Here is a 57,671-nt window from a genome sequence, read left to right as displayed (position 1 = left end):
AAGGACAAGCTGCTTATTCGCCCGGAGCAAATCCAATGGGTCCGGAATGGATCAGCAGATGCTTATCGGGGTAAAGTGCAGAGCGTCAGTTACCTGGGAGACCGCTATGAAATTCAGCTCGATATGGGCAGCTTGGGATTGTGGACGGCCTATGATCGGGAACGTAAACCGACAGGTGAAGAAGTTGAGATGTATATAAGTCGGGAAGATATTCACGAAATTACAGATTAAACAGGGTGAATACATACAAAGCGATGTTTATTCATCACACAAAACGAGGAGGCGTATTGAATTGAAAATGACAAAAGGGTTAAAAAACAGCGCATTAATGCTGCTTACGGCAATGGTAGGCTTTGGGGTTACAGGCTGTGGAACAGCAGCGCCGACAGCAGGCACACCCAATAATGGAGCAGCTCCCAAGACAGAGCCTGCCACAGCTACAACAGAAGTGAAACCAGCGGACAAGAAAGAAGAGAAGAAGCTGAGCGGGAAGCTGGTTGTATACAGTGCAGGACCTAAGGAATTGGCGGAAGCCATTCAAAAGGGCTATGAAACGAAAACAGGCGTGAAAATCGAAATGTTCCAGGGCACAACCGGTAAAGTGTTGTCCCGTATGGAAGCGGAAAAAGCAAACCCGGTCGTTGACGTTGTCATTCTTGCTTCACTTCCTGCTACGCAAGGCCTGAAGAAGAACGGATTAACGCTGGAGTATAAGGATGCCAAGAATGCTGATAAGCTGATTCCGGAATGGTCAGATAAAGACGGTCATTTCTTCGGCTACAGTGCATCTGCACTTGGTATCGGCTATAACACCAAGCTGGTTCCGACACCTCCCAAGGAATGGGCTGACCTGACCAAGGAAGAATGGAAGGGTAAAGTGAATATCCCGGACCCGGCATTATCCGGTTCTGCACTTGATTTTGTTACTGGCTACTTGAGCGGCAAGGGTGATAGCGGCTGGGAGCTGTTAGAGCAGTATAAGAAGAATGGCGTAGCTATGGCAGGTGCGAATCAGGAAGCATTAGACCCGGTTATTACTGGCGCAAAAAGCATTGTAGTTGCTGGTGTGGATTACCTGACCTATCAGGCCAAAGCCAAAGGCGAGCCGATCGATATGATCTACCCTGCCAGTGGTACCGTAATTAGCCCGCGTCCGGCGTCGATTATCAAAACCTCGAAAAACCCGGATGCTGCCAAAGCGTATATCGATTACCTGCTGTCCGACGAAGCACAAGCGATGATTGCGGATACTTACCTGCTGCCAGGCCGCAAAGATATCAAAGCCAAGAATCGTCCGGGTGTGGATCAAATACCGCAAATGAAAATCGACTGGACCTGGATGGACACGAACGGTGATGCCGTAACGAAAAAATTCACGCAGCTGTTCAAGTAAGCAGTCAGTAGATAAAGCCATAACCAGAAACCAGATAGAGAAGTGATCTTATGGAATATACTAGCTCGTTTTCGTATAAAAAACTCGGGATGGCCCTTGCCTTATTGCTGCTGGCGATGCTTGTGGTCGTCCCTCTTTTTTTCATATTTGTAACCAGTGTGTATCCAAGCGGTGAGCTGGATCTGCTGGCACCGGTCAGGGCCATTATGGAAAATGAACTGGCTGAAGTATTTTGGAACTCGATTTTGCTGGGTATTTGTGTAGTGGCGGGAACGACCGTGCTGGCGCTGCCGTTGGCTTGGATATTTGCCCGTACGGAGCTGAGCCGGCATACGTGGCTGGATGTCATTATGCTGATTCCGTTTATGACGCCACCCTATATCGGTTCGATGGGCTGGATTTTGTTCATGCAGAAGAACGGTTATCTGGAACAGCTGCTTCCCAAAGCGGCCTTTCTTACCCCGGTATTTTTCAGTATGTTCGGTATGATAGTAATCATGTGCCTGCACTTGTTCCCATTCCTGTATCTGATTCTCCGTAATGCACTGCTGCAAATCGGAGGTACTAAGGAAGAGGCGGCGAGTGTGCATGGTGGTGGATTTGTATACAGCTTTCGACGCATTATTATCCCGCTGCTGCTGTCCAGCTACGCCATGGGTGCCTTATTGATTTTTGTTAAAACGATTGCTGAATTCGGCACACCGGCAACCTTCGGCAGGAAGATCGGTTTTTATGTACTGACGTCGGAAATTCATAAATATATATCGAGCTGGCCGATTGATTTTGGCAAGGCAACGGCGTTGGCTTCGATTCTTTTAAGCACGTGCTTGTTGATCTGGTATATGCAGACCATGGTTAGCCAAAGGTTCACGTATTCGCTCGTTGGCGGTAAAGGAACACGAGGCAAAATATACCGAATGAGCGTATGGCAGAAGCTGCTGGCATGGGGTTATATAGTCGGACTGCTCGGGCTTGCGATAGTTGTACCGTATTTCTCCATCATTGCCGCTTCGTTAATGAAGCTGCGCGGGGTTGGACTGCAATGGAACAATTTGACCCTTCAATATTATATCGACCTGCTGACCTGGGGCTCCAAGAGCATGCAGGCGTTAATGAACAGCCTCAGCCTGTCGTTGATTGCCGCAACGATTGCGGTGATTCTTGGCACGTACTTTGCACTGATGATTCGCAAGTCGCAATCGTGGCCGCAAAGGATTACCGATTTGTTCGCCCTGCTGCCAAATACCGTGCCAGGCATTGTTATTGTAGTTGGACTCATCCTGTTCTGGAACTCGCCGTGGATGCCGATTCCGCTCTATAACACCTACGGTATGGTTGTCCTGACGTACGTCGTGTTCTTCCTTCCTTATACGGTTCAATATGTAAAAGCGAACTTTGCCCAGCTGGACGATTCGTTATTTCAAGCCGGTCGGGTATTTGGCGGCAAGCCGGCCTACATCTTCCGCAGAATTTTACTGCCACTCATTATTCCGGGTATGGTGGCGGGTTGGATGATGACGTTTACGATATCGGTTCGTGAGCTGGTCGCCTCGCTGATGATTTTACCGCCATCGATGGAAACGTCGGCTACCTATATTTTCGCTCAATTTGAGCAGGGCAAAGTATCACTCGGGATGGCAATGGCTGTCGTATCCGTCGGTTTGACGACGCTGATGTTGCTTGGCTTGAATCGAATTACGGCCAAGAAAAATTTGTAATTGGTAAACCTTACATCTAGTGGAGTGTGAATATATTATATGCAAGCAACAGTATGGGGTGGCGCTGGCGAGCATGGCCGCTCTTGCTATCTGATTGAGCAGGGCCAAACACGTGTTTTACTCGATTGTGGGGTCAAGAAGGAGGGGGCGGGTGAATACCCGCTGTGCGATGAAAATGTGGTTCCGCAGCTGAATGCGGTATTTTTATCTCATGCCCACGAGGATCATTCCATAGCGATTCCCCTGCTGTATAACATGGGCTATACAGGCGAAGTATGGACGACAAGGGCGACCTTCGAACAGCTTCCTTCCTATTATAAGGCTTGGAAGGGGTATGCGGCTTCCAGTCATGCGGATCTGCCTTACCGCGATAAGGATATATCGGCGATCCAATACAAGTTCATTGAAGAGCAGACGCCCTCCGGCGAATGGTATACGATACAACCAGGACTGAGCGTATGCTGGGGGAGAAGCGGACATTTGGCTGGGTCCATCTGGCTGCTGCTGAATGTGGAGGGTAGACGGGTGTTCTACTCAGGTGACTATACGGCGGAATCGTTGCTATTAGCTGCTGACCGCCCTCAGCCGAAGCATTTGGAGTCCCCCATCGAGCTGGCTATTATAGATGCCGCATATGGGATGGATACAGAATCCCAACAGCAGAAGCTGGAGCAGCTGCGGTTGCAAATCGATGAAACCTTGAGACAAGGCGGCCCGGTTCTGCTGCCTGTGCCAACCTATGGACGCAGTCAGGAGATGCTGCTGTGGGCAAGGAAGCAATTTCCCGAAATACCCATTTATGTTGAACAGGAGATTACTACAGGATTGAAGCAGCTGCTGCAAGGACCGGAATGGCTGCAGCCCGAAGCTATAGAACGTATTCAGGCTTGTCTGGTGGATCCGAGAATTGTTTTCGTGGATAGTGAAGCACAGCGGCTTCAAGCGGTATCTGAAAAGGGGAGTCGGATCGTATTGACCAATGATGGCATGCTGCAGTCGGCTCGCGGTCAATGGTACTATGAGCAGTTGACCAAGGATAAGGCCTGCTGCGTCATTTTGACGGGACATTTGGCTAAGGGAAGTTGTGCGCATCGGCTGCTAATGGCCTCCCGCGAGCATATGGAAATTCTCGGACATGACGCAGGTCAGGTGCACTTTATACGCTATAAGGTGCATCAGGGTTTGCCCGATGTCAGAGCCATGCTGGATGTTCTTGGAAGCGAGCACTCGATTCTGGTCCATGCGGGTCAGCAGGCGACAGATGCGGTATGTGTACAACTGAGCAAAGAGGGGTATACTAACATACATGCGTTGTCTGCCGGGGATACTTGGCGGGAATAGCCAAATAGAAGTTACAACATTTACCTCTACCCGTGACATGAATCCGGGTAGGGGTATTTCTTTGTGATCAGGCGATTAAAGTAAGTAGACTTCTATCAAAGCCATTGCCTATAATAGAAGTTGTGTGCCAAATCAATCCGTAATTCAAACGGGAGGGCTGTTATTGTGAAGTACAAAGCTATTAAAAACACAGATCTGCTGCCATCTGTTATTTGTTTGGGAACCTCGGATATTGGTGGTTCGATCAGTGAAGAGGAATCTAACAGAATTTTGAATACGTTTACAGAAACCGGAGGCAATTTTCTTGATACGGCAGAGGTATATGCGAACTGGTTGCCTATCGAGCCGAACAGCAGTGAGCGTTTTTTGGGTAGATGGATGAAGGAGAGAGGGAATCGGAATCAATTGATCATTGCGACCAAAGGTGGGCATCCGTTACTGGATACACCGCTGGTTTCGAGGCTATCAGCCGCAGAGATTGAGCAGGACATCCTGGGAAGCCTGCAGAGATTAGGTACCGATTACATTGATCTGTATTATTTGCATCGTGATGATCCACGTATTCCTGTTGAGACGCTGATTGACATTTTGGAGACGCATGTGAGGCAGGGCCATATTCGTTATTATGCCTGCTCGAACTGGACACTGGAGCGCTTGGAGCAAGCACAGCAGTATGCTGTGAGCAAAGGATATACAGGGTTTGTTGCCGTTAGCAATTTGTGGAGCCTGGCGACTGTCAATCCAGGTTCAATCAAAGATCCGAGTCAGGTTATAACCGATCAGGCCTTGGTAGACTGGCATATCCGCACAGGAGTCGCACTCATCCCATACAGCTCGCAGGCCAATGGTTTTTTTAGTGGCAAATATCGCAGAGAGCACGAGGTACAGCCCGAATTAAGCAATAAAAATATATACAGACTGTATCACAATGAAACTAATTTTACCCGATTGGACCGGATCGAGGAGCTTGCCCGACAACATAAGGCCACATCCAATCAGATAGCAGTGGCTTGTCTGCTGGCACAGCCCTTTCCCGTGATTCCGATTGTCGGCTGCAAAAACCACCACCATTTGCAGGACAGCCTGGGTGCAGTGGACATTGAACTGGATGGTGCTATCGCTTCTTATGTAAGCAGTTGATGTCAAAAGAAAATAAAGTTCTAGACAAGATTAGCACATTATCAATTCGTAGATCATAATTCAAATATTTCCAGATTGGCCCTTTTGTGATCCATGCAGAAGGGTTTTTGATGTTGAGTTCTCTTTACAGAGGCGTCCAGGTCTGCTAAAATGACCAAATCCGATTGTTAACCTAAATAATATATATTTGGTTAACAATTAAATATTAAACGGATGGTGATAATTTGTGATAACGGATTACGAACGGCTTGCTGCCATGAATAAAGATCACTTATGGCATCCTTTTACCCAAATGAAAGATTACAATAACTCTGATCCACTCATTATTGAACGCGGCGAAGGCATCATGCTGTATGACGTCCAAGGACGCGCTTATTATGATGGTTTCTCATCAGTTTGGCTCAACGTACATGGACACAACGTGCCGGAGCTAAATCAGGCAATCACGGAGCAGTTAGGGCGAGTCGCCCATTCCACCCTTCTCGGAATGGCCAATGTACCAGCAATCGAGCTTGCAGAAAAGTTGGTGGGAATAACTCCGGAAGGATTGAACAAAGTGTTTTACTCAGATTCAGGAGCAACTGGTGTCGAGATCGCGATCAAAATGGCGTTTCAATACTGGCATAACAAGGGAATACAGGGTAAAACGAAGTTTATCACGATGAATCAAGCGTACCACGGAGATACAGTTGGAGCAGTGAGTGTCGGTGCTATACCTCTGTACCATGATGTGTTTCGCCCCATGTTATTTCCTTCCCACGTCATTCCATATCCCTACTCTTATCGCCATGATGGTGGTGAGACGAAGGCAATGGAAGATACACTAACCGCACTACGTAATTTGCTCGAGACTCGGGCGGATGAAATTGCGGCTCTCATTGTGGAGCCGATAGTGCAGGGGGCTAGTGGCATCATAGTCATGCCACCAGGCTGTTTAAGCCAGATGGCTAATCTGTGCCGCAAGTATGGCGTACTGCTCATCGCTGACGAGGTGGCGACCGGTTTCGGTCGAACGGGGGCTATGTTCGCTTGTGATCTCGAGGATGTTTCACCTGATTTGATGGTGATCGGGAAAGGGTTGACCGGTGGCTATTTGCCGGTGGCAGCGACGCTTGCGACTGACGAGGTGTACGAAGCGTTTTATGCCGATTACCAAGAACAGAAAACATTTTTCCACGGTCATTCCTACACAGGGAACCCACTCGGCTGTGCGGTTGCTTTGGCTAGCTTGAAGCTGTTTGAAGAGCGCAACATGGTCGAAGGAGTAAGAGCAAAGGCATCATTTGTTGAGCATAAGCTCGCAGCGCTTAAAGATCGCCCGCATGTTGGTGAAATCCGACAAAAAGGACTGATGATCGGAATCGAGCTCGTACGCGATAAGATATCACGTGAGACATACGATTGGGCAGATCGAATTGGCGTTCGCACGAGTCTAAGGGCCAGAGAACTCGGAATGCTAACGAGACCACTCGGAAATGTGATCGTCTTCATCCCTCCGCTTGTCAGCAGTGAAGCTGAACTTGATGCCATGACAGATATTTTGGAGGCATCAATACTTCACGTCACTGAAGGCGGCCAGGTTACATGAACAAAGTGAACATTGAAATGATACGCGGATTATTTGTGACAGGTACGGACACCGGCGTCGGGAAGACTGTTGTAACGGCAGCCATTACCGCTATGCTCCGAGCTGAAGGGTTGAATGCCGGTGTTTGGAAGCCGATTCAGTCCGGTGCACCTCTTGGTAGCGGACTTACCGATGCGGAACGGCTGCTGAAAAGCACGGGAATCAACGAACCGCCCGAGGCAGTCGCACCATTTACATTTGAAGCTCCACTTACGCCAATGCTCGCCGCCAAGCAAGCTGGGGTAAATCTTACGCTGAAGGAGATTATCGCCGCAGGTGTACCCCTCACTAAACGTTACGAGGCACTACTCATCGAAGGCGCGGGCGGCGTCGCTGTCCCGCTGACCGATGACACCCTCATGGTGGACTTAATCTCAGAGCTTCGGGTACCTGCATTAATTGTAGCCCGTTCTAGCCTTGGAACAATTAATCACACACTTCTGACTGCTTCATTCCTTCGGGATCGTGAAGTCCCAATTGTTGGCGTCATATTGAATGATGGCGAGTCAATGGAACCCCATGATGATCCAAGCGTTGCTACGAATGCACAACTAATTGAACAATACAGCGGTCTAAAGGTTCTCGGTCGGTTTCCCCGTTTACACGCCGAAGCGACTTCAGAGACGTTGATACATACTGTACGAAAAACAATACAATTCGCGCCTATCAAAGAGGCATTTGCAGTTCAAACTATAGGAGGATGATTGAGATGAATACCATTGCAGCGGAGATGGATTGGCTATCGCTTGCCCAAAAAGCATTGAACGGAGAATGTTTAACGCTCGCGGAAGGGCTTGCTGTGCTCGACGCCGACAATGATGAGGTACTACTGCTCATGCAGGCTGCGTTTAAGGTGAGAAAACATTTTTACGGTAAAAAAGTGAAGCTGAACATGATCATCAACGCCAAAAGCGGCCTTTGCCCCGAGGACTGTGGCTATTGCTCGCAATCGATTGTTTCGACGGCCCCGGTTAAAAAATACACCTTGCTTGATAAAGACACGTTGCTTTCAGGCGCACGTGAAGCGATGGCACGCAAAGCCGGAACCTATTGCATTGTAGCGGCTGGGAAAGGCCCAACAGACAAGGAGTTGGATCAAGTGGTGGACGCGGTTAGAGAAATCCGTAAATCAATGCCACTGAAAATTTGCGCATGTTTGGGTATTCTCAAGGACGATCAAGCCAAACGTCTTGCTGAAGCTGGCGTACATCGCTACAACCACAATTTGAATACCAGTAAGGCCAACTACCCCTCCATCACGACGACCCATACCTATGATCAACGTGTTGAAACCGTGGAGAAGGTAAAGATACACGGCATGTCCCCTTGCTCTGGTGTCATTATCGGTATGGGTGAGACAAATCAAGAAATTGTTGAAATGGCATATGCACTCCGCGAACTAGATGCGGATTCGATTCCGATCAATTTCCTAAACGCGATACCTGGAACACCTCTGGAACATGCAGGCCGCACGCCGTCAATGAAAGCGTTGAAGGTATTAGCTCTATTTCGTTTCATTTGTCCTTCTAAAGAAATCCGCGTGGCAGGCGGTCGAGAAGTCAACCTCCGTACGCTGCAGCCTTTATCTCTGTTCGCCGCAAATTCACTCTTTGTAGGTGATTATTTAACGACAGCAGGCCAAGACGTTACGGCTGATCATCAAATTATTGAGGATTTGGGCTTTGAGATTGAATTAAATGCCCTTTAAGGCGGTGCCAACCATGTACTGGATGGAAAAAGAACTTGAATTAATGGCTGATGCTTCGTTGGAGCGTTCCTTGCGTACAAGTAACTCAGTATCCGGATCTCCTGGCTATACGTTGCGAGGAGAACAAGTGTTACTCAACATGTCCTCCAATGACTACCTTGGACTCTCCCAGCATCCTGCGATACTTGAAGTGATGCGCGAGGCTCTGCTCACGGAAGGTGCTGGCTCAGGCGCTTCACGCCATGTGACAGGTAACCGGATGTCTTATAGTCGTCTAGAGGAAGCACTGGCCGATTGGCAAAACTGCGAAGCTGCGCTAGTTCTTGCTAATGGATATATGGCTAATTCAGGTGTTATTAGTGCACTAGTAGGCCGAGGAGATGTTGTTTTCAGCGATCAGTTGAACCATGCAAGTATTGTGGACGGCATTGTATTGAGCCGTGCGGAGCATGCCCGGTACCGTCATAACGATATGGAACATTTGCGTACGCTATTGAATAAGTATCGTGATAAACGGCGTAAGCTGATCGTTACAGACGCTGTTTTCTCCATGGATGGCGATCAGGCTCCATTGCGTGAACTTGCTGCGCTTAAACGCGAGTACGGAGCGATGCTAATGGTGGATGAGGCACATAGTGGGGGGATCTACGGCGGGCGAGGCGAGGGATTGTGTCATGAACTCGGGCGTCAGAATGATGTGGATATTCATATGGGAACATTCAGCAAATCCTTCGGTGTCTATGGCGCTTATATTTGTGGTAGCCGCACGCTAATTCGATGGCTGGTGAACAAAGCTAGACCACTCATTTATTCAACTGCGTTGCCCCCATCTATCGTAGCTGGCATTTCAAAGTCGTTAGTTTTGGTACAAAAGGAACACTGGCGACGAGAAAGGCTTTATGCGGCAACCTGGTTATTTCGGTCCTTGCTTGGTGACGCCGGGTTTAACATCGGTGCTGGCGACTCCCCAATTGTACCTTTAATCGTCGGTGATAACGATACAGCCTTACGCTTCAGCGGAGCTCTAGAAGAAGAGGGGATCGTAGCGGTTGCCATCCGTCCACCTACTGTGCCTAATGGCACAGCGCGTATTCGCTTTTCCCTGTCAGCCGTTCACACTGATAAGGAGTTGGTCAATGCATCCACACGCATCCACAACATCGGACTTCGACTAGGGGTGTTGAGTCCATGATTGCATTGGATTTTGATTCAGTGAAAATTCAGCCACAGACAAGCGGCACCATTGTATGGTTGTGCGGATGGAGTATGCCGGATGCGATTTTTGATCGGACTCGTGAGTTACTTCCGGATTTCCATCATGTTTCTGTAGATTACAGTGATGCTGATTCTCCAGAGAAAATGCTGCTCCTGACCGAAATAGCAGTAAAAAATTTTCTGTATTTGGATGGAGAGGCTTGTAGGACAAGGGCTTTCCACGGTCCGCTGTTGATCGGAGGATGGTCTCTCGGAGGTTTACTGGCACTGAGACTAGCGATCAAAGGGTTCGCTGATGGCCTTGTATTGTTCGGGGCAACTGCTCGATTTACCAGGTCAAAGGAGGAGTTTGACCTCGGTTGGGCAGATATATACGTTAGGAAGATGATTACAGGGCTCGTACAGAACCGACAAAGCGTTGAAACAAAGTTCCGACAGCTCATATTTACGGAGGCGGAATGGGAGGCCGATCCAGGCGAAAGCCTTCCCCCAATCGGTAGCTGGACAACCCCAGCTCTAATCGCAGGTCTTCAAATCTTGCGAAGCGAGGAATACTTGTCTCAACTGAAGAGCATCACATGTCCGGTATTTCTTGTGCACGGGACTGAGGATCGTATTTGTCCTTACGGCGCTGCATCGGAGCTGATGGCTCAGTTACCAAAAGCAAAGTTATTCACGATACCTGCCTGCGGGCATGCCCCGTTCTTGGGAAGGGAAGACCAAATAGCTAATGAACTGAGGAGATGGTGGCATGAGCAGTAGGATGAGTGAAATCCGACGTCAATTTAACCGTAGTGCAAATTCGTATGACGCTCACGCTCATGTTCAGCGTTTGATGTCAGATCGGCTTGCAAAATCTTTCTTAGGGTGGAAGAACAAAAGTAACATAGTCGGGCTCAACATTCTTGAGATCGGCTGCGGCACGGGGATGCTGACCGAGATTCTAGTAACTGAATGGCCCAGTGCGAGTATTACTGCACTTGATATTGCGCCCGCGATGATCAAATTGGCTGAACAACGTGTCCTATCAGATGAAGCGAACTTTAATGGCATCAGAAAAATGACTTCGGATCGTTTACGCTTTCTTCATGCTGATGTTGAAATGTGGGCGAAAAATGCTCCGACATCCTCGTTGGATCTCATCGTCTCCAACGCCTGCTTTCAATGGCTGAGCAATCCTCGGCAAACACTTGGTCACCTTCGGCGAATACTCCGTCCTGGAGGCTCACTGATATTCACGACATTCGGGCCTGATACATTCTGCGAGATGCATAAGGCTTTTAATGAAGTTTATCGAGCCAATGGAATGGAGCCGCAGCGGCACGGACTGTGGTTTCTATCGACAAATGAATGGAACAGCTTGCTCAAGGAATCAGGATTTTCAAATATCCAATTTGAACGCTCGATTCAGACGGAAAAGTATGCTTCAGCAAGAGATTTTCTTCACTCGGTAAAAGCGATGGGAGCCAGCACTTCTGAGGCTGTTACTATGCGTGGTCTCAGTTCGCGACGTCTGTTTGCCAACATGTATAAGGAATACGAGGGGAATTTCAGCATACAGGGAGGTGTTATTGCCAGTTATGATCTTCTATTGATCCAAGCATTGGCGGATGGGTAGGTAAACTCTATAACTGACAACAGTAGCCCAATAACCGCAGCGGCGTATAGAACATTGTATTTCATGTTCCAGACGCCGCTGCATTGTTTAAAGAGCTTTCGATCCATTTTATGAATAAACCTGTACTCATCAGGTTTATTTTCTATGCTCGGCGATGATCTGAATCGACACCTTTTATATATTGCAAGTGACAATACTTGTTATGAACGCTGTATTCACGCGATTCTGACGCATAGATCAAGAATTGTCCGTTATCGCCTTGAGGTGGATGCCGTATACTGAATGTACTTGATAGATTCATCCAGAGGAGGACTTTATGAGGAACCGGATTCAATCATGGACCCGTTATTTGTTTTTTGGAAAAGCGGGCCGCAGTGGAAAATATATGCACCGTTTTGTCTGGATCGGCTGTTTGGCCGTCTGTATTCCGATCGGCTTAGCAGGTATGATCTACTATAACCTGTCGATGGAGCGCATGAAAAGTGAAATTATGGACGAGAGCAAATCCTCCCTTGTGATGCTCAAGGACAGAGCGGAACGCATCCTGCAAAATATTGAAAAGGAATCCTTGCAGCTGGCAGCAGATCCGGCCATTTATGATCTATTCACGAATCGGGTAACTGATAATCCGTTAGTCTGGCACCATGAGCTGCTAACGAAAATTACGCTGGCGAAGAACGCTACCGATTTTATTAACGAAATTTATTTTTATAATGACATTGACCATATTGTTGTGTCCAATACGTACGGAACGATTGATATAGATAACTATAAATTTAAGGAGGATATTGAACTGCTCATGAAGCAGGAGGCACTCTCCAGCTGGAGCTACCTGCCGTCCAGCCAAAGAGAAGGTTATCTAACCTTTGCCAGACGACTTCCAGTAATAGGTAAATCCCCGTCGAGAGGAATCATAGCTTTTCAGATTGAAACGGAGGTGGTCAGCAAGTTTTTGCAGGCAGATACGACGATTATGTCCCAGGGGCAGGAATTGGTTTTCGTCAATTATCCAGACCCGAAGCTTACGGGCAAGCATACGTTCATGAATGCAGACAAGCTTTCAAGCCTGCCGGCTCTGCATAAGATCAGCGAATCGGATAACACAATCGACAGCTTTTATGATGATGGCCTGAATGGAAAGCGTGTACATTATTCGTATGTGAAAAGTGTATTCGGCCGCACCTATGTAGCAATTGTCCCTGAGGAGAGCATCACGGAGAGACTGATATGGATTCGCTCCTTTACGATGCTGACCGTCTTGTTTCTGATTGCTCTGGCTGTGGTGATTACGTATTTCAGTACGAAGCGAGCTTACAGCCCTATTGAGCAATTAATCAAGCACAGCAAAGCGGTCGGTGCAGGCAAGGTTCAAAGCAAAGACAACGAGTTGGACTACATCCGCGAATGTATCGACTATTTAAGCAAGGAAACGCAGTACCTCGGTAGTTATATGGAGAAGATTCAACCGACCTTGCGCGAGCGTTGTCTGCAGCAGCTTCTAGATGGGGATTACATCCGCAGTGAATCGTTGATTCAGGATTGTGACACATACGGCCTAACCGTCAATTCCAATTATGTGGTGATGGTGGTTGAGGTAGAAAATGTATATAAGGAACAGCGGTTTTTGCCGGGAGACAAGCCTATTGTAGCGTTTGCCGTGACCAACGTCATGCAGGAGTTGATGGGAAAAAGTCCTCATTTGAACGGCTATGTTTTTCCTTATCAAGGTAAAGGGATTGCCCTGATGCAGTGGAAAAATGAAATGGAGCAGATGAAGCTGCATCATAGAGTGCTTGAATTTGCCAATTCGGTTCGTGAATCGTTAAAAAACTATTTGTCATTTGACGCTTCTATCGGGATGGGTCGATGTTATTCGCATATTGCCGATGTTCCGGTTTCCTATAAGGAAGCGGAGCTGGCTCTGCAGTACCGGATTTATCACGATTCCGACTCGATCCTGCATATTGAGGACCTGGAAAATTCCAAAACAGGTTCCGCTTTCAGATATCCGCGTGAGCTGGAGGGTGCGATTATCGAATCTTTGACCAAGGGAGAGGTTGAGGAAGCGGAGAAGTCACTTACTGGTTTTTCGAAAGCGCTTAACATTTCGCAATCCTATAACTTTATTCATCAGAGCTATTACGTACTGGTTTCAGCCATTATTACATCCCTGGAAAAGCAAGAAGGCAGCATCCTCGATATTCTTGAGCACAACCTGTTTGGCCAGCTGGAAAGCAAGCATACCTCAAGGGAAATTACAGATTGGTTTGTAGAGGTGCTGTTTCCGCTTTATAAAAAACTGACCGAGGATTACTACAACAATGTCGGACAATCCGTGATTCGGCAGGTATGTAAATATATTCGTGAGCATTGTACAGAGGATATATCCCTGGTGCTCTGCGCGGAACGGATGGGTATCAGCCATTCTTACCTGAGCCGATTGTTCAAGAAGGAGATGGGCATTAACTTTTTGGAGTTTGTCGTGGAATGCAGGGTTGAAGAAACCAAGCGGCTGCTGCTGGAGACGGATCAAAGCATCAGTGAAATTGCGGCGATCATCGGATATTCGGAACGCAATCTGACCCGCGTATTTCAAAGACTGACACGAATGACTCCAGGTGTGTACAGGACGGAAAACCGCAATGGATAAGGAAACAGACATTTGGCAGGCCAAAGAGACAATTATTGACTTGAGGTGGCAAAAGCCCAATCAGGAAAAGATTTGTCTCTTACCTGTTTGACAATTTGCAACTATGCTATGGAAAGAAAGCGCTATCAGGCATCAGGCTTTCCAAGGGGCATCTGGAACTACAAACTTTTAGGAGGGTTAACATGAAAAGATCATTTCGCAAACAAGTCAGCTGGGCAGTAGCACCTGTCTTATCCATCAGCTTATTGGCTGGCTGCACCAGCGGCGCTCCTGCTGCGACAGGAACAGGTACGAGTACAAATACGGCAAAGGACAGTAAACCTGCCGCAGCCGAACCGGTAAAAATTCAATTTCTTGTACCATCATTTGCCGAGGTTCCGAATATGGCCGACCACTATTGGACGGAGTTCCAAAAAAGATCAAACAGCAAGCTCGATATCGAGTGGATTCCATCCGGTGACTATGACACCAAATTTGACCTGGTGCTGGCTTCCGGCAATCTTCCCGAGGTTATTGTGTCCCAATCGGCGACCCGCCCAACTTTGCTGAATGCGATCAATCAAGGCGCATTTTGGGATTTGACGTCTCTGCTCGGCGATTTTAGCCAATACCCGAACCTCAAGAAAAATGCCGATCCGAACGTTTGGAATTACATGAAGGTGAATGGCAAAATATACGGCGTAGCCCGTAACCGTCCGAATATCGACCCCGGTATCAAGATGCGTAAGGACTGGCTGGACAAATTAAATCTGCCGATTCCACAAACTTTGGATGAATATTCGGCTGCACTGAAAAAAATTGTTGAAAGTGATCTGGATGGCAACGGCAAGAAGGATACAATCGGTATTCTCGGACATGGCTTCCTTCTCGCGGATGGAGACTCCTCTTATTTAGCTGCTTTCGGCGGTCTGGACCCGATTTTTGACAAGGACGGCGGTCTGATTAAGGAAGTTTTGACTCCTAATTATACGCAAATGGTCGACTGGTTCCGCAAGCAATATGCAGACGGGATCTTGGCCAAGGAATTTTCCACGATCAAGAAAACGCAGGCTGAGGAAATGTTTGCGACCGGACGTGCGGCTTCCTATACCCGTAACATCTGGCGCGATTTTTCGTGGGAGCAGGACATCAAGAAAGTCCAGCCGGAGGCGAATGTTATCACCTTGCCGCCAATGAAAGGGCCGGGCGGAGTGAGCGTCGCATTGGTGCCGCCGCTATTCGGAGCTTTCTATATCTCGAAGAAGGTTCCTGAAGCTAAGGTGAAGCAAATTCTGGAGTACTTCAACACGACTACGACTAAAGAATTCACCGATTTCAACTATTTCGGTATCGAGGGTGTGCATCACAAGTTGGTTGACGGGCAGCCCCAGCTTACCGATCAGGGTGTGAAGGAAGTCACAACGAATGCGAATCAGCCGTTCCCTATGGCATTCAACAACATTATGAAGGTGTTCAATGCTTCTGCTCCTAAAGCTTACAATGACGCCAAAATCAAGGATACCGAAGTCTTTGCCAAGGTAGGTAAAATGAACTTATTCAACGTTGTGTACTCGGATACGTGGACAACAACATGGCCGAAGTATGAAAAAGAGTGGCAGTCGATGGTTATCAAAGCGATCGTTGGACAAATTTCGATGGATGAATACAAGAGTTATGTAGACAAATTGAATACGAATGCGGATATTAAAAAATCGTATCAAGAGTTTGCCGCCAAATACAAAGAGTTTTTTGGAAAATAATTAACGGCAGCAAGCAATTGGGATTTTTGCTAGACGATGCAGGAACGGGACATAGCTAGGGTAGTGCATTCCCGAAGTGTGAACCGTTCCTTTTACGTTCTTGGGAAGCTGATAACGATGTGTTGCGCGATTGTGAATTTCTCCCAAATATATGCAGGAGGGGAACCATGACAGGAATAAGCAAGCTGCCTCAATTGCCTTACGGCGCCGTTTATTTCCGCAAATCCAACCCGCCAAGGGAAGATTGGGAACGTGATTATGCGGTAGCCCAGGAGGACGGGATGAATATTAACCGTCACTGGTTTATGTGGGGAGCCATCGAAGTAGAGAAGGGCGTATACGACTGGGAAGATTATGATCGGCATATGGATCTGGCTGCCCAGCATGGAATCAAGACAATTATCGCAGAGATGATTATATCGGTTCCGGAATGGGCCGCCTATGAATATAAACATGCTGCCTATGTGAAGGCGGACGGTACCCCGCTCCGCACACAAATGGGCGTTAGCAGCTCAAGCGGCGGCTTCGGCGAAGGCTCGCAGGGCGTGCTTTCCCTGGATTGTCCCGAAGTTAGGGAGCTGGCAGGCAAATTTCTGACTGCGCTGGCACTTCGTTATAAGGATCATCCTGCGATGGCGGGCTATGACGTATGGAACGAATGCAATTATTCACCACAGGTGTGTCATAGTTCTTATACTAAGGCGAAATTTCACTTGTGGCTGCAAAATAAATACGGAAGCCTGCAGGTGCTGAACAAGGCGTGGCACCGGTACAGCTATTCGGCATGGGAGCAGGTAGGGACGCCCCGGCAGCTGGGGCCGTATCCGGAATGCATCGATTGGCTGCATTTTACCAAGCACAATTTCTATGAGCATATGCAGTGGCGGGTCGATCTGATCCGCAGCGTGGACGATAAGAATCTGATCACCGCTCATGGGATAGCGGGGAGCATTAACGTTATGGCGTCTATGGGGGCCGACGATTGGCTCGCTGCCTCCAAGGTTGATTTGTACGGCTTCACCTGGGTCGCCTCGCGTAAGGGCAATGAGCCGTGGAAGCAATGGCATGCTGTCGATCTGACACGCGCAGCCTCGCGCGGTAAAACCTTCTGGCATGCCGAGACGCAGGGCGGTCCATTGTGGCTTCAGCCGCAGGTTATCGGACGGGCGAAGGATGACGGACGGGTCACCGAGCCGGAGGATATTCGCATCTGGCAGATGATTACACTGGCTGGCGGTGCGCGAGGCGTGCTTTTTCCACGCTGGCGCCCCTTGCTGGATGGCCCTTTGTTTGGCGCGTTTGGCCCTTATGCGATGGACGGCTCACGAACGCCGCGTTCCGATATGGCCAGCACAATAGCCAAGTGGGCTAATGCCCGTGAGCAACGTGAACTGCTCGAATCCACTCCCGTACAGGGGGAAATCGGCATTCTGGTAGTACCTGATACGCAGGTGTTTGATTATTTATTAAACCGTGAAGGCAAGAACGCTTTTTATGAGCAGGCGATGTGGGGAGCATATCAGGGATTTTTTGATTTGGGGATTCAAGCAGATTGGGTGCACATCGAGGATATTGCCAATTACCGTGTGCTCTACTGGCCTTATCCCGTGATGATTGGGAGTCATGAAGCGGAGGCGCTGCAGCAGTGGGTGGCTGATGGCGGTACGCTGATCAGTGAAGGATGTCCAGCCTACTTTGGAGATCGTGGCAAGGTTGGGACACTGCAGCCTAACCATGGACTGGATCAGGTATTTGGCGTCGTGGAGGACAACGTGGAATTTATGCCCGATATCTCTGATGCCGTTTCTTTTGAACTTGGCGGCGTTCAGGTGCGAGGCAGTATTTACAATCAATCGTACAGGTCAGCCGGAGGTCAGGTGATCGGACAATATTCGGACGGCTCTGTTGCTGTTGTCGAGCATGTTTATCGCAAAGGGAAAACGATGCTTGTCGGCACTTTTCCATCAGCAGCCTACTATCATACGCACGATGAGGGCAATTTGCAGTACTTTTCCAAGGTCCTGGATTGGGCCGGGATACAGCCTCATGTAACACGATCCAATGCGAAGCTGCAGGTACGATTGTCGCGGGGAACCGACGGTTCGTTGTATATCTGGGTTGTAAACCCACATAGGGAAGCGCAAAATGTCGAGCTTGAGCTATCCGAAGCCTGGGGAGCCTGGAACGCGGAACATGTGTATTGGGGAGACACAGAGTGGTCACAGCAGGGCATGGGATTGCAGCTGACGATACCCGGACGCGATGCATGGGTTGCCCGTGTAACAGCAGTGGATAAAGCTTGACAAGAGTTTCCAAGGAAATGGAAATTGGCTTAAGGAGGATTCATATGAAAATTAAAAGCATCGAAACCTTTAGCACAAGAAATATCAGTATCGTAAGGGTGAAAACCGATGATGGCTTCGAAGGTTATGGTCAACTGGCGACATACCACGCCAATATATCAGCAATGGTGCTGCACCAGCAGGTAGCTCCCTACGCGTTGGGGGCTGATGCCGAACGGATTGCCGATTTGGTTGACAAGGTTGTGGAAGGAGAGCACAAATTTCCCGGGTCTTATGTCTGCAGGGCTGTTGGCGGTTTGGACACGGCTTTATGGGATCTGCACGGCAAGCGCGCCGGTCTTAGCGTCTGCGAGCTGCTGGGCGGGACGCCGCGTGCTATCGGTGTATACGGCTCCAGCATGCGACGCAACATTTCACCCGCCGACGAAGCGGAGCGGCTGCAAAGGCTTCAAGCGGAGCAGGGCTTTCGTGCTTTTAAAATAAGAATTGGCAACAATTTTGGACGCGATATCGATGTATACCCGGGCAGAACGGAGCAGGTGGTAGCCGCCGTACGCAAGGCTATCGGTGATGATACGTCATTGTATGTCGATGCGAACAGCGGGTTCACGCCTCGCCGTGCCATTGAGGTCGGAAGGATGCTGGAGCAGCAGGGGGTATGCCATTATGAGGAGCCTTGCCCTTATCCAGAGCTGGAATGGACGAAGCAGGTGACCGATGCTTTGGATGTAGCAGTGACGGGTGGGGAACAGGACACGGATATGGCTCATTGGAAAAGAATGATTTCGATGCATGCGGTCGATATCGTCCAACCGGATATTTGCTACATAGGTGGCTTAAGCAGGGCATTGGAAGTAGCCAAGCTGGCCCAGTACGCGGGAATGACCTGCACACCGCATGCCGCTAATCACTCGATGGTGACGGTGTTCACGATGCACATGGTTGCTGCGATTCCGAATGCAGGTACCTTTATGGAATATTCGATTGAGTCGGACTCATGGACAGAATCTCTATTCACTTCAAAGCTGCAGGTATCCAATGGACAGGTGCAGGTACCGGATGGTCCGGGATGGGGCGTTACGATTAACCCAGAATGGCTGGAGAAGGCTGATTACCAGATTTCACAAATCTAAAAATTTGATCATAAAGGAGATTCTTGACTAATGACGCAAATAAACGGAGTATCCGTAACGATAGCATGTGACGCATCCGATTCCTTGACAACCCATGATTCAGTAAGCTGGGCGATTACCCAGTTGCAAACGGTATTAACCCGTCAGGGCTTACAGGTGAGCCATGTAGGCTATACAAGCCTGAAATCAACCGTCAGTGCTGCTGCACAACTGTCGGCTTCCAATGCCGAGGTCATACCAGAAAGCATTCATATTCAGGTATCGGGAGCAGATTCAGCCGTGTCCAAGCAGCTGCTAAGAGCACACAGTATCGAAGTTCCGGAAGCTGTAGAAGCCTTTAGTATCATTAATAATCAAACAGCCGAAGGAAATATCATTACGGTGATTGGCGCGGACGCGAATGGTCTCGTCTATGGCCTGCTTGAGCTGGCTGACCGTGCTGCTTATAGCGAAGAGCCGGTAGCCGCACTTCAAGCTGTCGAAACCTATTCCGATAAGCCTCATAACAAGGTGAGAAGCATTAACCGTTTATTCGTAAGTGAGGTTGAGGATAAGCCATGGTTCTATGATCTGACGTTCTGGGACGAATATTTGACCGAGCTGGCTGGACAGCGCTTTAACCGGCTTCATCTGGCATTAGGTATGGGCTACGATTACGGGCATAATCCGAATGTAACAGACAATTACTTTTGTTTTGCTTATCCATATTTGCTGGATGTGCCAGGCTACGAGGTTCGTGCAGCAGAGCTGGCTGATGGAGAAATGGAGCGTAATCTGGAGACGCTGCAGTATATCGGCAGGGAAGCCAAGCGACGTGGGATCCATTTTCAGCTGGGGATCTGGACACATGCCTTTGTGCAGGAGGATAGTCCAAACTCTGATTACACCATTACAGGTATCGACGAATCCAACCATGCCGCTTATTGCCGTGATGCGCTGAAGCTGCTGCTGGAAACGTGCCCGGAAATCGACGGTGTGACGATTCGTACCCATTACGAGGGAGGCATTCCTGAACCGGCCCATCTGTTCTGGGAGGTCGTAATGAGCGGCGTTAAGGCTTGCGGACGACCTGTCGAAATCGATATGCACACCAAAGGTGTAGATGATCAGATGCTGCAGCTTTTCCTAGATACCGGTATGCCGGTGGTGCTGTCTCCGAAGTTTTGGGCGGAGCATATGGGCTTGCCTTATCATCAGGCGGGTATTCGTCCCTGGGAGCTTCCGGTGGCGAGCACGGATCGTCCTGACCTGATGTCCATTACGGCAACCTATCGTAGATTTACCCGCTATGGCTATGGCGACTATTTAAAAGAAGGCCGTCAATACGGTGTGCTCCACCGCATATGGCCGGGCACACAAAGAGTGCTGCTGTGGGCCGACCCGGCGATGGCAGCCGGCTACAGCCGTCGCGGCAGCTTCTGCGGAAGCATTGGTGTCGAGCTGTGCGAGCCGCTTGCCTTCAAAGGACGTAAGGGCAGCGGCAAGGAAGGCGGGCGTGAGCCTTATCTGGACAGCACCCTTCAGTTAGATGGACAGGAATGGAAAAAATATTTGTATTATTACCGTCTGTGGGGACGCTTGCTGTACAACCCGGATACGGAGCCAGAGGTGTGGCAGCGATACCTTCGCCAGCAGTTTCACTCAGCAGCAGCTGATTGCGAACAGGCGCTAGCTTATGCCGGACGTATCCTGCCGCTAATAACGACTGCACATCTGCCTTCAGCAGCTAACAACGTCTATTGGCCTGAAATCTATACGGACCAGACGATTGTCAGCACAGGGGAACCGTCGCCCTATGACTTTGATACACCCGCACCGAAAACCTTTGGTTCGGTAAGTCCATTGGACTCGGCTTTATTTTACCGGGTCGATGACTTTGTTGACGATTGCCTGCGCAATCAACGCAGCGGCAAGATGACACCACTCGAGGTTGCGGACCGATTGTCCGATATGTCCGAATCGGCAGAGAAACATCTTAGCGCTGCGCAATCGCTGGTGGGGGATTCGACGGAAGCCTCATATCGCAGGTTGGCAATCGATGTGGCTGCACAAGCGGGACTCGGGCATTTCTTTGCACACAAGCTGCGTGCAGCGGTTGCCTACTCCTGGCACGAACGGACGGGCAGCATCGAACGTCTGGAGGAAGCACTGAACAGCTATCGGTCAGCGAAGGCGGCCTGGGAGCAGATAATCGAGAGAACGAAGGATGTTTATCAGCCTGATCAGGTATACGGACACGTACAGATCATGCGTGGCAGCTGGGCGGACCGTCTGGAAGGCATCGATGCAAATATCGCCGTGATGGAGCAGGTGCACGCGAAGCTGCTCAGCGGTGTTGAAGCAGCGGCAGATACAGAAACGGGAACAGACACAGCGGCATCAGCAGCTCCGTCCGCGGAAGCGTTCATCCCGCAAGCCGCATCGATTCAGGAATTTATCCCCGCAGCGGTGACCGTAGGTCATTACCCAGACGCGCTAGCTTATGCGGATATTTTCCCCGCAGCCGTGGTTGATTCAGCTAAGATGCGTCCAGCCTGCGAGCACGTGTCCCCCGTGCATTATCACAAGGGTGCTCCGGTGGAGCTGCGTGTCAAACTTTTGGGGCCTGCAGAGGGTGTGAAGGTGAACCTATTGTACCGTCATGTCAATCAAGAGGAAGCTTATGAGACTGTGGTTATGTCTGAGAAGGATGGTTTGCTTACAGCTACGATTCCGGCTGCATATACCGATTCCGTGTACCCGTTAGTTTATTATTTTGAGCTTCAAGATGATCAGAGTCACGCTTGGCTTGTACCCGGGTTTGACGTTGACTTATCCAACCAACCGTATTATGAGCTTACGCAGCTGGCCTAAGCAGGTATCAGCATGAGCTATTGCCGTTTGATATTCCCCAGATGAAGAGAGGTGTTGCATATGCAGGAGCCTAATGCATTGGCCAACATGAAACTTACAAAAAGACGGCAGGTAACCGGATTCTGGCCACGGCTCGGAATTCGGATGCTGCAATACAAATATATGTATTTGCTTGCACTGCCGGGTGTCCTGTATTTTATTTTATTCAAATTTGTGCCGATGTGGGGTTTGCTGATTGCCTTCAAGGATTATAATCCGTTCAGCGGATTTTGGGGCAGCCCGTGGGTTGGAGGCAAGCATTTTGAATCGCTGTTCTCAGATAACAATTTTTATATCATGCTGCGTAACACGTTTTCGATTAACCTGATCGGACTGGTGTTCATGTTCCCGCTGCCGATCCTCCTGGCGCTTATGCTGAATGAGGTTAGACACGAAGCCTTCAAGCGGTTTAATCAGTCGATCGTATATTTGCCCCACTTCCTGTCCTGGGTTGTGGTGGCAAGTATGACCTTCTTTACTTTGTCTACCGATGTAGGGATTGTGAACAAACTGATTACCGGATCAGGTCGCGAAAGTGTGGCCTTTCTAACGAACCCGAACTATTTTTGGGGGATGATCACCGCACAAAATATGTGGAAGGAAGCAGGCTGGGGTACGATCATATTCCTCGCAGCCATGGCCGGCGTCGATCCGCAGCGGTATGAAGCAGCTGTCGTTGACGGTGCCTCACGCTGGCGTCAAATCTGGCATGTGACCCTGCCGGCGATTCGTCCGACCATTATCATTTTGCTGATTTTAAGACTGGGTCATATGGTGGATATCGGCTTTGAGCAGGTGCTGCTTATGCAAAATCCATTGGTGCTGTCCGTTTCCGAGGTATTCGATACGTATGCATATACACACGGGATTTTGAAAGGACAGATCAGTGCGGGCGTAACGGTAGGCATGTTCAAGGGCTTCGTCGGTCTTGTGCTTGTCATGGTATCCAATTATGTTGTCAAAAAACTCGGCCACGAAGGCATTTATTGAGGGGAGGGTACCTGCTATGAGCTTTGTTGCCAGTAAAAAGCTGACGTCATTCGATTGGGTGAACTATACCCTGCTCGGAATCATCTCGGCCGTGTGCGTGTTTCCGTTTCTGTATGTGTTCAGTGTTTCCTTTACAGATCCGAAGGTGTATGTACCGCTGCAATTTTATGTATTTCCGGAAAAATGGTCACTGATCTCTTATAAATACATTTTGTCGACCAACAGCTTTCTGAACTCGTTAAAAAGTACAACGTTTATAACCGTGGTCGGGACGGTACTTAATGTCGTGGTATCGTTCTCGCTTGCATACGCGTTAACCAAAAAAGGCATGCCCGGACGCGGAATCATGCTGAGCGCCGTCATTTTTACACTGGTTTTTAATGCGGGGATCGTACCCAGCTACATTTTGATTAAGGAATTGGGACTGCTCAATTCGTACTGGTCATTGATCTGGTCGGGCTTAACCAGTGCATGGAGTCTGATTGTAATCAAAAGCTTTCTCGAATCCCTACCCTCCGAGCTCGAGGACTCGGCCAGAATCGACGGCTGCACGGATTTGGGGGTATTTTTAAGGATTGTCATTCCACTTTCGATGCCAGCGATTGCCGCGTTTACGCTGTTCTTTGCAGTCGCCCACTGGAACACTTACTTTAATGCATTGATTTATATTTCCGATTCAAAAAAATGGACGCTCCAGGTACTCGTCAAAACACTGGTGATCGATTCCGATTCCAATGGGGTCGGTCAGGCGGGAGCTGGCGGCGATGACAGGACGCTGCCGCAGGAAACGATTCGAATGGCTGCGATTATGCTGTCGATGGCGCCAATTCTGGTCATCTATCCTTTTTTGCAAAAGCATTTTGCCAAAGGGGTCATGCTCGGTTCGGTTAAGGGGTAACAAATCAGGAAGCTCGATCTACATCGGGCTTCTTCAGCATGGAAGGACAGGCTGATATTGAAGTTAGTGCAGATTTTCAGTACAGCACATTTAAGCGATGCCAATAGGATGCGAAGGAGATGTTGATGGATGAAGCAAGGAAAAGACGACAAGTTAACGGTAAATGTGGTTCGTGACACATCGGATGTATTAGCGGTGAGCGAACCGGTGAACTGGGCAGTTGACCGGTTGGCAAACGTGCTGGAGCAGCAAGGCATAGAGCTTACGGAAACAGCCCTGGATGGTCAGGGCCAGATAACCCGAACCACCACCGCAGACACGCTTCGAATAACGATTGCAGGAAATTCCGAAGGCTCGGCCGCTGCCGAATCGTTCCTGATCCGTCAAGAGGCTGCCGAAGCCGAAGGCTCAACAAGCTTGCTGCACATTACTGGTGCTGATGAACGCGGCTTGGTCTATGCAATATTGGAGTTGGCCGACCGTGTCCGCTGCAGTGAAGCGGCTCTTGCGGATCTGATCGAAATCGATTCCTACTCAGGTGAGCCTGCCAACGAGATTCGCAGCATCAGCCGATCCTTTTGCAGTGAAATTGAAGATAAGTCGTGGTTTTATGATCAGGCCTTCTGGTTGGAATATTTGACGGAGCTGGCTACCCATCGCTTCAACCGATTTCACCTTACACTCGGGATTTCGTATGATTATGGTCATGATCCGAATGTGCAAGATAATTATTTCGGCTTCGTCTACCCGTATTTCCTGGATGTACCGGGCTATCAGGTTCGTGTTCGGGACATGACGCAGGAGGAAGTGTCACGGAATCTGGAGACGCTGCAGTTTATTAGTCGGGAGGCGAAGCGTCGCGGGATTCATTTCCAACTGGGGTTGTGGAACCATGCGTATCAAATGGCCGACAGCCCAAATGAGCTGCACATCATTGACGGCGTGGACGAGTCCAATCATGCTGTCTACTGCCGCGACGGATTGCGGCTTCTGCTGGAGTGCTGCCCGGATATCGATGGCGTCACACTACGCACGCATTACGAGGGAGGTATTCCTGAGCCATCCCACGTATTCTGGAAAGAGGTCATGAAGGGCTTGACCGCGTGTGGACGCACGATCGAAATCGATATGCATCCCAAAGGTGTTGACGAGCAAATGCTGGAGGTTGCCTTGGGTACGGGGATGCCGGTGATCGTTTCCCCCAAATTCTGGGCTGAGCATATGGGATTGCCTTATCACCAAGCGGCTATACGTACGAAGGAGCTTCCCGTCGCGACGACGGATCGCGCGGATCTGATGCTGATTACCAACACCTATCGCAGATTTACCAGATACGGCTATGCGGATTATTTGAATGATAATCGCAGAACCGGTGTGCTTCATCGCATTTGGCCTGGCACACAGCGGGTGCTGCTGTGGGGAGATCCGGCGATGGCTGCAGGATATGGACGAAGCAGCAGCTTTTGTGGAAGCCTGGGTGTGGAGCTATGCGAGCCGATGTCGTTCAAGGCCCGCAAGACAAGCGGGACTCCTGGGGGCCGGGAGCTTTATAAGGAAGAAGCCTTACAGCTGCCGGGGGAGGAATGGAAGAAGTTTGTGTATACGTATCGTGTGTGGGGCAGGCTCATCTATAATCCCGAAGCTGATTCTGCTGAATGGATGAGATATTTGCGCCATGAATTCAGGAAGGCAGCACCGGATATGGAGCAGGCGCTTGCCCATGCCAGCCGCATTCTGCTGTTGTTCACAACAGCGCATTTGCCCTCTGCATCCAACAATTATTACTGGCCGGAAATGTACAATAATCTGGGAATCATGGATACAGCCAAGCTGTCCGAGAGTGCCTTCGATACACCTGAACCGCATACGTTCGGAGCGGTTAGTCCATTGGATACAGCTATTTTTTATGGAATTAACGAATTTGTTGACGATTATTTGCAGAACAGACTCCAAGGCAAGTACACGCCGCTTGCGGTTGCAGTTTGGCTGGAGGAGTTGGCAGAGACGGCAGAACGGCACCTGGCTGCTGCTGATTCACTCGTTGGCGACCAGACAATAGACAATTATCGGCGTTGGTCCGTAGACATTGCTGCTCTAGCCGGACTTGGTCATTTCTTTGCACAGAAGCTGCGAGCAGGCGTATCCTATGCGCTGTTCGAGCAAACAGGTAATGTGCAGCAGCTGCGTGAGGCATTGGGCAGCTACCGCTCCGCCAAAACCGATTGGCAGCACATCATCAACGTGACCCAAGACGTTTATCGCGATGATATTACATTCGGTTATAAAGCCCATATGAAAGGGCACTGGGCTAATCGTATGTCGGGTATTGAAGAGGATATTGCCGATATGGAGCAGGTATATGCCCAAGCAGCAGCTGCTGATAGCCGTGATCCGTTGTCTAACGAGTCGGCAGCAGCTGTAAGCTTCCCGGATACTTCAGCAGTGCCGCTTCGACCAACTCTTCACCATGAGCCTCCGCAAGCTACTCCTAAGGGTGAAGCAGTGGAGCTGCGCGCGATGCTTGCCGATAAATCAGCAGGACTGCAGATCAGCCTGCTGTACAGACATGTTAACCAGGCGGAGGCCTACGTAACCGTACCCATGCAGATTGAGAACGGTGTTTATAAAGCTGTCATTCCCGGGAGCTATACGGATTCTCCTTATCCCATTCTCTATTATTTCGAGCTGCGCAATGAGCAAGGAGAGGTATGGTTGGAGCCAGGTCTGGATGCCGACTTATCCAATCAGCCTTACTATGTGCTTCACTGACAAGGTTAAGGGAATCTGTTCGTATACGGGTGCAGTCCTATCCACCGAATGAGTCGCGGAACGCCTTGGACAATACGACAAGGTCAACCTTCCATAGCTCTGCGATCTCTGGAGCCACTTGCTCTTCCCACCAATCGGAGAGCACTCTTCGGTTGCTGCCGTTTGCCACAATCCATGGCAAATTCAAAATTACTTTTTTAAAATAGAGTTCGTCAGCCTGCTTCACCAGCTCGGGTGTAATATACTGCCCGAGCTTTTTGCGTGTTCTAAACATCTCGCGACTACAGGAACGTCTTATTTTTCGTGCGGTGGGATAGTCCTGATCATGTTTGACATTATTATTCAACGGCTTCACCATGAGGCTTCGCTCCTTCCTGTATTAGATTATGCGGAGGAGGTCCCAAGCGAAACTGTGTCTGGCATAAAACTGCGGTGCAGCATACAAGCTGGTTCGATGGCCCGTAAGTATGTTAGAATAAAAAAGATGATTAGGCGGAGTTATTCCGGAGTAGAGAGGAAGAGGCTGGAAGAGGATGCTAAAAGAATTGATTCATAGCGCTTTAGTGTTTATTGAGGGTCTGGGTGTATGGGGGATTTTACTCGGATTGATGCTTGAGGTGATTCCAAGCGAGCTTGTACTGTCCTTTGGTGGATATCTGGTTTCACAAGGAAGGGTATCGTTCTTCTGGGCCATCGTATTTGGAACGATCGGTTGTGTCCTTCAACAGGTTATTCTGTATTGGATCGGGCGGTATGGGGGCAGACCCTTTGTTGAGAAATACGGCAAATATCTGCTGCTTAAACCGCATTTCATTGACATGGCAGAAAAATGGTTCAACAAATATGGAGCGGGGATGGTGTTCACTGCCAGATTTATCCCGGTTGTACGTCAGGCTATCTCCATTCCCGCAGGTATGGCGCGGATGCCTATGCTGCAATTTCTTTTGTACACGATGCTTGGAACGATTCCATGGGCCATTTTATTCGTTTATCTAGGTCGTACACTGGGCTCGAACTGGGAGCAAATCAATGAGATTGCAGCTCCGTATATGAGACCTTTGATCATCTCGGGTATTATTCTAATTCTTTTGTATATTATTTTTAAAGTATTAACCCGGAATCGTAAACGCAGCGTCTAAAATAGCGAATACAGCCATTATACGAAATACAGCGAACTGCATTTAAGCCTCGTTCTTATTAGAACGGGGTTTTTGTTATGTCAACTTATCCAAATCGTTGCGACCTGATCGGATTATAGCTGCGAGTTTTAGTTTAATAGTGCTAATAGGTGATATACAACATCGGGCGTATTGCGAGAGTGGATAAGCGTGTAGATAAGCATACATAAGACTGAATACGAGTAACCATTATGGAGGTATTTACGATGACATGTACATTTTTCACAAGGCTGCAGGCCTATGTTCCCGATCTTCCGCATAGACTGAATGGACCGGCTGCCCCGGAAGCTATCGACCATTTGGAAGCGGTAACGGGTTATCACTTTCCAGAAGCATTCAAGCAATTTTATGCTATTCATGATGGCGATAAGGGTCTGGGTGGGATTTATATGGGACTTGAAGGCTTGTCAATAGACAATATGCGGATCCATTGGAACCACAATCGACTCTATAGCAGCAATCTGCAGCCCGATGTGATTTCATATGAATCCAACAAAATCAAAGAGGTGTCCTTTCATCCGGATTGGTTTCCGATTGCGCATGACGGTGGAGGTAACTATCTGGGCATGGACTTTTCACCCGGACCTGAAGGCACTTACGGGCAGTTGATTAATTATGGTCGTGACGAACAACAGCTGTATGTTATTAGTGAGAGCTTTGAGAGCTTTCTGGGCTATATTCTGTGTCAATACGAGAAGGGCAGATGCACAGTGCAGAGGGATGAATTTGTAGGTGATACGTATATTGCCTGGGGCAACAGCGGGCACTTTTTTGATGATTTGCCTGAGGCTTTAGATGCCCCTGCTCTAGTAGTGGAAATCAGAGCTAAGTCTGAGAAAAAAACTGTCGTTATAGAGTATGCGGGTGTGGCGATATCGCAAAACCTGTGCTGACGGTTGTCACTTCATGTCATTTGTCGGTCGTTTTTTGATTATTCAGGATGCTCTCAAAAGAAGAGTTTGTTTTCGCAGTGGTTTCTCGTTAAAATAAAAAGGATAGCAGCCCATAAGGAGGTTTTAGGAACCATGAGTACAAACCTGGAAAGTAAGCTTCGCACAGGCTTGAAGCCGCAACAATTTATTGATGGTATGACGAAGAATCAAGAAAAATTTGTGGAGTGGTACGAAGCTTTTACATGGGAAAACGAGGACGATAAGGAATTTTTCGAATCCTTGAACAATCGTGATGACCTACGCTGCCTCGCATTGATCGCTGATTGGTGCGGTGATGTGGTACGTAACGTGCCAGTCGTGTTCCGCGCATTGGAAATTTCCGGTGTACCGACTGAGGTATTGATCAAGGAAGAGCATCCGGATGTGATGGCGCAGTTTTTGACAGGTGGCGGGGAAGCCGTTCCGATTATTATTTTCACCGATTTCAGCGGTCATGTACTTGGGCATTGGGGACCTCGTCCGGCGCATGTACAATCAATTATGACGCAGTTCAAAAAGGAAAATCCGGATCGTAATGCTGCGGATTATAATGAGAAAATTCAGGTGGCGCGCCAGGAAATGGGTCGTCAGTACGGAGAAGGCACCGGTTATCAAACCGTTATCGTCAAAGACCTGCGCGACCTGCTTTCCTCGTTTTAAGGCGGGCGTTATATGAGCATTGAAGGTTTGAAGATTGAGGCGTTTTCGCTCGGGCCAATTGGGACAAATGCCTACCTGCTTTCAAGACCCAATGAAGGCAAGGCGATAATTATCGATCCCGGCATGAATCCGAAGCCGCTTCTGAAACGGATTGGCGACTTGCAGATTGAAGCCATTTTACTTACGCATGCCCATTTTGACCATATCGGCGGTGTCGATGAGATTCGCAAGCTGAAGGGCAGCCCCGTCTATCTGCATGATGCAGAGGCAGACTGGCTGACGAATCCGAAGTTGAATGGCTCTACGAAATACCCCGAGCTTGGCGGACCGATCCAGACGGATCCAGCCGAATTTGCTTTGGATCAAGGACAGGTACTGAAACTGATCGGTCTGGAGATCAAGGTACTGCATACGCCTGGGCATTCTCCGGGCAGTGTCAGCTTTCTGATCGGCTCTGAATCCGAGGGCTGGTATTTGTTCGGTGGCGATGTGCTGTTCCGCTTGTCGGTTGGGCGTACCGATCTGCCAGGAGGCCGATCGGAGGAGCTGCTCGATTCGATACATGGCAAGCTGTTCAAGCTGCCGGATGAGACCGTGGTATATCCAGGTCACGGTGTAAAGACAACTATTGGTTACGAGCGGGACAATAACCCGCACGTGTAGCACTAGTCGATGGTATAAGCTCTTTCGTTATCGCTTGTATGAGCGGTAATGAAGGAGCTTTTATTTTCCTAATTAAACCAAGACCTAGACTGAAAGCCGAACAAATGAGGGAAATATAAAGGGACTGCCGCTTGGCAGTCCCCTGGTTTCATCAGCTAACCCATCATTTTGGTTAAAGCTCAATTTCTGCAATTTTCATAATATCAGCCAAATCGTCATGAGTTGGCTCCAGCTTATCCGCAGCTTCATCGACTTTGGCTGTGGCTGTCTTCTTGAAGCTGTCCAACGCAGCCGGGTCTACACTTACAGCTGCCGATTCCTCAACCAGCCGTTTGAAATAAATTAATTCCAAGAAATAGTCCAAATCCACAACAATGCCGCGGGCCTGTTTATTGTCTGTATTTTGAATCGTATAGATGTCATTATTTTGCTTGTTTGCATAAGAATCCAATATCTCGGAAAGCTTCTCTGTCCGTGATACCTCGGAAACGTTAATCACGTTCTTCAGAATGGGATCCAGCAAATCCAGTGGAACACCAGTCGGTTTTTCCATTACACAACACTCCTCACCTTTACTTAAACGCTTACATAGCTCATAAGTTCTGTATGCGTCAATGTATCCTGAATACGGGATTCTTCTATTATGCCACTTCCGAAGCAGTCCTTCAAGCGTGCTATTCAGGTTATACGGGTGAGATTGTTGGAAATTACTTATAGCGAACGAGAATATCTATCGGATATCTTCCCGCATTGCGTCCATATAGACATAAGCCGCCGGAACCATCAGGCAGATCCGCTGGTACCTCCAGTTTAAGCGTGAACGAGCCCTTGGCGATAATCTCGGGCATGAGCCGACTCGGAATCTGGATGTGCTGCAGGTAGCCGTAGGAGCCAGCTTCATCGAGCTTGCGGTCATCAGTCTGATAATGCCACGATAGCACACCACGACTGTCAGCCGGATCATCGGGAAGCTGCAATTGCTCGATCTGGATGTTGTCGACGTAAACATTAACCGTGCTTGGTTGCTTGACGGCATCGGTCATATAATAGGAATTGGCGTTCATACCGGGATCCGCCTTCTTGCCGTGCATATATGAAATATCGATGGAAGGGTCATCGATCAGCTTTTGGTCCTTGTCTAACAGTTGCTTGGCACCGGCTTCAACATACAGATCAAGATCTCCAAATGGATGATCGACCGTCAGGCTGGAAATATCGATTTCGTATTCAAAATAACCGCCGTTCGTGCCGCTGCCGTTCACTTTGTTATGCTGAAGTGCCTGCCAGGCATAATCCCACTGCTGCTTCGAGAAGCTTGACGGCTCGACCTGAAGCCATTGACCTTCCAGCTCGAACAGTCCCTGAGCCGTCTGGCTGCGAACATCGAAGGTAATAAAATTACGCGCAACCGAATGGCTTGAGGCACGTGTTGGATCCTTGAGCTCCACGACGAGTACAGCTACTGCATCGTTTTCCGGCATGTACAGCTCAAGCGGATTCAGAACTGTTGTGCCATATTTGCTCCAGCTAATGGCTTCAGTACCTTGGGCTGCTACCTTTTTTTCCCCGAGATGATCGTACCACAGCTTCCATGATAGCTGCATGTCTTGACCCTGGTACGTATCAGCGAAGCAGGATACAGCCAGCGGAATACTAACCTGCTGACCGCTAATAACGGTCGTGCACGGTGGTGCATCGATGACGATAAAGTCGGGCTGGTGGAGATCACGCAAGCTCATGCCTTCACAAAATCCGCCGTAACCGAAATCTTTATCAGTATCATCGATTCGGTAATAACCGTTGAATTCATTCGTTACATCCTTGAACTCGGTGAATATGAAGCCGCATATATTTTCGTGCCTACGGAATTCATTCAACATATATCGATAATGCCAACCGAGGTCGCTGTCGCCAGCGCTGCCTTCAATGCCCCACACGGCTCCGCATTCACTGTTCATGAGCGGCGCATCCGATTGCTGATGTCCGTCAATATAATTCCAGGTAGAGCCAGGATAAGTGCTGTGGGCGGCCTCTTCAACATGGTCACGCAGCAATTGGTAGCCATTAAGGTAGAAGTGCCAAGTATTCAAATCACTTTTCACATGATCGTTACGGCATGGAGAGTTATCCTCGATCAATCGTGAGGGGTCGATAACTTTGGCCCACTCATACACCTGCTTGACCCATTCCTGTGTTTCAGGTAGATAGATGGAAGTGACTTTACCTGTGTCCTCTTTGGATTTGTGTAGCAATCCCCAGCTTTCATTAAAAACGACCCAGGAAATGATCGAAGGGTGGTTCCAGTCCCGTTGGATTGTTTCGAGCGCTTCCGGCAGATAAGCATTTTTGGCTTGTTCGTCGGGAGTTCCCCAGAAGCAAGGCATATCCTCCATAACAAGCATACCGAGTTTGTCCGCCCAGTACAGCTTGCGTGGCTCCTCAGGCTTAATATGAATACGCACGAAATTCAAGCCGAGACGCTTCAAACGATAAATTTCATCACGCATCATATCATCGGTCGGATAGGTGAAGAAGCCCGTTGGATGGAACGATTGATCCAGAGTCCCGTTCAGAAATACCGGTTTGTCGTTAAGCGTGATCCAGCGAGACTTTAAGCCTTCAGGCAGCACAGTACCTATCGTACGAATACCGAAGTAGGTTTGCACACAGTCAGTTCCGCCAGTCTGATCAGTATCATTGGTCTCTAGTTTAATCGTACCTTCATACAAATGAGGCTCATTGGGACTCCAAAGTCGAGGCTGCTCCACTTGAAAAACGGTTTCAAAAGCTTGTTCCCCTGGCTGAAGCTGCAACCTCAACGAGTGGGACACTGTACCCCCGTCAAAGTCAAAGCTCAGTATGGCTTCTTGCGCAGCGGCAGCCTGAACAACACCCTTCACGGTAACCGTACCGTCCAGCTCAGTAAGGAATTGAACACGGTCTACATATTGCTCCGGTCTTGCTTCGATCCACACCGTCTGCCATAACCCGCGGATTTCTCCGTAGCCTTGTTTGCCTCTGGTTTGGTAAGCTTCGTCCTGGTCTTCAACACGAATGACGATCACGTTCTCTTGATCTGATTTCCAGGCGCTGCTCACTTCCAACTCGAAGGTTCCATAGCCCCCGCGATGGCTGCCTACCAGAGTCTGATTCACCCATACCTGACACTCATAATCAACAGCACCGAACCGAAGAAACAAGCGGGAGCCCTTGGCTTCAGGTGTCCAACTGACGGTACGCCGGTACCAAGCGACTCCTTGTACATTCTCGCCAATACCGGACAACGGGGAGGCCCAAGAAAAAGGCACTGTTATCGTTCTGTTCAAAGCTCCGGTAGACCCATCATGCCAATGTCCTGTTAACCCCTGATTATCGTTGTCAAAACCGAAGTCCCATTCCCCATTCAAATTAAGCCAATCGGTTCGCTGCCAATCTGGTCTTGGATATTCGGGTCTGATGAGTACCTCTTTTGTAAGTGTTGTCACATGTACACAACCTTTCATTGATTATTTGATATACAGAATATACAATGTATATTATATAAACGCAATAAAAATATTTAAATTACGCAATGTACATTATGAATTTACAATGTTGAGTGAAAGAGGATGGATGAATATGGCTGAAGAACAAATCGATACGGTAAGACGTATACCTGCGAATCAAATACAGGAGGTAGCCAAGGCGCTGTCAGGGGATTTGCGGCTGCGTATTTTGGAAGCATTGGGCGAGCGGCCAAAAAGTATTTCGCAGCTGGTTGAGGAGTTGGGTGTCGCCCAGCCCACCGTTTCCATTAATGTGCAAAATCTGGAGCAGGCTGGTCTCATTAGCTCGTCAACAAGTGGCGGTAGCCGTGAGAAGATATGCTCCCGTGTTCTGGATGCGCTCCTGTTCGAGCTGCCGCGGCGACCGGGCGAAGGCTTGCAGCAAATTGAAGAGATTTCGATGCCAATCGGTCTTTACACAGATTGTGTCATTCAGCCGCCCTGTGGGCTACATGGTATGGAAGGTGCCATCGGTTGTCCGGATGATCCGCGTGCATTCTATATGCCGGAGCGGACCAAGGCCAATTTGCTCTGGTTTAGTGAGGCGGGACATGTAGAATATGTATTTTCCAATCCGCTCCCTGGCGGTGTGCCGCTGCATAAGCTGCTGATCAGCGCTGAGCTCTGCTCGGAGGCAGCCGGCTACAATCAGGAATGGCCGTCGGATATTACGCTGAGCATCAACGGTAAGCAGATTGGCACCTGGACCTGCGAAGGGGATTATGGCGACAGGAAGGGGAAGCTATCACAGAACCTCCAGTTCGGCTGCACGCAGTATGGCATGCTGACCGAGTGGAGCGTTTCAGAGACGGAGAGCTGTATTAACGGAATCAAGTGCTCGGACATGACGCTTGCCGAGCTTGATCTTCATTACAACCGACCGATCAAGGTAAGGCTGGAGGTTCGTGCGGACGCTGAAAATTGCCGCGGATTGAACCTGTTTGGAGCCGGTTTCGGCGATCATCCTCAGGAGTTGAAGCTGCGGTTTGTCCGAGGTGAATGTTAACACGTATAGACAGTTGTCCGATTAAGGGCAGCCGTCTATTTTTATTCATATAGGTGAATACCGTGTTTCCCATAGGTAAATCTCCATAGACTGATGGTGTGTTCACTAGTAACGCGCCCTACACATTATGGAGGTGTCCCCGAATGGAAAGATATCCAATGTCAATGTCCAACGCACAAATGCCCAACATGCAAATGCCCAACATGCAAATGCCTTATGTATCACCTGCATCCATGAATCCGATGCCGTCCATGCCTGCCAATCAAGCAGCTCCGGTCACGGTGCATGCCAGTTTTGAAGAAATTAACATCTATGAACCCAAAAAGCATCACCATCATCATCATGCCCATTGCAAGCCAGCTGGAGGAATGTCTTTCGGTGCTATTCTGGTTCTGTATATCCTGCTCGTTATTATTCTTCGTGGCTTTCGCAGATAAATCAGGTAGTGGCCATTTTGAATTTTTGAGGCAGCAATCCAGAGCTGACTCGGCTGCCATTAGCTGACGTGCTGATGTCAATGGCCCTATTAGAAAGGCCCCTTATTCAACACACGCTTTATACAAAGGGGCCTTTCGATGGAGTTTAGGCAGCAGTTTACATCGTTATCCCACATACATAATGCAGGAAATCACCCTGATCGCAGCTTTGTACGCTTCCTGCCGAGTGACAAGCGAACCTGCAGAGCTAACCGGTTATGGCGATGTCTCTGCCTTGCAATCAACGTGCGACAGCTCCTATAATATTGTATACAAATTGCTGCCTGTGTTACGAACTGATAGGAGGAGAAGATAAGATGAATGAAACCATCAAGCTTTTGACAAGCCATCAATCCATTCGCAAATTTACGAATCAACCAGTTACGCAGGAGCAACTGGAGACAATCGTTACCGCTGCGCAATGGGCTTCAAGCTCTAGCCATGTACAAGCCTACAGTATCATTCATGTGACAGATGAAGCGATGCGCGGGCAGATCTCTGAGTGGACAGGCAATCAGCTGCATGTGCTGAACAGTCCGGTTTTCCTCGTATGGTGCGCTGACCTGCACCGCTTGCGTACAGCCTATGAGATTAATGAGAATGCGGATAAGGCTTATTTGGGTAGTGCAGAAAATTGGATTGTCGCCACTGTCGATGTGGCCTTGGCAGCCCAAAATGCCGCTATTGCAGCCGAGTCCCTAGGTCTGGGCATCGTGTATATAGGAGGCATTCGTAATCATATTGAAGACGTCTCCAAGCTTCTCCGACTTCCCAAATATACAAGTCCGATTTTTGGCATGTGTATAGGCTACCCGGATCAAGACCCAGGTCAAAAGCCGCGTCTGCCGCTGCAAGCCATCCTCCATCACAATACGTATCAGACAGACGACATGTTGGAGCAGATACTGAAATACGATCAAACGATGAAGGATTATATCAGCAAACGAACCAATGGTAAGCGAAGCGGAACCTGGTCCGAGGATATGAAAAATAAGCTGAAGACGCCGACGCGAATGCAGATTAAAGCTTATTTGGAAGCACAGGGATTGGATGTGCAATAGAAGTATAAAGTACGAATAGGGGAACGGTGGGGTGAATGAGCTCTACCGTTTTTCTGCGTTCATACCCAATATAAGCTGATTTGAAACGAAATTGGGCGAAATTTAGCCGTTTTTTATTTTTGGGAAATTGTGATCTGTTTGTAGGAGAAGCCCGTTGTAGTAAGTGTAAAGAAACAAGCGACACTAGCTACCAACAAAATATAGAAAAGAGGAACTCCTATGAAAATGAAAAAATTGCTGGTACCTGTACTTAGCTTATCGATGTTGGTTCCTGTTATCCCGATGACCGCTTACGCAGAAACAGTGCCTACGACAATGATGGCCACTGTGAATACACCTGCAGCGGATTTGAGAGCAGCCTTGGATAACCTCTTGTCCGAACACTTCGTATTAGCGGTTACGGCGATGACAAAAGCTTATGATGGCTCACCGGATGCCGCAGCGGCTTATAAAGCTCTGGATCAAAATGCTCTGGATATGCAGCCTGCGATTGCTTCGCTATATGGTGATGCTGGTGGTATCGAATTTGAACGGATCTTTCGTGCTCACAATAAATATACGGACGATGTAGTCAAAGGACTGAAGGCGAATGACCCTACAGCCGTGAAAAAAGCTCAGGATCAAATTCAAGGCTTTGTCGTTGAATTTGCCAAATTCCTCGCTACCGCAACCGACGGCAAGCTTCCCGAGCAAGCAGCGGCTGATGTGATTCGCTCTCATGAAAAGCATGTTCAGGATACGTTCGACAGCTATGTAAAAGGAGACTATTCCGGAGCTTATGATACATTCCGTGTTGGCTTCAACGAAATGTTTGCGATCAGTAAAGCGCTGGCAACTGCCATTACTACACAAATGCCGGAAAAATTCGCGAACAGCAAAGCGGATACACCGGCAGCCGATCTGAGATCCGCACTGAACAGTCTCGCCTCCGAGCATTTTGCCTTGTCAGCACTGGAAATGCCTAAGCAATATGAGGGTTCGAAGGACTACAGTGCCCTTATTCGTGCAGAGGCTGGCAATACCGTAGACTTTAAGGCGGCAGTCACCTCGATCTATGGTGTGGACGGTGGGATTGCGTTCGAGAAAATATGGGTAGGTGACCATATTAATGCCCAAAGTGACATCGTGATTGCAACTAAAAACGGCGATACCGCAGCTCTGATGGCAGCCAAGCAGCGCATTAGTAAATTCGTAACCGAGTTCGGTGCCTTTCTGGGAACGGCAACTGGCGAGAATTTGCCAACGAAGGGTGCGCAGGAAGCATTGCGCGCGCATGAGGATCAGGTACAGCTAACATTTGATCAATATGTAGCCCGAAATTATGACGCTTCTTATGCAACGTTTCGCGAAGGCTACAAATTTATGTTTGGTGTTGGGCAAGCTTTGGGCGGTGCGATTGTTACCCAAAACAATGCCAAATTTCAGATGCCTATGACCACAACTCCAGCTCCAACACCAACAGAGCCTGTGAATATGACCAAGGTATGGATGAAGCTGAACAGCAACGAGCTGAAAATTAATGATAAAATGATCATGATGGATACCGCTCCATTCATGTCCGGTGACAACACTTATATCCCGCTTCGTTACCTGAGTGAAGGTATCGGTGCTGAAGTTACCTGGAATGATACGACCAAAGAAGTTGGAGTCAAAGCCGGAAGCAGCATGCTGAAATTCTGGATCGGTAAAGACTATATGGAAGTGAATGGCGTTAGACAAAATATCGGGGCACAGGTCTATATCAATAAAGATGGTCGCACGGTTGTTCCACTTCGTTTTATTACGGAGCTGCTGGGCTGGACTGTAACCTGGAATGAAGCAGATAATTCTGTTACCTTAACACAAGCAATGAAGTGATTGTACGTGGATACAGCAATCAATACGCATAAATAAACAACAAAGCCTCGATCATTGTTCAATGGTCGAGGCTTTGTTGTAGTCAAGATGTCGTTAAGAATACTTCTGCAAAGGTGAGCACTCTGTTTCCCCGGAAGTGTCCTTTTTCTCCTCGCAGGCTATACGTTTCTTATGTTCATCTTATATTGGAGCTAGCTTCATTCTGGCATCGGCCCCGTATACACCGATTGTGGACGGAAAATCCGATTGACCTGTGCCTGCTCTAACAGATGGGCAGACCAGCCAACAACTCTGGCTGCCGTGAAGGTGGGAGTAAACAGCTCCGAAGGGAGGGCTATGGCACGCATGATCGATGCGGCAAAAAATTCAACATTGGTATACAAACGCCGTCCCGGTTTATATTCTTCTAGCAGGGCTATCGCCGTTTTTTCAACATGGATGGCAAGATCAAACCATGGATCATTGCTGGAGAGAGCTTCGGTTACGTGGCGAAGTGCCTCTGCTCGTGGGTCTCTGGTTTTGTAAATGCGATGACCGAAGCCCATCAGCCTGTCACCCCGTTCCAATGCCTGACGGATCCAGGCTTCTGCATGCTCTTTATTACCTATTGCATCCAGCATGGCAATCACCTCGGTAGGTGCTCCGCCATGAAGCGGTCCCTTCATAGCTCCAACAGCCGCACTTACAGCAGAGGCCATATCCGATTGCGTGGATAGTACGACCCGTGCAGCGAAGGTAGAGGCATTCATCCCATGCTCCATGCCCAATATTAGATAAGCGTTTAGCGCCTTTATGTGAGCTGGTTCAGGCTGCTTGCCAGTCAGCATATATAAATAATTCGCGGTATGACTAAGCTGGTTGTCAGGTTCAATGGGTGCCAGACCCAGCTGGGATCGATAGCTATACGCAATAATTGTAGGAACAACAGCAGTTAAACTAATAGCCTGTTCAAGAGTTGGGGGCCAGCTGAATTCTCCTGAAAGCAGGGCTATTGCGGTTTGAAGCACGCTCATAATTGGCATTTCCCGGGGAATATTGTCGAGTAGTCTGCGGACGGTCAAGGGTAGCTCTCTGCTGCTCGCAAGGCGTGCTGTAAACTGCTGTTTTTCTGAGGCATCCGGGAGTTTTCCCACCCATAATAAATGTGCAATTTCCTCATATTCGTAATGAACTGCCAACTCCTTAGCCCAATATCCGCGATAGATCAAGTGACCATTTTCTCCATCCACATGACCAATATCTGTTTCCGCTGCAACGATTCCATCCAAACCTGTTACTTTTGCCATTCATGTTCACGTCCTCTCAAGATTTATCTTCATTATAAAGCAGTTATTTCATAAATGGAATTTATATGTTTTTATATAACATATAAATTATTATGATCGAGATTGGAATTGTGCAAAAAGCTGGAAATTCACTGCTAACGGGTTTATGATGGGCTATAGATAGTAGCTTTCATACAGACGGAGTGAACGTCAGGAGGATACAGGGGATGCAAAAGAAAGCCATATTTTTGGCCGAGCAGGGTAACACCATGATTAATCGGGTATTTGATGGGAATGTTAGGGACAGGCTTAATCAGCAGGTAGAATTGCAGCCCGTATGGATACACCCTGGCAATGCCAAGCTGCACATGGAAGAGCTTGCTGGAGTGGAAATTGCCTTTTCTACATGGGGGCTTCCCTTATTTACAGTGGATGAGCTTCAGGTTTATTTGCCTAATTTAAAAGTTTTATTTTATGCTGCTGGCTCAGTTCAACGCTTTGCAAGAGAATACATGTCACGCAATTGTGCTGTTGTCAGCACTTGGGCTGCTAACGCGGTACCTGTTGCCGAATATACGGCCGCGCAAATTGTGCTGGCCAATAAAGGTTATTTTCAAACAGTACTTCACTGTAAGCGTAATCATGTAGAAGCCAAACAGGTGGCCCAGCTTTATCCAGGTAATTATGCAGCAAGGGTAGGTATTCTTGGCGCCGGTATGATCGGTAAAAAAGTAATCGAGCTGCTAAAACCCTACAATATTCAGATTGATGTATTCGATCCCTATTTGTCCGATACAGCGGCTGCCGATCTTGGTGTACGTAAAACCGATTTGCTGGATATTTTTACGAATTGTGATGTCATCTCCAACCATCTGGCTAACCTGCCGGCTACTGTTGGGATGCTGAATAAGCAGCATTTTGACAAAATGCAGCCGCATGCGACCTTTATTAATACAGGACGCGGCGCTCAGCTTATAGAGGAAGATTTGATACAAGCTCTCCGCGATGAACCGACCCGGACGGCTGTGCTGGATGTGACTCATCCCGAGCCGGTAAGTCGTGATAGCGCTCTTTTGACATTGGATAATGTGATACTGACTCCACATATTGCCGGGAGTATGGGTAATGAAGTGGCAAGAATGGGCCACTATGCTGCCGGAGAGTGTGAACGTTATCTGAGTGGCGTTCCCTTGCAATATCAGGTTACACTGAGTATGCTGGAAACCATGGCATGATCAATAACATGCAAACAGCACACCATAAGCAGCACAAAACAGGAATCAAACGATAAGCAGCACTATTCGCACATTGGAGGGTGTATATTGATACAAACAGGACTTTTATCCGTTACTTTTCGTCAGCTGTCTCCGCTTGAAATCATTCAGCTTGTTGCTCAGGTCGGCTTGCAGGCTATCGAATGGGGCGGAGATATTCATGTGCCTCACGGTGATGTGAATCGGGCCAAGGAAGTGAAGGGCTGGACAGAATCAGAAGGAATTGCGATTGCTTCCTACGGCTCCTATTACCGGGTTGGGTGCACGAATAAAGAGGGTTTGACCTTTGATCAGGTTCTGGAATCAGCTGTAGCCCTGCAGGCTCCTGCGATTCGGGTATGGGCGGGGGACCAAGGCTCAGATATATCTGATGATGCCTGGTGGGATAAGGTAATTACCGATGCGGCAAGAATCGCTGATCTGGCACAGGGAGCGGGGATCACCGTCGATTTTGAATATCATGGAAATACACTGACGGATACACGCGAAACAACGGTTCGTTTACTGGAGGGAATCGGACATTCGAATATACGCTGCAACTGGCAGCCCTCCGTTGCTTTGACCATCGAGCAGAGACAGCGGGATCTACGAGCAGTACTGCCCTGGCTAGCCAATGTTCACGTGTTTCAATGGGAGCCGGGTGTGCGTAAGCCCTTGGCGGATGGCTTGGAGGAATGGCGTGATTACGTCAGTATCGTTCGTGAAGCTCCTGGGCATCGGTATGCGATGCTGGAATTTGTCAGGGATAATGATCCGCAGCAATTTTTGGCAGATGCAGTCGTATTGAAACAAGTGATAACTGACAGTCTGTCGAATTAATACGGAGGATATGCGTTCAGATTATCGGATGGTGAAAGGATTGTGACCATGAGCGGAATTCATCTCTACGAGAGTAAGCATCGGGAAAGCTACGAAGTGAATGTCCATCACCATAGTAATTATCAAATATTGTATGCGATAGAGGGGGAAGGCTCCATTCAACTGGATGGAGTCAAACATGCGGTTGAACAGGAGTGTGCCGCGATTATTTTTCCACATTCGGATCATGCCGTTTCCTCAGAGTCGCATTTGACGCTGCTCGTTATGGAGTTTGATGCTGCGCTGATGCAGGATGCTTTTGCATCGAGATGGAAGGCAGATACGATCGACGGCTCCATCCTGCTGCGGCTCAATTCGGTTAGCGGCAACGAGCTGAGACAACTGCTGCGCAAGCTGCTGTTCGAGCAAAAGCAGGAGGACTCGCTAAGCCAATGGGCGATGCAAATTCATCTGCTGGAGGTGCTGCTGCTGCTCGCCCGTGCCAAGCAGAGCTCACAAGTCACCGATGCCAATGGATTACGTGCCGAGCGGATTCGATCCTATATCGATTCCCATTACTTTGAGCCGTTGATGCCAGGTGAGCTTGCCCAAAGGCTCGGTATCAGCTCACGCCACGCTGCACATATATTCAAAGAGCAATATCAACTGACCCTGCTGCAGTATTTAACGGAGGTGCGGATGAGTACAGCTATGAAGCTGCTCGCAGAATCCGATAAGGATATCGTTTCTATCAGCTTCGAGGTTGGCTACGAATCGCTTCCGACTTTTTACCGCACCTTTAAAAATTACGTCAAGCTTTCCCCCAACAAATATAGGCAGCAGCATCGAAATCCCGTCCAGTCCGTCTGAGCGGGTTTTTGTCGTTGTGCAAAAAAACGCTTCCATATCTGAGAATTTTACTCCAATCTGATAAGACGAACCTACATAGAACAGCTATGCTGGAAAAGTAATCATAACGGAACACAATCATGATAAACGAAAAGGAGCTGCAACTATATGAAAGTACACACAATAGGAATTATTATGAACGGAGTTACAGGAAGAATGGGGACGAATCAGCATCTTGTTCGTTCGATATTGGCCATTCGCCAGCAAGGCGGAGTGACATTACCTAATGGAGACATTATTATGCCTGATCCGATTCTGGTAGGCAGACAAGAGCATAAAGTCAAAGCATTGGCAGAAAAGCACGGCGTTACCCGCTGGAGCACGGATCTGGATGCTTGCCTGGCAGACCCGGCGAATCAAGTGTATTTTGACTCCCAAACGACTGTACACCGCGCCGAAAGCATCAAGAAAGCGATCGCGGCAGGTAAAGACATTTATTGCGAAAAACCTACCGATACAAGTCTGGAAGGCTCCCTGGAGCTTGCTCGTTTGGCGAAGCAGGCTGGCGTTAAAAACGGTGTTGTTCAGGATAAGCTGTTCCTGCCAGGTTTGTTGAAGCTGAAACGTCTGATTGATTCCGGATTTTTCGGGAAAATTTTATCGGTTCGTATGGAGTTCGGTTACTGGGTGTTTGAAGGAGATTGGCAGCCAGGACAACGTCCTTCATGGAACTATCGCAAGGAAGATGGCGGCGGTATTATTGTCGATATGTTCGCTCACTGGCGTTATGTGCTGGACAACCTGTTCGGCAATGTGAAAGCTATTTCTTGCCTGGGTATGACTCATATTCCTGAGCGTGTCGATGAGCAGGGTGAACGTTACACAGCTACAGCGGATGATGCAGCATATGCGACATTCCTGCTGGAAGGCGACATTGTGGTTCAAGCCAACTCTTCATGGGCCGTACGCGTAGACCGTGATGACCTGTTGACAATTCAAGTAGACGGTACAGAAGGCAGTGCGGTTGCAGGTCTTCGTGATTGCAAGGTACAACACCGTGTGAATACTCCGAAGCCTGTATGGAATCCTGATATTGAAAATCCTTTTGCATTTACAGAGCAATGGGTGGATGTGCCTGCTAACCAAATTTTCGACAATGGCTTCAAGGTTCAATGGGAATTGTTCCTTAAGCATCTTGTTATCGATACTCCATTCCCTTGGGATCTGCTTGAGGGCGCTAAAGGAACACAAATGTCCGATCTTGGACTTCAATCGTGGAAAGAACGGCAATGGGTTGATGTACCAGATTTGAAACTGTAATAGAGGATAGGAGGAGATTGCAGCATGACTGATAAGCTTACATTGCCCAAAGCCGGGGGTGCCTTGTACGAGTACGTCGCGGGTACCAAGGCTTCGATTCTTGCACCTCAAGGAGCATTTACCGGGCGGATTGCGTTCTCAGCCGCACATGTTGTGTGTGATCCGTTCGCAGGGACCGATCCGTTGAATCAGCCTTCGATCGATTGGGAAAGCACCTTATCCTATCGGCGCCATTTGTGGTCGATGGGTCTGTCCGTTGCGGAAGCTATGGACACCGCGCAGCGCGGCATGGGTCTCAACTGGATACAGGCCCAAGAACTGATCAAACGGTCGATAGATGAAGCCAAAGCGGTTGGTGGTAAAGTCGCGAGCGGTGCGGGAACCGATCATTTGGCCCCTGGCCCGAACGTAACTTTGGAAGATGTTGAAGCTGCTTATGAAGAGCAGTGCGGTTATGTAGAAGGCTGCGGAGGCCAGATTATTTTGATGGCAAGCCGGGCGCTGGCAGCCTGCGCCAAAACTCCCGACGACTACGAGCGGGTATATGGCCGTATTCTTCGTCAAACGAAACAGCCTGTCATACTGCATTGGTTAGGTGATATGTTTGACCCTGCGCTTGCCGGTTACTGGGGCAGTTCCGATTTCAATGAAGCGATGGAAACTTGTCTGCGCGTCATTCGTGCTAACGCAGATAAGGTAGATGGCATCAAGATTTCGCTGCTGGATGCGGATAAAGAAATTCAAATGCGCCGTTTGCTGCCCGAAGGGGTAGTGATGTACACAGGCGATGATTTCAATTATCCTGAGCTGATTCGTGGCGATGAACAAGGCTACAGTCACGCTTTACTTGGTATTTTTGATGCAATCGCTCCGGTTGCGGCGTCTGCTTTGCAAGCGCTGGATCGTGGAGATTTGGCACAATATGATGCTTTATTCGAGCCGACAATTGCTTTGTCCCGACACATTTTCCAAAAGCCTACCTATGCCTACAAAACAGGTATCGTATTTATGGCTTACCTGAATGGACATCAGAACCATTTCCGGATGATTGCCGGAGCAGAAGGCTCGCGCTCGATCGTCCATCTGTCCGAACTGTTCGTGCTGGCGGATCAAGCGGGATTGCTGCAGCGTCCTGAGCTTGCGGTGGAGCGGATGAAACGGGTACTGGCATTAGCGGGAATTGAATAGCAGGTAAGTGATCCGATGATACAGATTCAATGGACGGAGGGATATATGTGGAACGTTTTACAAACATAGACCGTTTGAGCTTAAATCAAATTACGACCAATAGCTGGAGCTTGCGTGAAGCCGCTGAAGGTTGCGTTCGGGCAGAGATTCCCTGGATCGCTTTATGGCGCAACAAGGTAGAGGAAGCAGGCCTTGCTGAAAGTAAACGTATTGTCCGTGATGCAGGCTTGAAAGTATCGAGCTTGTGCCGCGGCGGGATGTTCCCAGCAGCAACAGCAGCCGAACGCGCTGCTCGTATCGACGATAACCGCAGAGCGATAGATGAAGCGGCTGAGCTTGAAGCAGAGGTTCTTGTGTTGGTGTGTGGTCCGGCACCGGACCGCGATATCGATGGAGCTCGCCAAATGGTCGAGGATGCGATCCATGAGCTGGTGCCTTATGCGCAGGAACGTGGGGTTACACTCGGTATTGAGCCGCTGCACCCGATGTATGCAGCCGAACGCTCCGTGATTTCAACACTTGCCCAGGCAACTACGATTGCCGAGCGTTTCACGCCACAGCAGGTCGGCGTTGTTGTCGATGTGTTTCATGTATGGTGGGACCCTGAGCTGTACAAACAAATTGCCCGCGCGAGTGGCAGAATTCTGGGCTTCCATGTTTCCGATTGGATCGTGCCTACTCCTGATATGCTGCTTGGCCGAGGCATGATGGGGGACGGTGTCATTGAACTGAATCGTATCCGTCAAGCTGTTGAAGCGGCAGGCTATCGTGGCCCTATCGAGGTCGAAATTTTCAATCAGGCGATATGGGATCGTCCTGGCGATGAAGTGCTGGCCGAGATGAAGGCACGCTATCTGGAGCATGTGTAACGACATCAATCATTAGCAGTGTATAGATTTATCGCTGTTAACGCTTAGGTTCGTTAAAGTTAAGAGACGTTAACAATAAGATTGGTTAATGCCCAGAGTTATTAAAACGTTGTATTGCAGACGCTGAGATCCTTATTGAATACGAATTTAAGCAAGGTTTACGGGCTGGTCAGCGGGTTACATCGTTGATCGGCCCAATGTCTTATACATGTGTGAGAGAAGGGAATTAACCATGAGAGCAATTCGTACTGCCTTGATAGGGGTAGGGGGATTTGGTAAAGTGCATATCCGTCATTTGGTTGAGCTGTCAGGACAAGGGCTGTTGGAGGTCACGGCATTTAGTGATATCAATCCCGATGTGAATCCAGAGGGTTGGCAGCAGCTTCTGTCGCTTGGCGGCGCTCCTTATTCCGATTACAAAACGATGCTGGACCGTCATCCTGAGCTGGATTTGGTTGTAATCGCTTCGCCTATTCCGATGCATAAAGAGATGGCGATGTATGCTTTTTCACGTGGAATCCATGTTATGATCGAGAAACCACCGGCTGTCACGATACAGGATCTCGATGAAATGCTGCGAGCTCAAGCGGGTACTTCATCATTATGTCAGGTTAATTTTCAAAATACATCGGGAGCGGCCTTCCGTGAATTGCTGCGAATCATTCAGGAGGGGCAGATTGGCGATGTGCAACATGTTACGGGAGTCGGTCTTTGGAAGCGGACACAGGCCTATTATGACCGTACACCGTGGGCAGGCAAGCTTATTCATAAGGGCAATTACGTGCTCGACGGTACGATCAATAACCCGTTGGCTCATTTGCTGAATAATTGCCTGCTGGTTGCAGGCAGCGGGAATGCTGAAAAAAGCACTCCGCTAGATATTCAAGCTGAGCTGTATCATGCCAATGCTATTGAAGGTGAGGATACCTCTTGTCTTCGGATTCGTACGCAAAGTGGAGCTATCGTTCATTTCTATGCCAGCTTGTGCTTTGATGCCGAAAACATTCCTTCTATCACGGTTAAAGGGACGCAGGGTGAAATCGTATGGACGTATAACAATACTCTTGATATTCGAACCAATGGTTCGCAATCATCCAGCCGCAGCTTTGCCACTGAGGATTATGTCCATAATATGTACCTGAATACGTTGGCTGCTATCCAGGATGAATCGGTCGTTCTTCTAAGCTCACTTCAGCAGTGTCGCAATTTTGTGCTTGCTGTTAATGGTGCTTTTGAATCGAGCGGGGAAACACATCCGATTTCAGATGCTTTTCTCGTGCGGAGAAATGAAGGAAATACGGTGTTTACAGGAATCACAGGTATCGGAGCTGATGTAGGTCGTGCCGCGGCGGAAGGTCTGCTGTTCTCGGAGCTTAATCTTCCATGGGCGGTTGCAGGACAGCTGTTTTCTTTAGACGGCTATCACAAATTTGATTTATTCTCATCCTGAAGCTTCTGTGTAGGGATGAGCATTTCGTTCCTTCAGGAATAAGCGTATCTTTTGTTCGGATAGAATACAAGGTAGCCGTTTATTCCTACTTCGTGTAAAATGGAAGGGGATTCACAGTTGAGATGAGGGAGCGATAACCATTGAAAATTGCAGCACAGCTTTATACGGTTAGGGATTTTTTGAAAACACCGGAGGATATTGCAGCTAGTTTGAAAAAAGTCAAACAGATCGGTTATGATTCGGTCCAGGTTTCCGGTGTAGGCCCCATTGACAGCAAGGAACTGAAGGCGCTTGCAGATCAGGAGCAGCTTACGATTTGCGCGACCCATATTCCTTATTCGGATTTTGACAATATCGATGAAGTTATTAAAAAGCACCAAATCTGGGATTGCAAATATGTAGGATTGGGCGGATTGCCGCCGGAATACCGGACAAGCAAAGAAGGCTACTCGAAGTTTGCGAAAGAGTTCTCTGAAGCCGGCCGCAAGCTGCACGATGCCGGATTGAAATTTATTTATCATAACCACGAGTTTGAATTTGTTAAATTCGATGGCCGTACCGGAATGGACATTTTGTTCGAAGAGTCCGATCCGGAAGTATTTGATTTCGAGCTAGACCTCCATTGGGTACAGGCTGGTGGCGCTGATCCGGTTGAATGGATCCGTAAAGTCGATGGACGTATGAAAGTCGTGCATCTGAAGGACTGGGCAGTTACAGCTGACAGGGAACGCCGCTTTGCAGAAGTGGGAGAGGGCAATATGAATTACCCTGCCATTCTAAAAGCTTGTGATGCTGCGGGCGTGGAATGGGGAGCGGTTGAACAGGATCAATGCTATGGTAACGATCCATTTGACAGTCTTGCAATCAGCCTGCGCAACCTGCATAAGCTGGGATATAAATAAGCTATAAGCGGGTTCTTACAAAGGAAAACGACGAGGGCAGCAGTGTTCAGTTAGGACACAGCGCTCGAACTGGCAATTATGAATATCCATTCTATACAGCATAATATACCAAGAAACCGGACGCCTAAGGGCCTCCGGTTTCTGCAAATTTGGGTATACCTTCATCATAATAGAATGAATGAGGTTGAGCCAAGCAGCTTAACGATGGTTAGGTAAGTAAAAGAAGGCGGAGGTCGTTCCATGATTAGCAATAAATTAAACAAAATCGCTTATGGAGGCGATTATAGTCCCGAACAATGGCCGCAAGAGATCATGACCGAAGATATGAGAATGTTTAAGCTGGCGGGTATTGATATCGCGACAGTAGCTGTGTTTTCATGGTCCTTGATGCAGCCGGATGAAGAGACCTACCAATTTGAATGGCTCGACGAGATCATGGACAAGCTTTATGAAAATGGTGTGTATGCCTGCTTGGCGACGAGCACGGGTGCACATCCGGCCTGGATGGCTCATCGGCATCCTGATGTGCTGCGGGTCGATTTTGAAGGGCGCAAGCATACATTTGGTCAACGTCATAATTCGTGTCCGAACAGTCCTACCTACAGACTTTATGCAGCACGGCTGGCACGCAAGCTGGCTGAACGGTATAAGGATCATCCAGCGCTGGCTGTGTGGCATGTAAATAATGAATACGGCGGCATTTGTTATTGCGACAACTGCGCCAAGGCTTTTCGTGTATGGCTGCAGCAGCGCTACGGCAGTCTGGATCAGTTGAACAAGGCGTGGAATACCCGCTTTTGGGGACATACCTTTTATGATTGGGACGAAATCGTGCCCCCTAATTTATTAAGTGAGCATTCTGCAGAAACTCGGACCACATTTCAAGGAATTTCGCTCGATTACCAGCGTTTTAACTCGGATGGGCTGCTGGATTGCTATCTGTTGGAATACAACGAATTGAAGACGGTTACGCCGGATGTTCCGGTTACGACGAATATGATGTGGATGTTCAAGCAGCTGGATTATGCCAAATGGGCGAAGCACGTTGATGTGGTTTCCTGGGACAGCTATCCATCCAACACGACGCCGCTCAGTCATGTGGCGATGTGGCATGATGTGATGCGAGGCTTGAAGGATGGTCAGCCGTTCATGCTGATGGAGCAGACGCCAAGTCAACAAAACTGGCAGGCTTACAATGGCTTGAAGCGTCCAGGCGTGATGCGATTGTGGAGCTATCAGGCTGTAGCCCATGGTGCTGATACGGTGATGTTTTTCCAGCTGCGTCGTTCGGTCGGTGCATGTGAGAAATACCATGGAGCGGTTATTGAGCATGTCGGTCATGAGCATACCCGTGTTTTCAGAGAATGCGCGACGCTTGGCGGCGAGCTTCAGGTTCTGGGAGATAAGCTGCTCGGTTCCCGGATCGAAGCCAGAGTAGCGATCATCATCGATTGGGAAAATTGGTGGGCCATGGAGTTCTCCTCAGGACCGACGATCGATTTGTCTTACATGACGGAGCTTGCCAAATATTATGTGGCTTTCTATGATCAGAACATTGCGGTCGACATGATTTCAGTGGAAGCGGATTTCTCCCGCTACGATGTCGTTATTGCTCCTGTACTCTATATGGTGAAACCGGGAGTCGCCGACAAACTGGAACGCTACGTGGAAGCAGGCGGACGTTTTGTAACGACATTTTTCAGTGGGATCGTGAATGAATCCGATCTGGTTACACTTGGCGGGTATCCAGGTGAGCTGCGCAAGCTGCTCGGTATTTGGGTTGAAGAAATCGATGCATTATTCCCGCATATGTCCAACCGCATCGTGATGACCGAAGGACGAGAAGGCTTTAAAAAGGAATATTCCAGCACACTGTTATGTGATATTCTGCATACCGAAGGGGCTGAAGTTTGGGCTGAATACGGTGAGGAGTTTTATAAGGGTACGCCTGTTCTGACGCGTAATAGCTTTGGACAAGGTGAGGCGTGGTACGTAGCATCCAGTCCGGATAAATCATTTCTTGCCGATTTTGCTACGCTGCTGGTGAAGCAAGCGGGGATTGAATCCGTGTTGGCTGCTCCTGAAGGAATTGAAGCGACACGACGTGTAAAAGACGGACAGGCCTATACGATGATATTAAATCATAATGACAGCGAGACCGAAGTGAATTTGGGATCAAACCAGCGTTCCGAGCTGTTAGGCGGTCAAGCGGTCAGTGGAGCTGTGAAGATTCCTGCCAAGGGTGTCTGGATCTTGGAAGAGGCTTCGCAATAAATACCGAAATGGGCGGTTAGTCTGTGCATTTGTCTATACCGTTTCCGCTAATTGCCATACACTATGACATAGGTTGATGCACATTAGGATTCGATGTCGTTGACTTAATCATGACATAGGAGTGATTCTATTGGCACATGTTGGCGGTGTAGGTGTGGGAAGTTGTGCAGGTGCATATGGCGGGTTTGGTACATCAACAGGAGAAATTCTGGTTCTGTTCATTTTATTGGTTATCATTACAGGCGCAGGATTTTGGGGCGTATAAGCGATAATAGTAATATTAAATGTCATTTTCATGAAAGCTCAAAAAGTAAAGAAGCACCGCGGCAACAGGTTACTGGATGCTGACAGGTGCTTTTTCATTGTTCAATCTTAAGGTTTAAAGCTCAATCAATTCCTTTGACGGGACTGGTTTTGCGATATTCGAGCAGCTCGGAAATCGTGACGAAGCGATAGCCGCGGCTTTTAAGCACGGGCAAAATTCGCCTGAGTGCCTCAATGGTTTGTGTCTTGCCCTCGACATAATCATGAAATAATACAATATCTCCGTTGCGCGAGTTGTTAAGGACCTTATTGGTGATATGATTAACACCCGGTGTATTCCAGTCCATCGTGTTGATATGCCAGGACCACATTACGACCGTATAGCCTTCTTGTTTGGCTATTTGAATCAGTGGATCGTTATAGTAGCCTCCTGGCGGACGAAATAAGTGCGGCTTTTGCCCAGAGACCCGATGTATAGCTTCTTCCGCCCGCATCAATTGATCACGCATATTGCTTTCTTTGACTCCGCGGGTGAAATACATATGGGTATAGGTGTGATTCGCCAATTCATGGCCTTCAGCGACTTCCCGCTTAATAAGGTCCTGATAACGTTCAGCTTTTTCACCGATCACAAAAAAAGTAGCTTTAGCTCCATATTGCTGCAAGAGGTCCAGGATCTGTGGTGTATCCTCAGGATCGGGGCCGTCATCAAAGGTCAGCGCGATAATCTTTTCCTCAGTGGGCACCTCCCATACAATCTCACCTCTTTTTTCATAATAAGGACGCCCTTTACTGGGAGCGTTGGATAGCTCATTAATAGATCCGGTCAGCAGCATCGATAGCGACAGCACAATGGGGATGGAGACAGTCCACATGGTAATCAAAGCCTCCTTCGTATAATAGGACGAAGATAGTTTTCCCATTTCACCGAGTATTAGCCACCGAAGTCAAAAAAGTAATTTACATTTAAAAAACCTTGCTGCTCTTTGTAGTAAAAGGTACGGGCGAGCACGATAATGATGGTTTGCAGTTAGATGTAAAACATTTACTTTATTGGATTCGTCACTAGTGTACATGCTATGCAAAGCTGGATAGTTGAGCAGGGTTCGTGCTTAACACTATACTTTTGATACTATCTTACATAAAAGTGGGTACTTGAATTTGATACTAAAAGCATCAATAATAAAGTAGGCAGAGGTCATTATTGCCTGTAAAAGATAACATCAAAATAGAAACAGCGGAGAGGGATTACGATGAGAGATCAACTGTTTACGCCCTTTGAGATCAAAGGCTTGCAATTAAAGAACCGTGTGGTGATGGCGCCCATGTGTCAATATTCCGTTGATGCCAAGGACGGCAAACCGAATGAGTGGCATTATGTCCACTATCTTAGCCGCGCTATCGGAGGTACGGCTCTCATTATTATGGAAATGACGGATGTACATCCTGATGGTCGCATAAGTGATAAGGATTTAGGATTGTGGTCCGATGACCAAATTCCGGCCTACTCGCGAATTATTGATGAAGTGCATGCTCATGACGCCAAAATTGGTATTCAGATTGCACATGCCGGTCGTAAAGCTGAAGATGCCGAAGTACCGGTATCCTCATCTGCGATCAAATACCCTGGATCCAACTATAAAGTACCACGAGCCCTCACGACGGATGAAGTTAAAGATATGGTACAGCTTTTTACGGACGCAGCTCGACGGGCTGTAGAGGCAGGAGTGGACATGATTGAATTACACGGAGCACACGGTTATCTTATCCACCAGTTCCATTCTCCACTTACTAACCAACGCGACGATATTTACGGACAGGATTTGGCTCGGTTCGGCGTGGAAATTATTCAAGCTGTTAAAAAAGTAATACCCGCGGAGATGCCTTTGTTTTTCCGTATTTCTGCTGTTGAATATGTGGATGGCGGTTATGATATCGATCATACCCTACAGCTGGCCAAAGCTTACAAAGAGGCTGGTGTAGACGTGTTTCATGTGAGCTCGGGTGGGGAAGGGCCAGCAGGTGAAAGAAAACCAGGAAACTACCCGGGCTACCAGATTCCATATGCACGCACTATTCGAGAAGCTCTGGACGTTCCTGTTGTTGCAGTAGGTATGCTGGAGTACCCGGCTCTTGCTCAATCGGTTATTGGTAATGGAGATGCTGATCTGGTTGCAATTGCGCGAGGTCTGCTGCGGGATCCGTATTGGGCCACTCATGCAGCTCTGGAATTAAAAAGTGAGCATTCTCATGTGCCGCAGCCGTACAAACGGGCTTATCTTTAAAAGCGATGAATAGACCAAAGCACGAGCCCAATCTCTGGGCCCGTGCTTTTTTTTGGACGAAGTGGTCTAATGGATTGCCGCCCACAGAAGGGAAAGCCCTGAACCAAACAATAAGATGTCTAACACATATTGGAAGGAGATGATACTCATCCGCTGAACAATAGCTTTTGAAGCGAATGTGCCGAGCATCAGAGAAGCGCCGACGATAACTCCGTGTACCATCATTTCTGAGGGGAGTGCTCCAAGCTCCTGGAAGGTTACAACCTTGCTGACATACAATGCAAGTGAACTTACTGCTTCCGTTGAGAGGAATGCACCTTTCATTAATCCGTATGAGGTGAATGCGGGTACGCTTAGAGGACCCGTAGAGAGGACGATTCCAGTCAAAAAGCCAATCAAAGCTCCAGCGACGGCAAGCTGCCATAAGGAAATGCGGAAATCCTTTGCCTTGAGCCAATACCTGAGAGGGATCATAAGCAAAAAAAACATACCAAGCCCTATGTCTATAACTGCTGTTGGCAGTTCCCACAATGTTCGCGCACCCACTGCGGCGGCTGGCACACCTGTAATCGAGTAGGCAGCAAAGGCCCGCCAATTGATCTCACGCCACCAGACAACGACTCTGGTCAGGTTCGCCATAACAGCAGCCACTGCCATAATGGGTACTGCTTGCTTAGGGCCAAATGCAAATACAAGAACAGGTAATAACATAATGGACGAACCTGTTCCTATGACGCCACTGACAGCCCCGGCTACTAGTCCTACCAACAAGACAAATAAATAATCCCCCAAAAAAACACTCCTAATGAACAATCTTAGAGCTTACATAACACAAATTGATTGTATCAAGAGCTGCTGGACAGGACAAGACATTCGTTTGAATAATTGATAAGTCGCATCAAGTATCTTTGTCACGACCCTAAGTCCTTTATTTTTCTTGTTTATACAAATGTTGGTGATATGATTTTCCGCCATGTTATAATGTAACGCGATAATGTAATTAGAAGAGAGGGAGATCATATTGAAAAGTAAACTTATAAAATCATTCATTTCATATACAACTATTACTTTGACAACTTCATCTTTATTATTAAACATCGCAGCAGCTGCAGATCATCAGGTGAAGCTACCCAAGGTAATCAATGGTATCATTATCAAAGAATCTACACTAGTACCGCTAAGAGATATTTTCGAGAATCTGGGCGCTACTATAGAATGGGATGATTTGACAAAGAAGATTACCGCGACCAAAGATGCTAAAACAATTGTGCTAACAGTTGGAGATATCAAAGCTTATGTTAATGATCAACTGAATATCCTACCCGTAGCCCCTCAAATTATTAATGAAAAGACAATGATACCTGCTCGATTTGTTAGTGAATCATTTGAGGCAAAGGTCGAATGGGATTCCGCAAATAATGTTGTAAACATTAACGACAGTATCCAAGTTGTATTTGGACCCGATGCTCAGACCATTAATAAGTTGCTATCCGATGCGAATCAATTTTATATAAATATTCTTAAAGAAGATTTTGCCAAGTACAGGATCGATTACAAAAAAGCAGATAATCAAACAATTGCTAAAGCCTATGAAGCCAGAAAAAAAGAGTTTTCAAAATATTTATCGGATAATTTTATAAACGGCAAATTTTCAGAATACTATTCAAATTCATTAAATGAAAGTCATCCTACCAAATTACCAGTTGCTGATCTAATCGAAACTCGATTAAAAGTTAATCAAGTCAGTGAAAATTCATTACTTGTAGAAGGAATAAGTTTACCTGATATGTTATCTGATGGTGCTTCATTTGAAATTAAATTAATAAAAAAGGATGATAACTGGCTAATTGAGGGAGTCACATATAAAACTAAAGTCGATGACTTAAAAATTACTGAAAGTGAAGCTACAAAATTTCTGGAAGCAAGATACGCTACTGATTCTAAAATAACATTTCTTCAAAAAGTTACGATAAAAAATGACCCTTATTTAAATGGTGAATACTATAAATACCAACTCGTTCACATAGCCTCTGCTTACACTCAGTATATATACTTTAATACCAAAAATGGAACGGAAAATGTTGTACAAATGGACTCAACATTAGAATAGAGTCAAGTATATTTCTAAATAGTTGATTTAATTTGAAAAATGTGGTATTTTATAGTCAATATTGGAAGTGATGAGCGGAAGAACCGCCTCTCCCATGCTGAAAAGCATGGAAGGGGCGGTTTTTTTTGCATCTAAATATTGTTTAATCTTGATGTTGCTGAATTGAAATAGCTGTTTATTGTGTTGGTCGTGGACTAGCGTGTAAGGGATCAAATAGCTCAAATGGGGGTGGTTGAGGTGCAGATGCAGCCGCAGGGCAAACAAATCGGTGATGTAGTCGAAGGGCGATATCGTATCGTAGCCGTGCTGGGAAGCGGGGGAATGTCAACTGTATATTTGGCAGACGATTTGCGATTAGCCGGCAAGCGCTGGGCAGTTAAGGAATCCAGACAGAGCAATGGAACTGAATATGAATTTCTCGCGGAAGCAGAAATGCTTGTTAAACTTAACCATCCGAATCTTCCAGATATTGTTGATTATTTTCCAGCTGACTCCAATGGCTGCAGCTATCTGGTGATGGATTACATTGAGGGAGAAACGCTGCTGCAGCGATTTGAACGGTCCGGCAAGCGATTGCCAGTCAATCATGTGATTGATTATGCACTGCAGCTGTGTGATGTGTTCGCGTATTTGCACAGCCACCAGCCTGAGCCGATTATTTACAGAGATGTGAAGCCTGCGAATCTGATGATCGATGCGCAGGAGCGGATACGACTCATTGATTTCGGTATAGCTCGCAGCTATAAGGCCGGACAAGCTGCCGATACGGTGCGAATTGGTACGATTGGTTTTGCTGCACCCGAGCAATTCGAAGGTCGGCAGACCGACGCGCGCACCGATTTGTTCGGATTGGGTGCGCTGCTGTATTACTTGCTGAGCGGCGGTCACTATTATTATGCCGTTCGCAGGCCGCTGAGCGACCACAGCGCCGCGATCTCTGCGAGCTTGTCAGTGCTGGTGGAGAAGCTGCTGCATGCGGAGCCGCGAGCTCGCTGCCAGAGCGCCGCGGAGGTACGCGACGAGCTGCTGCGAATTCAGCCGCTGCAAATAGCAGCAGGAAACAATGGAGCAGACGTGTATGGCGAAATAGACGAGGATGGTGGCCGAGGACGAAATCGAGACGGAGGTCGAGCGGAACAAGGCGGCACAGCCTCAAGGGATAGTGGTGGAAAGGGGCTGTCAAAGTCGCCGCCGCGAGTCTTGGTTGTAGCCGGGCTGTACGCGGGTGCTGGCGCAACATTCACGACACTAGCGCTGGCCCGCGCACTGCACGGGCTTGGTGTCAGGCACGCGGTTATGGAGGTGCAATCGAGGCATCCGGAGCTGTACACACTACTGTATGGTGAGAAGCATGCTCCCCCTGATTATCGCTGCTATAACGAAGCGGGAGTGGATTTGCGGCAGCAGCAGACAGCTTGGGAGGATGGCAACACGCTGTGGCTGCCAGCGGCACCGCAATCGGGAGCTGAATGGCCCCATGATTCGATGAGTATTGATCATCCGATACAGCCTAATCTGGCAGACGGTAACCGGACTGAGCTGGCGTTCAGCCGACTGCAGCAGTTAATTCTCCAGGAGATAGAGCGGCCGCTTATATTGGTCGATATCGGTTCCAATTGGGAGGATGAGACGGCAAACGAGCTGATTAAGCTTGCCTCCGAGTTTGTCTATGTCATGGATCCGATGCTGCATAAGCTGGAATCGGCTGCCGCAAGACGTAATATGAAGCGGCTTAAGGAACTGCGGCGGTTGGGCAAGCCAGTCTGGGGCATCGCCAATAAGGCAGTGAATTCCAGTCATACCGGACAATGGTTGAGTGTATTTCCCGAACCACCGGTTTGTATGCTTCCGGCGATTGATTTTACCAGGATGGCTGAGGCGAGCTGGCTGGGTATACTGGTGCAGGACCGCCCTGGAGTCCGAGCTCAGTTAGAGCGTTCGATGCAAGACTGGCTTCGCAGCTGGCTGCCTCATACAGGTCCCAAGGGTCTGCTGCACAAGCTGTGGAGGAACGGATAGAAAGGAAATGGAGGACCCGGCAGGATGAATGTTTGGTATAAATGTATGTATTATGTGTTGGTCATCGGTTTGTGCCTGTCTGGACCTGCATTGCTTATCGGTTGGAAGTGGTTCGTGGAACCCAACTGGGGAACAGTTGAAGTGGTCCAGGCTGCCCGTTCTGTCGAACGCGGCTTACGCATAACCGAAGCAGACCTCAAAACGGTCAAGGTAAAAAAAGAGCAGCTTGTTGACGGGGCATTGGTACGTATGCCATCAGCACTTCATCAGGAAACGACACGAGCCGTTCGGC

47 protein-coding genes (2 of these 47 cut by a window edge) are annotated in these 57,671 nt (G+C 48.3%); 41 read left to right on the top strand and 6 right to left on the bottom strand.

The genetic code is table 11. From position 1 onward, the window contains the following. The 19 genes from OB236_RS29280 to OB236_RS29190 form a co-directional block, all read left to right on the top strand. Positions 1–231, top strand: the final stretch of a protein-coding gene (locus OB236_RS29280; protein WP_262687078.1) for an ABC transporter ATP-binding protein. 735 nt of this gene lie to the left of the window's left edge; 231 of the gene's 966 nt are visible here — the last part of the coding sequence; its start codon lies off the left edge, out of view; its stop codon occupies positions 229–231. A gap of 67 nt (positions 232–298) precedes the next feature. After that, entirely contained in the window at positions 299–1,393 is a 1,095-nt protein-coding gene (locus OB236_RS29275) for an ABC transporter substrate-binding protein (RefSeq protein WP_262687106.1), read from the top strand. Between the two features lie 50 nt (positions 1,394–1,443). Continuing rightward, positions 1,444–3,111 (top strand): ABC transporter permease, encoded by a 1,668-nt coding sequence (locus tag OB236_RS29270; RefSeq protein WP_262687077.1) that lies wholly within the window; start codon positions 1,444–1,446, stop codon positions 3,109–3,111. Between the two features lie 39 nt (positions 3,112–3,150). Then, entirely contained in the window at positions 3,151–4,452 is a 1,302-nt protein-coding gene (locus OB236_RS29265) for an MBL fold metallo-hydrolase (RefSeq protein WP_262687076.1), read from the top strand. Positions 4,453–4,617: 165 nt separating this feature from the next. Next, entirely contained in the window at positions 4,618–5,592 is a 975-nt protein-coding gene (locus OB236_RS29260) for an aldo/keto reductase (protein ID WP_262687075.1), read from the top strand. 256 nt (positions 5,593–5,848) lie between these two features. Continuing rightward, entirely contained in the window at positions 5,849–7,180 is a 1,332-nt protein-coding gene (gene bioA / locus OB236_RS29255; protein WP_262687104.1) for an adenosylmethionine--8-amino-7-oxononanoate transaminase, read from the top strand. Beyond that, positions 7,177–7,923: a dethiobiotin synthase gene (gene bioD / locus OB236_RS29250; protein ID WP_262687074.1), complete on the top strand. Its 747-nt coding sequence runs from the start codon at positions 7,177–7,179 to the stop codon at positions 7,921–7,923. The genes bioA and bioD overlap by 4 nt, the downstream gene beginning before the upstream one ends. 5 nt (positions 7,924–7,928) lie before the next feature. Then, a complete protein-coding gene (gene bioB / locus OB236_RS29245) occupies positions 7,929–8,927 on the top strand; it encodes a biotin synthase BioB (RefSeq protein ID WP_262687073.1) in 999 nt (332 codons plus the stop codon). A gap of 13 nt (positions 8,928–8,940) precedes the next feature. Next, positions 8,941–10,119, top strand: coding sequence for an 8-amino-7-oxononanoate synthase (bioF, locus tag OB236_RS29240; RefSeq protein WP_262687072.1), 1,179 nt, complete (start codon positions 8,941–8,943; stop codon positions 10,117–10,119). Further along, a complete protein-coding gene (locus OB236_RS29235) occupies positions 10,116–10,904 on the top strand; it encodes an alpha/beta hydrolase (RefSeq protein ID WP_262687070.1) in 789 nt (262 codons plus the stop codon). The genes bioF and OB236_RS29235 overlap by 4 nt, the downstream gene beginning before the upstream one ends. Further along, on the top strand, positions 10,894–11,760 hold the full coding sequence (bioC, locus tag OB236_RS29230; protein WP_262687069.1) for a malonyl-ACP O-methyltransferase BioC: 867 nt from the start codon (positions 10,894–10,896) through the stop codon (positions 11,758–11,760). The genes OB236_RS29235 and bioC overlap by 11 nt, the downstream gene beginning before the upstream one ends. 316 nt (positions 11,761–12,076) lie before the next feature. Continuing rightward, positions 12,077–14,410 carry a helix-turn-helix domain-containing protein gene (locus OB236_RS29225; RefSeq protein WP_262687068.1) on the top strand — a complete coding sequence of 778 codons (2,334 nt, stop codon included), beginning with the start codon at positions 12,077–12,079 and terminating at the stop codon, positions 14,408–14,410. A 182-nt stretch (positions 14,411–14,592) separates the two neighbouring features. Continuing rightward, positions 14,593–16,149 carry a type 2 periplasmic-binding domain-containing protein gene (locus OB236_RS29220; RefSeq protein WP_262687067.1) on the top strand — a complete coding sequence of 519 codons (1,557 nt, stop codon included), beginning with the start codon at positions 14,593–14,595 and terminating at the stop codon, positions 16,147–16,149. A gap of 167 nt (positions 16,150–16,316) precedes the next feature. Next, positions 16,317–18,452 (top strand): beta-galactosidase, encoded by a 2,136-nt coding sequence (locus tag OB236_RS29215; RefSeq protein WP_262687065.1) that lies wholly within the window; start codon positions 16,317–16,319, stop codon positions 18,450–18,452. Between the two features lie 44 nt (positions 18,453–18,496). After that, on the top strand, positions 18,497–19,585 hold the full coding sequence (locus OB236_RS29210) for a mandelate racemase/muconate lactonizing enzyme family protein (RefSeq protein ID WP_262687063.1): 1,089 nt from the start codon (positions 18,497–18,499) through the stop codon (positions 19,583–19,585). 30 nt (positions 19,586–19,615) lie between these two features. Then, positions 19,616–22,438 carry a hypothetical protein gene (locus OB236_RS29205; protein WP_262687061.1) on the top strand — a complete coding sequence of 941 codons (2,823 nt, stop codon included), beginning with the start codon at positions 19,616–19,618 and terminating at the stop codon, positions 22,436–22,438. An 87-nt stretch (positions 22,439–22,525) separates the two neighbouring features. After that, the gene (locus tag OB236_RS29200) at positions 22,526–23,467 is read left to right on the top strand and encodes an ABC transporter permease (protein ID WP_262687102.1); all 942 of its coding nucleotides are present in this window, start codon (positions 22,526–22,528) and stop codon (positions 23,465–23,467) included. Positions 23,468–23,483: 16 nt separating this feature from the next. Beyond that, positions 23,484–24,365: a carbohydrate ABC transporter permease gene (locus OB236_RS29195; protein WP_262687060.1), complete on the top strand. Its 882-nt coding sequence runs from the start codon at positions 23,484–23,486 to the stop codon at positions 24,363–24,365. Between the two features lie 129 nt (positions 24,366–24,494). Further along, entirely contained in the window at positions 24,495–27,134 is a 2,640-nt protein-coding gene (locus OB236_RS29190; RefSeq protein WP_262687059.1) for a hypothetical protein, read from the top strand. A 37-nt stretch (positions 27,135–27,171) separates the two neighbouring features. Here the strand turns inward: OB236_RS29190 and OB236_RS29185 are convergent, their stop codons facing one another. After that, the gene (locus tag OB236_RS29185) at positions 27,172–27,492 is read right to left on the bottom strand and encodes a dehydrogenase (protein ID WP_262687058.1); all 321 of its coding nucleotides are present in this window, start codon (positions 27,490–27,492) and stop codon (positions 27,172–27,174) included. Between the two features lie 175 nt (positions 27,493–27,667). Between OB236_RS29185 and OB236_RS29180 the strand changes: the two genes are divergently transcribed. The 4 genes from OB236_RS29180 (at position 27,668) to OB236_RS29165 (ending at position 30,567) form a co-directional block, all read left to right on the top strand. Continuing rightward, entirely contained in the window at positions 27,668–28,273 is a 606-nt protein-coding gene (locus OB236_RS29180) for a DedA family protein (RefSeq protein ID WP_076229855.1), read from the top strand. A gap of 245 nt (positions 28,274–28,518) precedes the next feature. Further along, positions 28,519–29,205, top strand: a complete 687-nt coding sequence (locus OB236_RS29175) for an SMI1/KNR4 family protein (RefSeq protein ID WP_262687054.1) — start codon at positions 28,519–28,521, stop codon at positions 29,203–29,205. 132 nt (positions 29,206–29,337) lie between these two features. After that, entirely contained in the window at positions 29,338–29,904 is a 567-nt protein-coding gene (locus OB236_RS29170; RefSeq protein ID WP_262687053.1) for a thioredoxin family protein, read from the top strand. Between the two features lie 12 nt (positions 29,905–29,916). Continuing rightward, the gene (locus OB236_RS29165; protein WP_262687052.1) at positions 29,917–30,567 is read left to right on the top strand and encodes an MBL fold metallo-hydrolase; all 651 of its coding nucleotides are present in this window, start codon (positions 29,917–29,919) and stop codon (positions 30,565–30,567) included. Between the two features lie 172 nt (positions 30,568–30,739). Here OB236_RS29165 and OB236_RS29160 read toward each other — a convergent pair whose 3' ends face one another. Continuing rightward, a complete protein-coding gene (locus tag OB236_RS29160) occupies positions 30,740–31,120 on the bottom strand; it encodes a hypothetical protein (protein WP_076229859.1) in 381 nt (126 codons plus the stop codon). 154 nt (positions 31,121–31,274) lie between these two features. Continuing rightward, positions 31,275–34,052 carry a glycoside hydrolase family 2 protein gene (locus OB236_RS29155; protein WP_262687051.1) on the bottom strand — a complete coding sequence of 926 codons (2,778 nt, stop codon included), beginning with the start codon at positions 34,050–34,052 and terminating at the stop codon, positions 31,275–31,277. A 133-nt stretch (positions 34,053–34,185) separates the two neighbouring features. Here OB236_RS29155 and OB236_RS29150 point away from each other — a divergent pair, with 133 nt between their 5' ends. From OB236_RS29150 to OB236_RS29135, 4 genes are all read left to right on the top strand, one after another. After that, the gene (locus tag OB236_RS29150) at positions 34,186–35,118 is read left to right on the top strand and encodes an ArsR/SmtB family transcription factor (RefSeq protein WP_262687050.1); all 933 of its coding nucleotides are present in this window, start codon (positions 34,186–34,188) and stop codon (positions 35,116–35,118) included. A gap of 143 nt (positions 35,119–35,261) precedes the next feature. Further along, positions 35,262–35,555 (top strand): hypothetical protein, encoded by a 294-nt coding sequence (locus tag OB236_RS29145; protein ID WP_262687049.1) that lies wholly within the window; start codon positions 35,262–35,264, stop codon positions 35,553–35,555. A 356-nt stretch (positions 35,556–35,911) separates the two neighbouring features. Beyond that, entirely contained in the window at positions 35,912–36,655 is a 744-nt protein-coding gene (gene nfsA, locus OB236_RS29140) for an oxygen-insensitive NADPH nitroreductase (RefSeq protein ID WP_262687048.1), read from the top strand. Positions 36,656–36,874: 219 nt separating this feature from the next. Continuing rightward, complete coding sequence (locus OB236_RS29135; protein WP_262687047.1) at positions 36,875–38,512, top strand: copper amine oxidase N-terminal domain-containing protein; 1,638 nt, start codon at positions 36,875–36,877, stop codon at positions 38,510–38,512. A 197-nt stretch (positions 38,513–38,709) separates the two neighbouring features. Here the strand turns inward: OB236_RS29135 and OB236_RS29130 are convergent, their stop codons facing one another. Beyond that, the gene (locus OB236_RS29130; protein WP_262687046.1) at positions 38,710–39,798 is read right to left on the bottom strand and encodes a citrate synthase/methylcitrate synthase; all 1,089 of its coding nucleotides are present in this window, start codon (positions 39,796–39,798) and stop codon (positions 38,710–38,712) included. A 206-nt stretch (positions 39,799–40,004) separates the two neighbouring features. Between OB236_RS29130 and OB236_RS29125 the strand changes: the two genes are divergently transcribed. The 10 genes from OB236_RS29125 (at position 40,005) to OB236_RS29080 (ending at position 50,966) form a co-directional block, all read left to right on the top strand. Continuing rightward, positions 40,005–41,012, top strand: a complete 1,008-nt coding sequence (locus OB236_RS29125) for a hydroxyacid dehydrogenase (protein WP_262687045.1) — start codon at positions 40,005–40,007, stop codon at positions 41,010–41,012. An 87-nt stretch (positions 41,013–41,099) separates the two neighbouring features. Then, positions 41,100–41,870: a sugar phosphate isomerase/epimerase family protein gene (locus OB236_RS29120; protein WP_262687044.1), complete on the top strand. Its 771-nt coding sequence runs from the start codon at positions 41,100–41,102 to the stop codon at positions 41,868–41,870. A 48-nt stretch (positions 41,871–41,918) separates the two neighbouring features. Continuing rightward, entirely contained in the window at positions 41,919–42,719 is an 801-nt protein-coding gene (locus OB236_RS29115; protein WP_262687043.1) for an AraC family transcriptional regulator, read from the top strand. A 147-nt stretch (positions 42,720–42,866) separates the two neighbouring features. Further along, complete coding sequence (locus tag OB236_RS29110) at positions 42,867–44,018, top strand: Gfo/Idh/MocA family protein (protein ID WP_076229869.1); 1,152 nt, start codon at positions 42,867–42,869, stop codon at positions 44,016–44,018. A gap of 24 nt (positions 44,019–44,042) precedes the next feature. Beyond that, positions 44,043–45,206 (top strand): dihydrodipicolinate synthase family protein, encoded by a 1,164-nt coding sequence (locus OB236_RS29105; RefSeq protein WP_262687042.1) that lies wholly within the window; start codon positions 44,043–44,045, stop codon positions 45,204–45,206. Between the two features lie 47 nt (positions 45,207–45,253). Continuing rightward, positions 45,254–46,075: a sugar phosphate isomerase/epimerase family protein gene (locus OB236_RS29100; protein WP_240414963.1), complete on the top strand. Its 822-nt coding sequence runs from the start codon at positions 45,254–45,256 to the stop codon at positions 46,073–46,075. Positions 46,076–46,307: 232 nt separating this feature from the next. Beyond that, on the top strand, positions 46,308–47,525 hold the full coding sequence (locus tag OB236_RS29095; protein WP_262687041.1) for a Gfo/Idh/MocA family protein: 1,218 nt from the start codon (positions 46,308–46,310) through the stop codon (positions 47,523–47,525). A gap of 140 nt (positions 47,526–47,665) precedes the next feature. Further along, a complete protein-coding gene (locus OB236_RS29090; RefSeq protein ID WP_262687040.1) occupies positions 47,666–48,427 on the top strand; it encodes a sugar phosphate isomerase/epimerase family protein in 762 nt (253 codons plus the stop codon). Positions 48,428–48,667: 240 nt separating this feature from the next. Beyond that, positions 48,668–50,701: a beta-galactosidase gene (locus OB236_RS29085; RefSeq protein ID WP_262687039.1), complete on the top strand. Its 2,034-nt coding sequence runs from the start codon at positions 48,668–48,670 to the stop codon at positions 50,699–50,701. Positions 50,702–50,855: 154 nt separating this feature from the next. Further along, on the top strand, positions 50,856–50,966 hold the full coding sequence (locus OB236_RS29080) for a sporulation protein YjcZ (protein ID WP_218639010.1): 111 nt from the start codon (positions 50,856–50,858) through the stop codon (positions 50,964–50,966). 121 nt (positions 50,967–51,087) lie between these two features. On the opposite strand, the gene OB236_RS29075 is transcribed toward OB236_RS29080, so the two are convergent. After that, positions 51,088–51,840, bottom strand: a complete 753-nt coding sequence (locus OB236_RS29075; RefSeq protein WP_144026418.1) for a polysaccharide deacetylase family protein — start codon at positions 51,838–51,840, stop codon at positions 51,088–51,090. Between the two features lie 378 nt (positions 51,841–52,218). Between OB236_RS29075 and OB236_RS29070 the strand changes: the two genes are divergently transcribed. Next, positions 52,219–53,250, top strand: a complete 1,032-nt coding sequence (locus OB236_RS29070; RefSeq protein ID WP_262687038.1) for an NADH:flavin oxidoreductase/NADH oxidase — start codon at positions 52,219–52,221, stop codon at positions 53,248–53,250. 66 nt (positions 53,251–53,316) lie between these two features. Here OB236_RS29070 and OB236_RS29065 read toward each other — a convergent pair whose 3' ends face one another. Then, on the bottom strand, positions 53,317–54,042 hold the full coding sequence (locus tag OB236_RS29065; RefSeq protein ID WP_262687037.1) for a sulfite exporter TauE/SafE family protein: 726 nt from the start codon (positions 54,040–54,042) through the stop codon (positions 53,317–53,319). 229 nt (positions 54,043–54,271) lie between these two features. On the opposite strand from OB236_RS29065, the gene OB236_RS29060 reads away from it, so the two are divergent. The 3 genes from OB236_RS29060 to OB236_RS29050 form a co-directional block, all read left to right on the top strand. After that, positions 54,272–55,360, top strand: a complete 1,089-nt coding sequence (locus OB236_RS29060; protein ID WP_262687036.1) for a copper amine oxidase N-terminal domain-containing protein — start codon at positions 54,272–54,274, stop codon at positions 55,358–55,360. Between the two features lie 243 nt (positions 55,361–55,603). Continuing rightward, positions 55,604–57,379, top strand: a complete 1,776-nt coding sequence (locus OB236_RS29055; RefSeq protein ID WP_262687101.1) for a serine/threonine protein kinase — start codon at positions 55,604–55,606, stop codon at positions 57,377–57,379. A gap of 24 nt (positions 57,380–57,403) precedes the next feature. Continuing rightward, a protein-coding gene (locus tag OB236_RS29050) for an SAF domain-containing protein (RefSeq protein ID WP_076229879.1) crosses the window boundary here: on the top strand, positions 57,404–57,671 show its beginning. It continues 434 nt past the right edge of the window; only the first 268 of its 702 coding nucleotides appear in the window; its start codon is at positions 57,404–57,406; its stop codon lies beyond the right edge, outside the window.

This window comes from Paenibacillus baimaensis (assembly GCF_025567575.1).
Note: the sequence above shows the minus strand (reverse complement) of the source record. Positions and strands in the feature narration are given on the sequence as shown.

Coding starts and splice junctions, on each gene's coding strand:
- OB236_RS29170 (WP_262687053.1), top strand. CDS start 29,338: ATGAGTACAAACCTGGAAAGTAAGCTTCGCACAGGCTTGAAGCCGCAA.
- OB236_RS29270 (WP_262687077.1), top strand. CDS start 1,444: ATGGAATATACTAGCTCGTTTTCGTATAAAAAACTCGGGATGGCCCTT.
- OB236_RS29200 (WP_262687102.1), top strand. CDS start 22,526: ATGAAACTTACAAAAAGACGGCAGGTAACCGGATTCTGGCCACGGCTC.
- bioB (WP_262687073.1), top strand. CDS start 7,929: ATGAATACCATTGCAGCGGAGATGGATTGGCTATCGCTTGCCCAAAAA.
- OB236_RS29125 (WP_262687045.1), top strand. CDS start 40,005: ATGCAAAAGAAAGCCATATTTTTGGCCGAGCAGGGTAACACCATGATT.
- OB236_RS29105 (WP_262687042.1), top strand. CDS start 44,043: ATGACTGATAAGCTTACATTGCCCAAAGCCGGGGGTGCCTTGTACGAG.
- bioF (WP_262687072.1), top strand. CDS start 8,941: ATGTACTGGATGGAAAAAGAACTTGAATTAATGGCTGATGCTTCGTTG.
- bioD (WP_262687074.1), top strand. CDS start 7,177: ATGAACAAAGTGAACATTGAAATGATACGCGGATTATTTGTGACAGGT.
- OB236_RS29205 (WP_262687061.1), top strand. CDS start 19,616: ATGACGCAAATAAACGGAGTATCCGTAACGATAGCATGTGACGCATCC.
- OB236_RS29115 (WP_262687043.1), top strand. CDS start 41,919: ATGAGCGGAATTCATCTCTACGAGAGTAAGCATCGGGAAAGCTACGAA.
- OB236_RS29075 (WP_144026418.1), bottom strand. CDS start 51,840: ATGTGGACTGTCTCCATCCCCATTGTGCTGTCGCTATCGATGCTGCTG.
- OB236_RS29085 (WP_262687039.1), top strand. CDS start 48,668: ATGATTAGCAATAAATTAAACAAAATCGCTTATGGAGGCGATTATAGT.
- nfsA (WP_262687048.1), top strand. CDS start 35,912: ATGAATGAAACCATCAAGCTTTTGACAAGCCATCAATCCATTCGCAAA.
- OB236_RS29235 (WP_262687070.1), top strand. CDS start 10,116: ATGATTGCATTGGATTTTGATTCAGTGAAAATTCAGCCACAGACAAGC.
- OB236_RS29275 (WP_262687106.1), top strand. CDS start 299: ATGACAAAAGGGTTAAAAAACAGCGCATTAATGCTGCTTACGGCAATG.
- OB236_RS29055 (WP_262687101.1), top strand. CDS start 55,604: ATGCAGCCGCAGGGCAAACAAATCGGTGATGTAGTCGAAGGGCGATAT.
- OB236_RS29110 (WP_076229869.1), top strand. CDS start 42,867: ATGAAAGTACACACAATAGGAATTATTATGAACGGAGTTACAGGAAGA.
- OB236_RS29265 (WP_262687076.1), top strand. CDS start 3,151: ATGCAAGCAACAGTATGGGGTGGCGCTGGCGAGCATGGCCGCTCTTGC.
- OB236_RS29185 (WP_262687058.1), bottom strand. CDS start 27,492: ATGGTGAAGCCGTTGAATAATAATGTCAAACATGATCAGGACTATCCC.
- bioC (WP_262687069.1), top strand. CDS start 10,894: ATGAGCAGTAGGATGAGTGAAATCCGACGTCAATTTAACCGTAGTGCA.
- bioA (WP_262687104.1), top strand. CDS start 5,849: ATGAATAAAGATCACTTATGGCATCCTTTTACCCAAATGAAAGATTAC.
- OB236_RS29135 (WP_262687047.1), top strand. CDS start 36,875: ATGAAAATGAAAAAATTGCTGGTACCTGTACTTAGCTTATCGATGTTG.
- OB236_RS29070 (WP_262687038.1), top strand. CDS start 52,219: ATGAGAGATCAACTGTTTACGCCCTTTGAGATCAAAGGCTTGCAATTA.
- OB236_RS29150 (WP_262687050.1), top strand. CDS start 34,186: ATGGCTGAAGAACAAATCGATACGGTAAGACGTATACCTGCGAATCAA.
- OB236_RS29095 (WP_262687041.1), top strand. CDS start 46,308: ATGAGAGCAATTCGTACTGCCTTGATAGGGGTAGGGGGATTTGGTAAA.
- OB236_RS29165 (WP_262687052.1), top strand. CDS start 29,917: ATGAGCATTGAAGGTTTGAAGATTGAGGCGTTTTCGCTCGGGCCAATT.
- OB236_RS29210 (WP_262687063.1), top strand. CDS start 18,497: ATGAAAATTAAAAGCATCGAAACCTTTAGCACAAGAAATATCAGTATC.
- OB236_RS29195 (WP_262687060.1), top strand. CDS start 23,484: ATGAGCTTTGTTGCCAGTAAAAAGCTGACGTCATTCGATTGGGTGAAC.
- OB236_RS29225 (WP_262687068.1), top strand. CDS start 12,077: ATGAGGAACCGGATTCAATCATGGACCCGTTATTTGTTTTTTGGAAAA.
- OB236_RS29160 (WP_076229859.1), bottom strand. CDS start 31,120: ATGGAAAAACCGACTGGTGTTCCACTGGATTTGCTGGATCCCATTCTG.
- OB236_RS29175 (WP_262687054.1), top strand. CDS start 28,519: ATGACATGTACATTTTTCACAAGGCTGCAGGCCTATGTTCCCGATCTT.
- OB236_RS29130 (WP_262687046.1), bottom strand. CDS start 39,798: ATGGCAAAAGTAACAGGTTTGGATGGAATCGTTGCAGCGGAAACAGAT.
- OB236_RS29180 (WP_076229855.1), top strand. CDS start 27,668: ATGCTAAAAGAATTGATTCATAGCGCTTTAGTGTTTATTGAGGGTCTG.
- OB236_RS29220 (WP_262687067.1), top strand. CDS start 14,593: ATGAAAAGATCATTTCGCAAACAAGTCAGCTGGGCAGTAGCACCTGTC.
- OB236_RS29190 (WP_262687059.1), top strand. CDS start 24,495: ATGAAGCAAGGAAAAGACGACAAGTTAACGGTAAATGTGGTTCGTGAC.
- OB236_RS29145 (WP_262687049.1), top strand. CDS start 35,262: ATGGAAAGATATCCAATGTCAATGTCCAACGCACAAATGCCCAACATG.
- OB236_RS29215 (WP_262687065.1), top strand. CDS start 16,317: ATGACAGGAATAAGCAAGCTGCCTCAATTGCCTTACGGCGCCGTTTAT.